The following is a 56,048-nucleotide window of genomic DNA, read 5'->3' as shown; positions in this document are numbered from 1 at the left end:
CATCAGCAAACGCTGCGCCGCCACCGGGTCATCCCCTGCGGTTTGCACGCGCACGCCGGAACTCGCCTGCTGCTGAGCCTGCACCACGCCGGCATAGTTGTTCTGGTACTTGGCGGCACTGGTGTCGAAATACTGCTGTGTAGAAATGCGCATCGTCCCAGACTCCCTTAAAGACTATTGATCAGCGTGCTGAAGGTTTCTTGCGCAGCCTTGATGATCTGCGACGACGCTGTGTAGTACTGCTGGAACTTGATCATGTCGCCCGCTTCCTCATCCAGGTTGACCTGGGACACGGAGTTGCGCGCATTTTTGTTGGCCGTGAGCAACGCGTTGGTGGCGGTCGTGTCCGTGGTGGCCGCTGCGGCCTTGGCGCCGACCGTCGACACCAACTTGCTGTTGGCCCCGACCAGGCTGGTACCGCCGGTGCCATCGGCGGCGACGCCTACGGTGGCCTTGGTTTGCAGGTTCAGCAGCTCCTGCGCATTGCGGTTGTCGGACTTGCCGCTGGCGTTAAACGAAAAGGTGGTGCTGTCGCCAGCGGTGGGCGAGCCGGCCACCGAGGTGTCAAAGCTGAAGCTCTTGGCCGGTACCACCAGGGCGCCGCTGGCATCGCGCATCGGTACGTTGATGCTGATCTTGTTGGACTGCCCCGGAATAATGGTACCGGTGCCGATCGGATCGCCCTTGGCGTCGTTGATCGTATAGGACTGAGTGCCGTCGGCGGCTGGCTTGCCAAATACCATCTTCACCGGCATCGAGTTTTCAATGCCGATGCGCAGTTGCGCGGTATTGGCGCCGCCCTGGAGATCCAGCGGCACGGTCAGGGTCGGCGGCGTGAAGGTGCCGGTGCCCTGGTTGGTTTTGCTGGCCTCGCCTTTGAGCGGTGCAGCGAAGGCAATCTTGCTCGGGTCGGTGAGGACCGTGCCGATGTCCTTCGCGCCGCTGGCGGTCGGGCTGACCTTGAAGCTGTCACCGGCCGACATCGGGCCATTTTTAAGCTCAAGGGTAAAGCCGTCGATCACCGAAGGCGGTGTGGCGGAGATATCAAAGGTGCCCATGGCTTTGCCATCGGAGCGCTGCACCGTCACTTTATTGAGATTGGTCGGGTCGCTGAAGGTAACCTTGTAATCGTAGTTGGTGAGCTTGCTGGTGTCCTTGATCGTCACACCCAGGCTACCGGCGCCCTGGTTGCCTTGACCGGCCACACTGCGCAACGCCACTGCTGCTGCGCTATTGATGTCCTTGAACATCGACGCGCCGAACTCGCCATTCAGGTCGATGCCCTGCCCCAGTTGGCTGTTGATCGTATCGGCGGTGACGATGGCGATACGTCCCAGGTCGTTGATGGCCGGCATCAACACGTCACTGCGATAGCGCATCAGGCCGCCGATGCTGCCACCACTGATCACATTGCCGATATCCACCGCCGTGTTACCCGGCATGTTCATCTGAATGGTGTACTGGGTCGGATCGTCCTTGCCAGGCACGGCAGAAATCGAGTTGGACTGATCGCCCAGCACCAGGGATTGACCGGTGCCGGTGCTAACGCTGAATACACCGTTTTTCTCAGTGGCGGTCACGCCGATCAGCTCATTGAGCGAGCGCACCGCCTCGGCACGCGCATCCAGCAGGTTGGCCGGCGTGGTATTCGACGCGCCCTGAACCTGGTTGATCTGCTTGTTGAGGGACGCAATCGACGAGGTCAATTGGTTGACCTGGTCAGCCATGGAGGTCAGCTGGCTGTTGATGGTTTCTTTCTGCTGGCTCAATTGGTTGGAGATCGAGTTGAACCGGTTGCTCAAGGTCTGCGCGCTGGTGAGCAGAATCTGCCGTGCCGATGTGTCGCTCGGGTTGGCCGAGGCGGTCTGAGCCGCGGCGAAGAAGGCGCTGAGCACAGACGACATGCCGGTGGTCTTGTCCGACAGCGTCTTGTCCACAGCACTGACCTGATCCAGATACGCCTTGGCATCGCTGTTCAGCGAGGTGCTGTTCTGGTACGCCGCGTCGAGGAACTCGTTATACACCCGGCGCACATCGGCCAGGGTGGTGCCACTGCCAATGAACACACCACCGAACTGGTTCGCCGCGTTGGCATTCTGGGTAGTCTGCTGCCGTGAGTAACCCGCGGTGTTGGCGTTGGCAATGTTATTACTCAAGACCGACAACGATCCTTGAGCGGAATTGAGCCCTGACATCCCGATACTGAGCAAACTCATGGTTCAGACCTTATAAATGTGTGGTTGCGCCAGCGGCAGCGTAATTCTGGTAACTGTCCATCGTTTTGGCGATCTGCGAAATCTTGCTGGCATAGGCCGGGTCGGTTGCGTAACCGGCCTTTTGCAACTCGCGAACAAACTGTTCCGGGTTGTCGGCCGACTTCACAACTTCTTTATAGCGATCATTGCTTTGCAGCAACGTCACCAGGTCGTGGAAGCTGTCCTGGTAAGAGTCGTAGGAACGGAACTGCGCCGTTTCCTTGACCATCGCGCCATCGCGGAACTCGCTGGTGATCGCGCGAGCCTGGCCGCCCTGCCAACTCTGGCCGGCCTTGATGCCGAACAGGTTGTGGCTGCTGCTGCCGTCTTCGGCGCGCATCACCGATTTACCCCAACCGGTTTCCAGGGCGGCCTGGGCCACCAGGTACTTCGGATCGACACCAATCCGCGCGGCGGCCGCCTTGGCCATCGGCAACATGGTGGCGACAAATTCATCCTGTGAACTGAAGGCTTTCTTCGCCGGCGCCAACGGTGGCTGGGCCACGGCGCGGCCGTAGACCTGCATGCGCCCGCTCGGCACGGCGAAGGTACGCGCCGCACTGTTGACGACGTTATCGTCAGCGGCGCTGTTGCGCAGTGGCGCGGCCTTGGCTTCGCCGGTCACCTGGGTGCTCGGCACGATGCCAGCCAACAGGCGATCGGTCAGCTTGCTCGGCAAGGCGATGCGCCGCTGGTTCATCAATTCCATGTCATTGCTGTGGGCCGCCGGGGCACCCGCCTGTGGCTCAGCCACGCGGTAAGCCCACAGCGGACGCTGGCCGTTGGAGCGACCCAACGGACCATCGGCCTGGGTGCCGGCCGCAATCTCTGTCGGCACATCCATTTTCTTCACAGGCTCAGCCGCCGCCGGGCCTTGCAAGGTGGCGGCCTGGGCCTCCACCGGCTTGTTCTTCTGCATCTGGCGCATCAGCACGTCAGCCAGGCCGATACCACCGCCTTCGCGGGACATCGAGACCGCCAGTTGCTGGTCATACATTTCCTGGTACTGCTTGGCGGCCGGCGTGTTCATCGGGTTGTCCTTGCCCAACGCCTCGGTGGCCGAACGCATGGACTTGAGCATCTCGCTCAAGAACAACGACTCGAACTCCTGCGCCACTTTGCGCATGTTGCCTTCGCTGTTCTTGTCGGCGCCGACCTTGAGCTGGTTAAGCCGGTTCAAGTCGGAGTAGGACCCCGAGTCCGCCGTGCTGCTGATGCCGCTCTTGCGCATATCCATGGCCATGGCCTCAGATCACAATCAGGTCGGCTTGTAAGGCGCCGGCCTGCTTCAGTGCTTCGAGGATCGCCATCAAGTCGCCGGGCGCTGCGCCCACCTGGTTCACCGCGCGGACAATCTCATCCAGGGTGGTGCCGGGGCCGAACTTGAACATCGGCTTGGCTTCTTGCTGGGCATTCACACGCGAACGCGGCACCACCGCCGTCTGGCCGTTGGACAACGGCCCAGGCTGGCTGACGATCGGGTCTTCGGTGATGGTCACGGTCAGGCTGCCGTGGGTCACGGCCGCTGGCGAAACCTTGACGTTCTGGCCGATCACGATGGTGCCGGTCCGCGAGTTGATGATGACTTTGGCCACGGCCTGGCCTGGGTCCACCTCTAAGTTTTCCAGGATCGACAGGTAGTCCACACGCTGGCTTGGGTCCAGCGGCGCGGTCACACGGATAGAGCCGCCGTCGATGGCCTGGGCCACGCCTGGGCCGAGCATATCGTTGATCTTGTCGACCACGCGCTTGGCGGTGGTGAAGTCAGAGCGGTTGAGGTTCAAGGTCAGGCTGTTGCCTTGGTTGAAGCCGCTTGGCACGGTGCGTTCAACCGTGGCGCCACCTGGGATCCGACCGGCTGACGGCACGTTGACGGTGATCTTCGAACCATCGCGACCTTCGGCGTCAAACCCGCCCACCACCAGGTTGCCCTGGGCGATGGCGTACACGTTGCCGTCGATACCCTTGAGCGGCGTCATCAGCAAGGTGCCGCCGCGCAGGCTCTTCGAGTTACCGATCGACGACACGGTGATGTCCACTACCTGGCCCGGCTTGGAGAACGCCGGCAAGTCAGCACTGATCGACACCGCCGCGACGTTTTTCAGCTGCACGTTGCCCGACCCCGCCGGCACCTTGATACCGAACTGCGAGAGCATGTTGTTAAAGGTCTGCAGGGTGAACGGGGTCTGGGTGGTCTGGTCACCCGTACCGTTGAGCCCCACTACCAGGCCGTAGCCGATCAACTGGTTGGAACGCACGCCGGAGATGCTGGCGATGTCCTTCAGCCGTTCGGCCTGGGCGACAGCGCTCAAGGAAAGCAGGAGTGCGGCCGCCATCAGCTGTTTGAGTTTCAAAGTGGCCACCTAGAAAGGGAACAGCGGGCTAAGGAAGAAACGGTCGAACCAGCCCGGCTGACTCGCATCAGCAAACGAACCTGTACCCGAGTAGGTAATGCGCGCGTCGGCGATTCGCGTCGACGGCACGGTGTTGTCAGTGGAGATGTCATCGGCGCGGACCATGCCGGCAATGCGCACCAGCTCGTCACCGGTATTAAGGGTCATCCACTTTTCACCGCGCACGGCGATGATGCCGTTGGGCAATACATCGGCCACGGTCACCGTGATCGAACCGGTCAGGCTGTTGCCCTGCCCTGCCGCGCTCTTGCCGTTGGTGGCACGATCGCCGCTGTAACCCACATCCAGACTCAGGTCGCCGCTGCCCAATGGGTTGTTGGTGTTGGGCACACCGCCGAACAACGACGTCAGGCCGATGCCGGCCTTGCTGGTCTTGCCGATCTGCGAGTTGGCATTCTTGCTGGCCTGGGTCTTCTCGTTCAGGGTGATGGTGATGATGTCACCGACCCGGAACGCCTTGCGGTCGCTGTACAGGTTCTGTTCGAAACCGGCTTGGTAGATCGAGCCATTGTTGGCGGCCGCCGGCAACGGCGTGCGTGGCAACACCGGCGCGTAGTACGGGTCATTGGGTTTTGGCGTCGGGGCGACACAGCCCGCGAGCACGGCAATCCCACTCAATGCCAGAACAGAAACATAGCGATTCATGACCCTTACCTCACGGTGTTGCAGGCGCCCTCATGAGCGCCCCATAGACTTGATTACAGATTCTGCGTTACGAACGAAAGCATCTGGTCGGCGGTGGAGATCACCTTGGAGTTCATCTCGTAGGCGCGCTGGGTGGTGATCATGTTGACCATCTCCTCAACGGTGCTCACGTTGGAGGTTTCCAGGGTGCTTTGCAGCGTGGTGCCGAAACCGTTCAGGCCAGGGGTGCCGATTTGCGGCGCGCCGCTGGAGGCGGTTTCCAGGAACAGGTTGTTGCCCATTGCTTGCAGGCCGGCCGGGTTGATGAAGTCGGCGGTCTGCAGGTTGCCGATCACTTGCGACGCGGGGTTGCCGGCCACGGTGATGGACACGGTGCCGTCGTTGCCGACGGTGAAGGTCTTGGCGTCGGCGGGAACGACCACGGCCGGCTCCAGGGCAAAACCGTTGGCGGTGACGATCTGGCCGTTGGAGTCCAGGTGGAAAGTACCGTCACGGGTGTAGGAAGTGGTGCCATCCGGTTGCAGGATCTGGAAGAAACCACGGCCGTTGATGGCCATGTCCAGCGGCTGGCCGGTCTGTTGCAGGTTACCGGCGCTGAAGTTCTTCTGGGTGCCAACGATCTGCACACCGGTACCCAATTGCAGGCCGGACGGCAGTTCGCTGTCCTGGGTCGACTGGGCGCCTGGCTGCTTCTTGATCTGATAGAGCAAGTCCTGGAACTCGGCACGGTCACGTTTGAAACCCGTGGTCGACACGTTGGCCAAGTTGTTGGAAATGGTGGTCAGGTTGGTGTCCTGGGCGGACAAACCGGTTTTGGCAACCCATAGAGCCGGAAGCATGCTGTTCTCCTTTGCGCGCCTGTTTGTTGGCGCTACATCACAAATTAATTAGTGGGCTGCAATCAGCTCATCTGCATGACGCGAGTCATGGCCTGGTCGTCTTCCTTGGCGCTGTTCATCATCTTGATGTGCAGCTCGAACTGCTTGGAAAGCGCCAGCACAGCGGTCATTTCTTCCACCGCATTGACGTTGCTCGCCTGCAGGAAGCCCGAGGTCAGCGTGACCGTCGCGTCAGCCTGGGCCGGCTGGCCATCCTTGGTGTGGATGGTGCCGTCGAGGCCTTTATTCATGTTCTTCAGGTCCGGCTGGACCAGCTTGATGCGGTCCACTTCCGCCATCACGCGCGGGCCTTCACCCATGGCGCGAATGCTGATGGTGCCATCAGCCCCCACTTCGATCTTCTGCTGCGGCGGCACGGCAATCGGGCCACCGTTGCCCATGATCGGCATGCCGTTGCCGGCGCGCAGCACACCCAATGCATCGACGTTCATGCTCGCGCTGCGCACGTAGGCTTCGCTGCCGTCCGGGGTCTGCACGGCCATCCAGCCATTGCCGCTGACGGCAACGTCCAGGTCACGGCCCGTCTCGATCATCGCGCCAGGCGTGAAGTCGGTGGCTGGACGCTCGGTCATGGCAAACGCGCGCGCCGGAAAGCTGTCACCGAACACCGGCATCGAACGCGCCTGCTCCAGGTCACGTTGGAAACCATTGGTGGAAATGTTCGCCAGGTTGTTGGCATGGGCCTTCTGCGCCAGAGCATTCTGGCTGGCGCCGGTCATTGCCACATAAAGGTACTTGTCCACGCTCTTTCCTCTTTCTGACGGACGCTTGCCGCCCACCGCTGTACTGATGAGGCTTAAGCAATTTGCGAACCAACTTTTGAAAAGAGGATGAAGTGCAGGTGGGACGGGGGTTTGCGGGCGGGCGTCAAGAAATGACGCCCCCTCGATAGTCGAAAAAACGGCGGACTACTGCCGCCTGCGGCAAGCGCAGGTTACTTGTCGGCCTTGATCACTTCGTAATCGCGCAGCTTATTGGCGATGGTGGTGTGAGACACCCCCAGGCGCTTGCCCAACTGTCGGCTGCTGGGATGCTCGGCGTACAAGGCTTCCAACACCGCCTTCTCGAATCGACCAACGATGTCTTCCAGGCCGCCCTCCAAGGAAAAATCGCCAAGCGGCTGACGCACGCCATAATCCGGCAGCCGAATATGTTCGGCCTTGACCGTCCCTCCGTCACACAACGACACCGCCTGGAACAGCACGTTTTCCAACTGCCGTACGTTGCCCGGCCAGTGGTAGTGGCTCAGGCGGTCCATGGCGGCCGGCGCCAGCTTGGGCAACGGGCAGCCGATCTGGCGACTGGCCTGATCGAGAAAGTGCTCAACCAGCGGCGCAAGCCCGTCGAGACATTCACGTAGCGGTGGAATATGCAGGGACAGCACGTTGAGACGGTGATAGAGGTCCTGACGGAATTCGCCACGGGCGCACAGCTCGGACAAGTCCACCTGGGTCGCGCAGATCACCCGCACGTCCAAGTACACCTCTTCATCGCTGCCTACGCGGCGGAAGCAACCGTCCTGCAAAAAGCGCAGCAATTTCACCTGCAAGCGCGCGCTCATCTCCCCGACGCCATCGAGAAACAATGTACCGCCCGCCGTCAGTTCCAACAGTCCCAACTTGCCTTCGGCCCGTGCACCTTCGAACGCGCCAGGGCCGTAGCCGAAGAGCTCGGTCTCGGCCATCGACTCGGGCAGGCCCGCGCAGTTAAGCGCCATCAACGGCGATTGCCCACGCGGGCTGGCCAGGTGACATGCACGCGCCAACAGCTCTTTACCGGTGCCGGTTTCGCCTTCTATTAATAGATGCGCATCCAGCGGCGCCATGCGCCGGGCTTCGCGCACCACGGCGGCCATGACTTTGGAGCTTTGGAAAATGCTGTCAAAGCCACGCAGTTCCTGCTTGCGCACGTTATAGATGCGCTCACCAACGCGGTCGGCGCGGTGCAGGGTCAGCACAGCGCCGGCCATGGCCTCGCTGTCGTCATGTTCGGAGGATTGCAGCGGCGCGATGTCCGCCAGGAACACGTCACCCTTGACCTTGACCCGCAGGCCGTTGATCCGCGATTTGCTGGCGCGCACCAGTTCCGGCAAGTCGAAGTCCTCGGCATACCGCGACAACGGAATGCCTGGCACCTCATCCACCCGCACTCCGAGCAGCTGTGCCGCCGCGCGGTTGGCGGCGACGATCGAGCCGCCCATGTCGATCGACAGCACCGGAAACTCCAGCGCGCCAAGCAACGCATTGAGCTCCATATGCCGGCGCTCGCTGGGCATCAACCCTACCCTTTTGACGCCAAATACCCCGGCAATCGCCTCGAACTGCGGGCGCAATGCCTGGAACTGCATGTTCACCAGGTTCGGGCAAAACAGGTAGATGGCATTGCCATGCTCACCGCCCACCTCGCCCTTGGCGACGTTGACGCCGTATTCCACCAGCAGGTTGAGAATGTCCCGCAGGATGCCGATGCGGTTCTGGCAATGCACTTTGATACGCATGAAGAGGCCCGAAAAGTGGGGAGGCGCCGCGTCTTTTTGTCGCTGGGCGCAGATAGTCGTCAAGATTATGTGACAGCTTGCGGGCTTTTCCCAGCCCAAGACAACGGCCACCCTCATAAGCGTAACGAATACTTTACGGAAACTGGTAAGTTTTCCTACGTAAAGGCGTTTTAAACAGATGGAATCTGGCCGCGCACGGGTTATCAATAAGCGCATCGCAGGACATAACAAGAACGAATGCCTAGCAGGAGAGCCGTATGAAGCAGACGCAGTACGTGGCCCGCGAGCCCGATGCGCAAGGTTTTATCCACTACTCGCAGGAAGAACATGCGGTGTGGAACACCCTGATCACTCGCCAGTTGAAAGTGATCGAGGGGCGCGCCTGCCAGGAATACCTGGACGGCATCGACAAGCTCGGCCTGCCCCATGACCGCATTCCGCAACTGGGCGAAATCAACAAAGTGCTGGCCGAGACCACCGGCTGGCAGGTCGCCCGCGTGCCGGCGCTGATCCCCTTCCAGACATTTTTCGAGTTACTCGCCAACAAGCAGTTTCCTGTGGCGACGTTTATCCGCACCCGCGAAGAACTCGACTATCTGCAAGAACCGGATATTTTTCACGAGATCTTCGGCCACTGCCCATTGCTGACCAACCCCTGGTTCGCCGAATTCACCCACACCTACGGCAAGCTCGGCCTGGCGGCCACCAAGGAGCAACGCGTGTACCTGGCGCGCCTCTACTGGATGACCATCGAATTCGGCCTGGTGGACACGCCCGAAGGTCGACGCATCTACGGTGGCGGCATTCTGTCGTCGCCCAAGGAGACGGTGTACAGCCTGTCGTCCGAGCCCGAGCATCAAGTGTTCGACCCGCTGGAGGCGATGCGCACGCCGTATCGCATCGACATCCTGCAACCGTTGTACTTCGTGCTGCCAGACCTCAAGCGCCTGTTCGAAGTCGCGCAGGAGGACATCATGGGCATGGTGGAACGTGGCATGCAGCTGGGTCTGCACGCACCGAAGTTTCCACCCAAGCCCAAGGCGGCTTGAACCTTACATCTTGAGGCCAGGTGAGTCTGTTCCCTGGCCGCGCGTTGCTTTAGGGTAACGCTACTGATCTTCATACCTTCGAATTCAGGACACCCTCATGACCACCTTGAACCAAGCCCACTGCGAAGCCTGCCGTGCCGATGCCCCGCAAGTCAGCGACGAAGAACTGCCGGTGCTGCTCAAGCAGATCCCTGACTGGAACATCGAAGTCCGCGACGGCGTGATGCAACTGGAAAAGGTTTTCCTGTTCAAGAACTTCAAATTCGCCCTGGCCTTCACCAACGCCATGGGTGACATCTCCGAAGCCGAAGGCCATCACCCAGGCCTGCTCACCGAGTGGGGCAAGGTCACCGTGACCTGGTGGAGCCATTCCATCAAAGGCCTGCACCGCAACGACTTCATCATGGCCGCGCGCACCGACGAAGTGGCCAAGGAAGCCGAGGGCCGCAAGTAATGCATTTCGATGCCATTGGCCGCGTGCCCGGCGACCCGATCCTCGGGCTGATGGACCTGTACGCCCAGGACAGCAACCCGAACAAATTCGATCTGGGCGTGGGCGTCTACAAGGATGACCAGGGCCTCACCCCAATTCCGCACTCGGTGAAGCTGGCCGAACAGCGCCTGGTGGACACGCAAACCACCAAGACCTACATCGGCGGCCACGGCAATGCGGCGTTCGGCAGGCTGATCAGTGAGCTGGTGCTCGGCGCGGACTCGGCGGTGATCCGCGAGCGCCGCGCCGGCGCCACCCAGACACCGGGCGGCACCGGGGCCCTGCGCCTGAGCGCCGACTTTATCGCGCACAACCTGCCCGGTCGCGGCGTCTGGTTGAGCAACCCGACCTGGCCGATCCACGAAACCATCTTTGCCAAGGCCGGGATCCCGGTCAGCCATTACCCCTACGTGGGTGCGGACAATCGCCTGGACGTGGCGGCCATGCTGGCGACCCTGTCCAGCGTACCCAAGGGCGACGTGGTGCTGTTGCATGCCTGCTGCCATAACCCGACCGGTTTCGACCTGTCCCAGGACGACTGGCGCCAGGTGCTGCAGATCGTGCGCGAGCGCCAGTTGCTGCCGCTGATCGACTTCGCCTACCAAGGCTTCGGCGATGGTTTGGAGCAGGACGCCTGGGCCGTGCGGTTGTTTGCAGCCGAGCTGCCGGAAGTGCTGATCACCAGTTCATGCTCGAAGAACTTCGGCCTGTACAGCGACCGCGTCGGCGCGTTGATCGTGTGTGCGGCGGATGCCGAAAAGCTCACGGATGTGCGCAGCCAGTTGGCCAACACGGCGCGCAACCTGTGGTCGACGCCGCCGGACCATGGTGCTGCGGTAGTGGCGACCATCCTGGGGGATACCGAGCTGAAAAAGCGCTGGAGCGACGAGGTCGAAGGCATGCGCTCACGGATCGCACACCTGCGTTCGGGCTTGGTGGAGGCGTTGGCGCCACACGGCCTGTCGGAGCGGTTTGCGCATATCGGAGCGCAGCGTGGGATGTTTTCCTATACCGGCTTGAGTGCCGAGCAGGTGAAGCAACTGCGCGAAAAGCACAGCGTGTATATGGTGAGTTCGGGTCGGGCCAACGTGGCGGGCATTGATGCGACACGCCTGACGCTGCTGGCTCAAGCCATTGCCGATGTCTCCAACTGAAGAAACCGAATCAAAACTGTGGGAGCGGGCTTGCTCGCGAAAGCGGTGTGTCATCCGACACATCAGGTGACTGACCTACCGCATTCGCGAGCAAGCCCGCTCCCACATTTTCGACCGAGTCAGGCTCTAGCCCGCTACCATCTCTGCCTTGAGCTGCGCCTCTTTCGCCTGCGCATCCGCCAACCGATACAACTCGATGCTCCCATCCCAGTGTTCGATCAACGCCGTGCACGACTCCACCCAATCCCCGCAGTTGAGGTAATCCACCTCGCCCACCTTGCGAATCTCCGCATGGTGGATATGACCGCACACCACGCCATGCAACTCGCGCTTGGTCACCTCGTGGGCGATAGCTTCTTCAAAATCGCTGATGAAGTTCACGGCCGTCTTGACCTTGTGCTTGAGGTACGCCGACAGCGACCAATAGCCATAACCGTAGCGCGCGCGCCAGTGGTTCAGCCAGCGGTTCAGCGTGAGGGTGAACTCGTAGGCCGAGTCACCAAGGAACGCCAGCCAGCGGTGGTAACGGGTGATCACGTCGAACTGATCGCCGTGGATCACCAGCAGATGCCGGCCGTCGGCAGTCACGTGTATGGCTTCGTCGACCAGCTGGATATTGCCCAGGATCAGCTTGGAATAGCGACGCAGGAATTCGTCGTGGTTGCCGGTGACGTAGATCACCTCGGTACCGCGCTTGGCCATGGTCAACAGGCGACGGATCACGTTGGTGTGGGCCTGGGGCCAATACATGCCGCCGCGCAGTTTCCAGCCGTCGATAATGTCACCGACCAGGTAGACCTTGTCGGCCTGGTAGCCCTTGAGGAACTGCGACAAATGTTCGGCCTGGCAATCCCGGGTGCCCAGGTGCACATCGGAAATCCACAGGGTACGAACCCGTTGCTTGCGGCTGGGCTTGGCGAACTCGGCACTGGTCATGGGCATCCCTCGACGGTGTTTTCGCGAGCTTGCGCCCTGGCGATTAATAGCCCATGACAACTGTGCGTCAGTCTGATGACAGCGCTCAGGGCCCGCAAAGCGTTGTAGACTGCCCGCTTGCCGCCCAGGAGACCGCAATGGGACCCACCCTCACCCTACGCCACTACGTCGAAGCGCCCCTCGCCCACAGCCATGACCATGCGCAGTTGGTGTTCGGCCTGTCCGGGCACCTGGACCTGGAAGTGGACGGCCGTGGCAGCCAGGTGCGCGAAAGCAGCGTGATGGTGCTGCCCTTCTCTGCCCACCATGCGTGCGGCAGTCGCGATGGCAGTCGTTGCCTGGTGCTGGATGTGCCGACCGAGCACTGGGTGCTGCAATCGCTGGGCGAGCATGCCGATGCCAGTCGCCGCCTGCTCGACCAGCCCGCGCGGCTGACCCTGGACTCGCGGCAAAGCCAACTGGTGCAATGGCTGGCACACAGCCCGGTACATGACCCATTGATCGTGCAGCAAGGCGCGGTGCTGTTGCTGGCCAGCCTCAATCATCCGCTGGCCCCACCGCAGCCGGGCCGACGCCTGCCGTACGCAGCCTTCAATCAACATATCGAGCGACACCTTGCGCATCCGTTGCAGGTGGCTGACCTGGCGCGTATCGCTGATTTGTCAGTGGCGCGCCTGCACGCACGGTTCATGGCCGAATGCGGGCAAACACCGATGGACTACATCCGTAGCCGTCGCCTGCACATGGCCTTGGACCTGTTGCGTCAAACACCTCTGCCCATCGGTGAAATCGCCGATCGCGTCGGTTACGCCTCGCAAAGTGCCTTCGCCGCCGCCATGCTGCGGGAATTTGGCGCCTCGCCGGGTGCTTTACGGCGTAAGCCGTAGGAAGAGTCTCGCGATAAACATCGCGAGCCGGACGACAGACACCGATGCGGGCCACCCACTAGACTGCGTTTCTGTCACACCAAGACTCAAGGATCGCAATGACTCCCCGCTCAGCCCTCGGCGCCCTGCACGTCGGCGCATTGATGTTTGGCCTCACCGGCGTATTCGGCAAACTGGCGGCCGCCTCCCCGGCCATCATCGTTTTTGGTCGCGCCGTGTTTGCCGTGGTGGCGCTGGCGGTATTCGCACGGTTCGCCAGCAGCACCGCCTGGAAAACCCTGGAACTGCGCGACTGGCGCCGACTGCTGGTCAGCGGCGTATTGCTGGCGGCGCACTGGGTGACCTTCTTTATTGCCGTGAAAGTCGCCGGCGTAGCGGTTGCGACCTTGGGCTTCACCGCATTTCCAGCTTTTACCGTGATCCTCGAGGGGCTGATTTTCCGCGAGCGCATCCGCGCCAACGAAGTGGTCCTGGTCGTGCTGGTCAGCGTCGGCCTGGTGTTGGTTACCCCGGACTTCAATCTCGCCAGCGAAGCCACCGGCGGGCTGCTCTGGGGCATCGCCTCGGGGTTGCTGTTTTCCCTGCTGTCACTGAATAACCGCGCCAGTTCCGGACGCATCCCGGCGGTGCAGGCAGCGCTGTGCCAGAACGTAGTGGTCGCCGTGTGCCTGTTGCCCGTGGCGGCGCCCGGTCTGACAGAGGTGAGCGCAATCGACTGGTTGTGGATCGGTTTGCTCGGCGTGTTCTGCACCGGCCTGGCCCATAGCCTATTTGTTGCCAGCCTCGCGGTGATCAAGGCGCGTACCGCTTCGGTGGTGTTCGCCATGGAGCCGGTCTACGGCATCACCGCAGCCTGGCTGCTGTTTGCCGAAACCCCGACGCTGCGCATGCTCCTGGGCGGTGTGTTGATCATCATCGCGATCGTGCTGTCAGGGTTGATGGGCGGTGCCAGCCAGGCCAAGCAGCCCGCGGCGACGGCCTGATCTATACTTTGAATATCCGCAACAGTCCGCAGTCGTTCAACGGATAACCGACAGCTCGACGACAGCCTGGGTGTGTTCTGAAGTTGCTGCACGCGAGTGGTCACAACCTCAACGCGATGCGGGAGCTTTACCATGGAAATGCTCATCAATTTGTTAGTGCAGATCATCAGCGGGGCCGTCGGCGGCAACATCGCCGGCATGACCAAACAGAGCCTCGGGACCGGGCTCAATACCCTGATCGGCGGTGTCGGCGGGCTGGTGCTCGGCCAAGTCGTCGCGGCACTCACGGGCACCTCGGGCGGCGAAGCCCTGGATGTGGCGGCAGTGGGCAGCAACATTGTCGGCGGAGGTGTCGGCGGGCTGGTACTGACGTGGGTGATTGGCTTTATCAAGCAAAAGATGGCGGCCAAATAACCACCGTGTCACCGCCCCACGGGGCGGTGACTTTCACTGGGTGCGGTCGTTATGCCCCAGGTCGCGCTGCGGGTCGATCTGGTCACGTACGCGCTGCTTGAGTACCTTGGCCTCGGGAAAACCGCCGTCGACCTTGCGCTCCCAGATCTGCACGCCATCACAGGTGATGCGAAATGCGCCACCAGTGGCCGGTTCCAGCGCCACTTTGCCCAGGTCATCCGCAAACGTACTCAACAGTTACTGCGCCAACCACGCGGCGCGCAGTAGCCACTGGCACTGGGTGCAATAGGTGATGACGATCTCGGGTTTGATCGAAGACATGATTTGAGAGGCTCCAGGCGTAACGGGCTCAGCGGATCGAGTGGCTATAATAGCGGCCTTTATCGCCCAGCCTCGAGATTCATGATGCGCCGCCTGCTGTCCTGCCTGTTTCTGTGCCTGCTCCCCCTTATCGCCGACGCCATTGAACCGCCACGCCCGAAGATCGGCCTGGTGCTGTCCGGCGGCGCCGCCCGTGGGTTGGCACATATCGGTGTGCTCAAGGCGCTGGAAGAGCAAGGCATCCAGATCGATGCGATAGCCGGTACCAGCATGGGCGCGGTGATCGGCGGGCTGTACGCGTCGGGCTACAAGATCGACGAGTTGGAAAAACTGGCGCTGAGTATCGACTGGCAACAGGCACTGTCCGACGCACCGCCGCGGGAAGACGTGCCGTTCCGGCGCAAGCAGGATGACCGGGATTTCCTGGTCAAGCAGAAACTCAGCTTTCGCGACGACGGCAGCCTGGGCCTGCCACTGGGCGTGATCCAGGGCCAGAACCTGGCGCTGCTGCTGGAAAGCATGTTCGCCCATAGCAGCAACACGCGTAACTTCGACAAGCTGCCGATCCCCTTCCGCGCGGTGGCGACCGATATCACCACCGGCGAGAAAGTGGTATTCCGCAAGGGTCACCTGCCCCAGGTGATCCGCGCCAGCATGTCGATCCCGGCGGTGTTCGCGCCGGTTGAGCTGGATGGCCGACTGCTGGTGGACGGCGGCATGACCGATAACATCCCGCTGGATGTGGCGCGGGAAATGGGCGTGGATATCGCCATTGTCGTCGACATCGGCACCCCGCTGCGCTCGCGCAAGCAACTGGCGACTGTGGTGGACGTGCTCAACCAATCGATCACCCTGATGACCCGGCGCAACTCCGAAGAACAACTCAAGGACCTGCACCCCAAGGATGTGCTGATCCAGCCACCCCTCGCCGCCTATGGCGTGACCGACTTCGGCCGCGCCAAGGACATGATCGATGCCGGCTATCGCGCCACCCGCGCCCTCGATGCCCGGCTGGCCCACCTGCGCCCCGCCGAGCCGATCGACCCACAACTGGTGGCCGCCCGCACACCCGGCGAACGCACGCCGGTGATCACTGCCATCAACGTGGAGAACGACTCGAAAGTCAGCGACGACGTGATCCGCTACTACATCCGCCAACCCTTGGGCGAGCCGCTCAACCTGGGGCGCCTGCAAACCGACATGGGCACCTTGTACGGCCTGGATTACTTCGAGCAGGTGCAATACCGCGTGGTGAAAAAGGGCCAGGACAACACCCTGGTGATCAGCGCGCGCGGCAAACGCAGCGGCACCGACTACCTGCGCCTGGGCTTGAACCTGTCGGATGACATGCGCGGCGACAGCGCGTTCAACCTCGGCGCCAGCTACCGCATGAACGGCATCAACCGCCTCGGCGCCGAATGGCTGACGCGGGTGCAGATTGGGGATCGACAAGAGCTGTACAGTGAGTTCTACCAGCCAATGGACACGGGTTCGCGTTACTTTGTCGCGCCGTACATCAGCGCCCAGGCCCAGAACGTCGAGCTGATCCTGGACAACGACCCCATCTCCGAATATCGCCTGGAACGCTACGGTTTCGGCTTGAACGTCGGACGGCAGATCGGCAACAGCGGCGAAATCCGCTTCGGCGTCGGCGAAGCCTGGGGCAAGGCGGACGTGCGCATCGGCGACCGGGATCTGCCCAGCGTGAGTTTCAGCGAAGGCTTCTATGAACTGAAGTACTCCTTCGACTCCCTGGACAACGTGTACTTCCCCCATACCGGCGAAGACATCGGCCTGGCCTACCGCGAATTCGAACCGGGACTGGGCTCGGACCAGCGTTACCGCCAGTGGGAGTTCAAGCTCGACAAGGCCATGAGCCACGGCCCGGACACCCTGGTGCTGGGCGGGCGTTACGGGCGCACCCTGGATGATTCGGACGTGGTGATTTCCAGCTTCCTGCTGGGTGGTGCGCGGCAGCTGTCGGGCTTCCGCCAGGATGCAATCTCGGGGCAGAACATCAGCCTGATGCGCGCGGTGTACTACCGCAGGCTCACACCGCGTTCGTACCTGCCGCTGGATTTCCCGCTGTACCTGGGCGCGTCACTGGAACGCGGCCGCGCGTGGAACAACGACAATGAGTTCGACAGTGGGTATATCAACGCGGCGAGTATTTTCCTGGGGTTTGATACACCGTTGGGGCCGCTGAACTTCAGCTATGGGTTCAATGATGATAATCAGAAGGCGGTGTATCTGAACCTGGGGCAGACGTTCTAAAAAGGTCGTTCGCAAAACTAATGTGGGAGCTGGCTTGCCTGCGATGCAGGCACCTCGATTTTTTCAGATGCTCCGAGGTGATGCTATCGCAGGCAAGCCAGCTCCCACATTTTCGACCTGCAGCGTATGCAAGGTCAGGATTTTTCCAAGTTAGCCAGGATGTGTGCATGCACACGCATGCACACGCTCAAGTCGGCTTCGTCCACGCCTACAAACAGCTCATGGCGCAGGGCGGTGGCTATGGTTTCGATCTGTTCGATCAACGGGCGGGCGGTGTCACACAACAAGATGCGCTTGGCACGACGGTCTTCTACCACGGCCTGGCGTTGCACCAGGCCCTGGCCTTCCAGGCTGTCCAGCAGCCGGGCCAATGTCGGCCCTTCTACACCCACACTCTGCGCGAGCTCACGCTGGGTGGGGGCCTCTTCAAAACGGGCCAGGTGCAGCAGCACCAGCCAGCGTGCCTGTGACAGGCCAAGCCCAGCCAGACGGCGATCCAGCTCGGCGCGCCAACCACGGGACATTTGCGCCAATTGCATGCCAAATCGGTGTTGATCGGTTAACGGCATAAAAAACTCATGTTTTAGACTGAAAATAAAGTGTGGCTAATTATTAGTCAGCTAAGCATGAGCTTTGCCCGTAGGCAAGAGTTGCTATGTACTGATTCGTTACATTGTCGTAATTGGCGCACTAAATTTCGAATTCAGACTGCAAAGCCGCCCGCACGCAGTACAAAACACCTTCAGGAACGCGCCCGGTGAACAGCGGGGCAATCTCCGCCACAGGTGGCAATTCGCCCTCTCCGTCCAAGAATGCATCCTGGATTTCGCCGAGCAGATCCTCGGGTAAATCAAGGGCTTGCTCCAGCGATAACTGCTGCTTGCCGATGGATTCAGCGAGCAAGGTGTAGACGTTCTTTTCAGAGCATTGCAACTGGCCGGCGATCTGGATCGGAGTCATGCCGGCGCGTGCCAGGCTGATCAGTTCGTGGCGGATATCGGCGACTTCCTTCGGCGCTTCGGCCTGGCCGCCGAGTACTTCAAGGAAGGCCTGACCGTAACGCTCCAGCTTGCGCTCGCCCACACCACTGACCCGCGCCATCTCGGCCATGCTGGTGGGTTGCTCGCGCAGCATCTCCAGCAGGGTGGAGTCGGGGAAAATAACGTACGGCGGCACGCTGTGTTCCTGCGCCAGTTTGCGGCGCAGGGTGCGCAAGGCTTCCCACTGCTCGCGTTCTTCGCCACGAACAAGCTGGCTGGCCTGGCTGGTGCTGGTCTTGGCGGTGGTCTGCGGCTTGAGGTCACGGCGCAGCTCCAGGCTGACCTCGCCCTTGAGCAACGGCCGGCAGCTGTCATTCAGGCGCAGGCCGCCATAGCCTTCGATGTCGATGTCCACCAGGCCGCGCGCCACCATCTGCCGGAACAGCGAGCGCCACTCGCCTTCGGCGCGGGCCTTGCCGACACCATAGACCGAGAGTTTTTCGTGGCCGAAGCTGCGCACCTTCTCGTTGTCCTTGCCCAGCAACACATCCACCAAGTGACCGACGCCATAACGCTGGCCGGTGCGATAGATGGCGGACAAACCCTGGCGCGCCGGCTCAGTGGCGTCCCAGGTCTGCACGCCGTCGACGCAGTTGTCGCAATGGCCGCACGGCTCGGGCATGTCTTCATCGAAATAGGCCAGCAAGGTCTGGCGACGGCAGCGGGTTTCTTCGCACAGCGAGAGCATGGCGTCGAGTTTGTGCTGCTCCAGGCGCTTGTGGCGCTCGTCACCTTCGGAGTTCTGCAGCATCTGCTTGAGCATCACCACGTCTTGCAGGCCGTAGACCATCCACGCATCCGCCGGCAAACCGTCACGGCCGGCGCGCCCGGTTTCCTGGTAGTAGGCCTCGAGGGATTTGGGCAGGTCCATGTGCGCAACGAAGCGCACGTTGGATTTGTCGATGCCCATGCCGAACGCGATAGTGGCCACCATGATCAGGCCTTCCTCGTTGAGGAAGCGCTTCTGGTGCGCTGAACGTGTTTCGTTGGGCAGCCCGGCGTGATACGGCAGCGCTGGGTAGCCTTGTTCACAGAGAAACGCGGCCACCTCATCAACCTTCTTGCGCGACAGGCAATACACGATGCCCGCATCGCTGCGCCGCTCGGAGAGGAACGCCAGCAGCTGTTTGCGCGGCTGCTCCTTGGGCACGATACGGTAGAAAATATTCGGTCGGTCAAAGCTCGAGAGGAAGCGCTCGGCGTTCTGCAGGTGCAGGCGCTCGACGATTTCTTCGCGGGTACGCTTGTCGGCGGTGGCGGTCAGGGCGATGCGCGGCACATCGGGGAACAGCTCAGCCAATTGGCCCAGCTGCAAATATTCGCGACGAAAGTCATGGCCCCATTGCGACACGCAGTGAGCTTCATCAATCGCGAACAGGGCGATTTCCAGGCTCTGCAAAAAAGCCAGCATGCGCGGCTGCACCAGACGCTCGGGGGCCAGGTACAGCATCTTCACTTCACCGCGCTTGATCCGTGCCGCCAGGTCGCGCTGCTGCTCGGCACTGAGGGTGGAGTTCAACGAAGCGGCGGCGACGCCGAGTTCTTCAAGGGTGGCCACCTGGTCGTCCATCAGGGCGATCAGCGGCGACACCACCACGGCCAGGCCATTGCGCAACAGCGCAGGCACCTGGAAGCACAACGATTTACCACCGCCAGTAGGCATCAGGACCAGTGCGTCACCGCCACTGGCCACGCGCTCAATGATCGCACCCTGGCGGCCACGAAAACTGTCGTAGCCGAAGATGTCCTTGAGGACGCGTTGTGCCTGCTCGAGCATGTAAAACTCCAAAATAGTGCCGAAATCCCTCTGTACAGGCTGGCCGAAAAAAACCGCTTTCACGGGAAATAATCCGTAAGCGAAGTTTTCGCGCACTGGCGCTTGGCCTGCAAGGGCATCACAAAACGCGGCAGTATACCCGAGCGCTACCCGGCAAAGGGCGCCACTGACGAACAGCGAGCGCTATCTAAAACCTGGCAAATATGCAGTGCGGCTGGCCTGGGCGCTCAAGAAAGCCTAGAATTCAGCATCGTTTATTCCCAAGGTAGTCCTTCAATGTCCTTCGCTGAGCAACTAACCCGCCTGCAAGCCTTCCTCGACGCCGATGAGCTGCATGACGAGGCGCTGGACTACGTGGCCGCCCACGGCTACCTGACCGCCCTGTCGATCTGCTCCGACGTCGTCCCCGACCGTGAATGGATCGATGCACTGTTCGCCGAAGAGCCGCACTACACCGACGCGGCCCAACGCGAAGAAATCGAATCCACCCTGCTGGCCCTCAAGGCCCACATCGGTCGCCAACTGGCTTCCGACGAAGAGTTCGAGCTGCCGTGCGAACTGGACTTGGGCGAAGAGCCGGATGACTCCGACCTGCGCGGCTGGTGCATCGGCTTCATGGAAGGCGTTTTCCTGCGCGAAGCCGCGTGGTTCGAAACCGCCGAGGAAGAAGTCAGCGAAATGCTGCTGCCGATCATGGTCGGTTCCGGTCTGTTCGACGACCAGCCTGAATTCGCCGACATCGCCGCCGACGCCAACCTGATGGACGACATGATCGTTCAGATCCCGGAAGCCCTGACCGCGCTGTACCTGCTGTGCAACGCACCTGACGAAAAACCGGCGATCCTCAAGCCACGTCACCACTGAGTCGCTTGCCCGTGACACCCATGGGCAATCGTCCTCTGCTCCTGCGCTACCTGCTGCTGGCCATCGGCTGGCTCAGTGTGGCGTTGGGGGTAATCGGAATTTTCCTGCCGGTATTGCCGACGACCCCCTTCCTGCTGCTCGCTGCCGCCTGCTTCGCCCGAAGCTCCCCGCGTTTCTACCATTGGCTGGTGCAACACCCACGCCTGGGACCGTGGATCCGTGATTACCTGGATGGCAATGGCATTCCTCTCAAAGCCAAGGTCTACGCCATCGGCTTGATGTGGCTGAGCATCGGCGTGTCCTGTTACCTGGTGCCACTGCCGTGGGCGCGGGGTTTCATGCTGACCAGTGCGGTGCTGGTGACTATTTACATTCTGCGCCAGAAAACCCTGCCACCCCGTTAGGCCGCGACATCACGTCGCGCTCAGACCTTGGTCGACACTGACTAACCCCAAGCATTCTGCGAGACTGTCCAACCGGGCCTGGAATGCCCGGGTGTTCTTATGCGCGGAGTTACCATGACGTTGTCCAGCGGGCTGATCGCCGCCGTTGCCCTGGCCTATATGGCCATTATGTTTGCCATCGCCTTCTACGGTGATCGCCGCCGTGCGCCGCTACCTCCGCGTATGCGTGCCTGGGTGTACAGCCTGTCGCTGGCCGTTTATTGCACCAGTTGGACATTCTTTGGTGCTGTAGGCCAGGCTGCCGAACAGTTGTGGGCGTTTTTACCGATCTACCTGGGACCGGTGTTGTTGCTGGTGTTGGCACCTTGGGTGCTGCAGAAGATGATCCTGATCAGCAAGCAGGAAAACATCACCTCCATCGCCGACTTTATTGCGGCACGCTACGGCAAATCCCAATCCCTGGCCGTGGTGGTTGCACTGATCTGCCTGGTCGGCGTGCTGCCTTATATCGCGCTGCAACTCAAAGGCATCGTGCTGGGCGTCAATCTGCTGATCGGCGCTGGCGCCGACACCACGGGCACCCGAGCTCAGGATACGGCGTTGATCGTGTCGCTGGTGCTGGCGCTGTTCACCATTGTGTTTGGTACGCGCAACCTCGATGCCACGGAACACCACCGGGGCATGGTGCTGGCGATTGCCTTCGAATCTCTGGTCAAACTGTTCGCGTTTCTGGCGGTCGGCGCGTTTGTGACCTACGGGCTGTACGACGGTTTCGGTGATCTGTTCAGCCAAGCCATGCTCGCGCCCCGCCTGGATGAATACTGGAAAGAGACCGTCAACTGGCCCTCCATGGTGGTGCAGACCGGCGTGGCCATGATGGCGATCATCTGCCTGCCCCGGCAGTTCCATGTCACGGTGGTAGAGAACATCGATCCCCAGGACCTGCGCCTGGCCAAGTGGGTGTTTCCTGCGTACCTGGTGCTGGCCGCATTGTTCGTGATTCCTATCGCCCTCGGCGGCAAGATGCTGCTGCCCAGCTCGGTGTTGCCGGACTCCTACGTGATCAGCCTGCCCATGGCCGAAGCCCATCCGGCACTGGCCGTGCTGGCCTTTATCGGCGGCGCGTCGGCGGCAACCGGCATGGTGATCGTGGCGAGCATCGCCCTGTCGACCATGGTCTCCAACGACATGCTGCTGCCCTGGCTGCTGCGTCGCTCCAGCGCCGAGCGGCCGTTCGAAGTGTTCCGCCACTGGATGCTCTCGGTACGCCGCGTAAGCATCGTGATCATTCTGTTGCTGGCCTACGTCAGCTATCGCCTATTGGGCTCCACCGCGAGCCTGGCGACCATCGGCCAGATCGCCTTTGCCGCCGTGACGCAACTGGCTCCCGCCATGCTCGGTGCGTTGTATTGGAAACAAGCCAACCGACGCGGGGTATTCGCCGGGCTGGCAGCCGGTACTTTCCTGTGGTTCTACACCTTGGTCCTACCGGTGACGGCGAAAAGCCTGGGCTGGTCCCTCAGCCTTTTCCCAGGCCTGACATGGATGCATTCCCACCCGCTAGGCCTGTCTGTCACCTCATTGACTTTGGGTACCGTGTTTTCCCTGGCCGGCAACTTCACGCTGTTTGTGTGGGTGTCGATGCTGTCGCGCACGCGGGTGTCCGAACACTGGCAAGCCGGGCGTTTTATCGGCCAGGAAATCAGCCAACGTGCCAGCGCCCGTTCGATGCTGTCGGTGCAGATCAGCGACTTGCTCAGCCTGGCAGCGCGCTTTGTCGGTGAAGAACGCGCCCAGCAGAGCTTTATCCGCTTCGCCTATCGCCAGGGCAAAGGCTTCAACCCCAACCAGAATGCCGACAACGATTGGATCGCCCACACCGAGCGATTATTGGCCGGCGTACTGGGCGCCTCTTCGACACGTGCAGTGGTAAAAGCCGCCATCGAAGGTCGGGAAATGCAGTTGGAGGATGTAGTCCGCATCGCTGACGAAGCGTCGGAGGTGCTGCAGTTCAACCGCGCATTGCTGCAAGGGGCCATCGAGAACATCACCCAGGGCATCAGCGTGGTCGACCAGTCCCTCAAGCTGGTGGCCTGGAACCGTCGCTATCTGGAGCTGTTCAACTACCCGGACGGTCTGATCAGTGTTGGCCGCCCGATTGCTGACATCATCCGCTACAACGCCGAACGCGGGCTGTGCGGGCCGGGCGAGGCCGAAGTGCACGTGGCGCGACGCCTGCACTGGATGCGCCAAGGCCGTGCACACACATCCGAACGTTTATTCCCCAATGGGCGGGTGATCGAGCTGATCGGCAACCCGATGCCGGGCGGCGGTTTTGTCATGAGTTTCACTGACATTACCGCATTCCGTGAAGCCGAGCAGGCGCTCACCGAGGCCAACGAAGGCCTGGAACAACGGGTGACCGAGCGCACCCATGAACTGTCCCAACTCAATGTGGCACTCACCGACGCCAAGGGCGTGGCCGAATCCGCCAGCCAGTCGAAGACCCGCTTCCTGGCGGCGGTCAGCCATGACTTGATGCAACCATTGAATGCCGCACGCCTGTTTTCCGCCGCCCTCTCCCACCAGAACGACGGCCTCTCCACCGAAGCCCGGCAACTGGTGCAACACCTGGACAGCTCGTTGCGTTCTGCCGAAGACCTGATCAGCGACCTGCTGGATATCTCGCGCCTGGAAAACGGCAAGATCAATCCGCAGCGCCAGCCCTTTGCACTCAACGAACTGTTCGACACGTTGGGCGCAGAGTTCAAGGCGCTGGCCAACGAGCAAGGTTTGCGTTTCCGCCTGCGCGGCAGTCGCTTGCGCGTCGACAGCGATATCAAGTTGCTGCGGCGCATCCTGCAGAATTTTCTCACCAACGCATTCCGTTATGCCGACGGCCCGGTGCTGCTCGGCGTACGCCGACGCAAGGGCGAGCTGTGCCTGGAAGTGTGGGACCGTGGCCCCGGTATCCCGCTGGATAAACAGAAGGTGATCTTCGAAGAGTTCAAGCGCCTGGACAGCCACCAGACCCGCGCGGAGAAAGGCTTGGGACTGGGCCTGGCAATCGCCGATGGCTTGTGCCGCGTACTCGGCCATCGGTTGAGCGTACGCTCGTGGCCAGGCAAAGGCAGCGTATTCAGCGTGCGCGTGCCGTTGGCACGCAACCAGGCCAGCCCGCAGGTCAAGACGCCACAGGAAACCGGCCTGCCGTTGAGCGGCGCACAGGTGCTGTGTGTGGATAACGAAGAGAGCATCCTGATCGGCATGCGCAGCCTGTTGACCCGCTGGGGCTGCGAGGTGTGGACCGCCACCGACCAGGCGCAATGCGCGGCGTTGCTTGCCGACGGCGTGCGTCCGCAGTTGGCCCTGGTGGATTATCACCTGGACCATGGCGAAACCGGGACTGAGCTGATGGGGTGGCTGCGCGCACAATTGGCCGAGCCGATTCCCGGCGTGGTGATCAGCGCCGACGGCCGCCCGGAGATGGTGGCCGAAGTGCATGCGGCGGGGTTGGATTACCTGGCCAAGCCGGTGAAGCCAGCGGCGTTGCGGGCATTGTTAAGCCGACATCTTCCCTTGTAACTCAGTTACTCGGGTAGGTGCGCGACACCGTCTGAATCCGTCATCGCCCGCTCGAGCAGATCCGCCGGCAGGCTTTTACTCGCCCGCGCCCCCAGTAACCTCAATTGCTCGGTGCGGCTGACCAGATTTCCGCGTCCATCTGTCAGCTTGTTTCGCGCCGCACTGTAAGCCTTATCTAACTGCTGCAAACGGTTACCCACTTCATCCAGGTCCTGGATAAACAGCACGAACTTGTCGTACAGCCAACCGGCGCGCTCGGCGATTTCCCGAGCATTCTGGCTCTGGCGTTCCTGTTTCCACAGGCTGTCGATCACGCGCAGAGTCGCGAGCAAGGTGGTTGGGCTGACAATCACGATATGACGGTCGAACGCTTCCTGGAACAGGTTGGGCTCAGCCTGCAACGCAGCGGAAAATGCCGCTTCGATCGGCACGAACAGCAACACGAAATCCAGGCTGTGCAGGCCTTCCAGGCGTTTGTAATCCTTGCCGGCCAAGCCTTTGACATGGTTGCGCAGCGACAGTACGTGCTGTTTCAGGGCCGCCTGGCCGATCACTTCATCGTCTGCCGCCACATACTGTTGATAAGCGGTAAGGCTGACCTTGGAGTCCACCACCACCTGCTTGTCGCCGGGCAACATGATCAGCACGTCGGGCTGGAAACGCTCGCCATCCGGGCCTTTGAGGCTGACTTGAGTCTGGTACTCACGGCCCTTCTCCAGCCCGGCATGCTCCAGCACCCGCTCAAGGATCAGCTCACCCCAGTTGCCTTGGGTTTTCTGGCCCTTGAGCGCGCGGGTCAGGTTGGTGGCTTCGTCCGACAGACGCAGGTTCAACTGCTGTAGGCGCTCCAGCTCCTTGGCCAGAGAAAAACGCTCACGCGCCTCGTTCTGATAGCTTTCTTCCACGCGTTTTTCGAAGGACTGGATGCGCTCTTTCAGCGGGTCGAGCAATTGACCCAGGCGCTCCTGGCTGGTTTCGGCGAAGCGCTGTTCACGCTCGTCGAAGATCTTGCCGGCCAACTCGGCGAACTGCGCACGCAGTTCATCACGCGAGCCTTGCAGGTCGGTGAGGCGTTGTTGATGACTGTCCTGTTGTTCACGCAGTTCGGCGCGCAGAGCGGCCGACAAGGCATCGAGGCGGCGTAGCTCGACTTCCTTGGCGCTGCGGTCGAGGTTCCAGGCATGGGCGGCGTCGCGGGCATTGTCGCGGTCGATCTGCAGCAACTCGACTTCGCGACGCACAGCGGCCAGGTCAGCTTGCTTGGCGGCGTTGGCCTGGCTCAAGTCGCTGATCTCGTCGCGGCTGGCATCCAACTGAGCGGCCAGACCTTCCTGGGCCAGCTGTGCAGTGGCCAGGCGCTCTTCGAGCAGTTCCCAGCCGGTCATGCGTGCGCTCAGGCGTCGCTGGAGCTGCCAGCACACGGCCAGTAACGGCACGGCAGCGCCGGCCAGGCCCAAGGCAATACTGGTCCAGTCAAAAACCATAGACATGTCTGCCATCACCGAAAAAAACCAAGGTTAGCGGAGCACAGGGCCTGAGGACAGCTCAGTCTTCGACCTGGCCCAATTCGCGCTGGGCGCGGCGGTCACCGGCGCGGGCGGCCAGGCGTAGCAGGTCGTGGCCGATGCGGCGGTCGCGGGCATTCCCGCATTCGCGGCACATCAGTTGGCCCAGGCGGCTTTGCGCGGCAACCACACCTTCACGGGCCGGCTGCTTGAGCAAACGCCCGGCGAAGTGCTTTACATTGGTGTTGTGACCCAGGCGCGGACTGTCGAGCAACCACAAGGCAACTTTCAACGAGAAGCGCTTGGGGACGGTAACAGTTTGAGGGGTGTCGGTAACAGAAGGTGATACTGAGCGAAACTTCATAAAGCACTGTGGGACAGAACGGAAGGCGCGCCACTCTACTCTTTTTTTCGTACAGGTAAAGCTGAAAAAACTCGGCACGCCCGTTCTAGAGCAAGCGCTCGGGACAATCCACAGAAGCTGTGGATAACTCAGTGGACAACCCCCCTTTAACTCGCGCAAAGCCCCATGGAATGGGGGCCGCAGTCAAACTGACGATTTTTTCACCAATAAAAAAAAGCCAGATTTTTCATTGACTTAAATTTCCATTACAGGCAAATGGCAGCCTCGCAGTGCAGTTGACAGCGCGGTTACACACGACGCAACTAATGTGCACAAGTACCCATTCGATGGTTATATCCCCGGCTTTTTTTGAAGCGACGCGCTGAAAAAATGTTACCGCGAGGGCAAAGCGGGGACTTTTCAAATCTTTCCCGGCTCGCCACACTCCCCCACCTACATCGCAACGGTGGGTGGGTTGATGAAAGGGATTCTGTTATTCGCCGTGTTGCTGCTGGCCATCTGCGCCGTTTCCTTGGGGATCAATGCCGCACTGCCGTCACCGGATGGGGCGCTGTTCGCCATCGCGATCCTGCTGTCGGCGGCGTTCACGGCCGTGAGCCTGTGCATCGAACTGGGTGAAGGCCGGATAAACGACATGGGCGACGTGATGAAGGTGGTAGAAACCGGTCAATCCCTACGCCTGACACTTGCCGCCTACGGGCTGGGCTGCTCCCTGGCGGCAGCGACCACCGTACTGGTCTATCGCGGCCTGTTGGGCGGCTGATGAAAGTTTTTCGGCTAAAACACTTCCCTTACCTGTTTCAATCCGTTACTATCCGCGGCGTTAGTACCAAGCTGAAAGTCAATTCTGGTCGAAAAACTCCCCTGTCCAACACGGGATCGACCACCTCGATGGTTTCCAGGTATCACTTGCGACGACACGGCCTTTGAACAAGCAAAGGGTGTCGCTAAGTTTCCATACTCTGACCGAACCAACCTGCAAATTGATCAGGATCTTCACCCCGGGCCCAGAACCTTTGCCCCTGTTGTGTTGCCTGCCCTCCTAAGTACCTACCTGCCAGCCCAAGCGCGCCTGAACTAATAGCGCTTCAAACTGGCTGCGTTGTTCCAGTCGGGTTCTTCGTTTGATCAATAGTGATCAACGTCACTGGAACGTTTTAATACGGCACGGTTCTTATCCGTGTCATTTGTAGGAACACCAATAATTATGAACGCTCAAATCCATACTCAGGATGCCATTCGCACCCTCACCAACGCTTTTGCTCCAATGAACTGCCTGATCATGGCCACTCGCAAAGGCTGCTTCAGCTTCACCCTGGTCAACGAACACGGCATCGCTCGTCACAGCGAACGCCTGTACCCCGATCAATACTCCAGCGCAGAACCGCTGCAGGCCGTGATCGAGCGTACCCGTCAGGCACTGACTGCCTGATCGACCCGAGTCGCTGAAACACAAAAACCCTGCTTAAAAAGCAGGGTTTTTTATTGCCCGGAATTTGCCTATTGAGCTTTTGCACTAAGTTCGAATAGATATAAACATTATAACTAAATGAAGAAGATGTTTTAAAAACAGTCCTTTACATCACAAATATGACACTACACTTCAACTCAAGCGGCATGATCCGCTTCCGGCGAGCCTGAGATCCGATCCACTGCTGCCAAGCCCCCACCTTCTCAGGCTTCGTCGACCACTTTCACGGATTGAGGCGTGTATGGGTATCGCTGCCAGCGAATTGTGTCGTTATGTGATCCGGCCGACCTTGATGTACCTCGGCCGCCATAACCCGACGGCCGAGTCCTTGCTGCTGGGCATTGCCGCCAGCCAGTCGGAACTCGGTTCCGCGCTGCACGACCGCCGTGGGCATGGCCTGTACAGCATCACCGAACCACGCCACCGCGCCTTGTGGGATAACTACCTGGCGCTGGACCCCGAGCGCGCCAGCCTGGTACGCGGGCTCGCGAGCCAGCACGCGTTCCTCAGCGCCCCGCAATTGGAGCTCACCGTCAACCTGCGTTACGCCACCGCCATTGCCTGGTTGCTGGTCGAACAACACACCCCCGCACTGCCTCCGCCCGGTGACGTACTGGCCATGGCGCGTATCTGGAAAGAAATTTTTCATCCACAAGGAAGGCTGCGCGATTTCACTCAAGCCTGGCAAACCTGTGTTTCACCCATGAATCAGGTGGTTTGCTGACCGGGCAATTTGCAAGATTCGCCAAAAACCCTGGAATTTGGTCGGATTGTCCTACAAAACCGCTCTATCTCCTACATTACAGCCTATAGCGCGATCTTAAAATTATTGTTACTTTCCGCAGCGGTGATCACCACGGAGTTCTAATAATGAAAAAAGTAATGCTCAAGACCACACTTAGCCTCGCCGTTGCCATGGCATCCTCCCACCTGTTCGCAAGCGGTTTCGCACTGAACGAACAGAGCGTCAGCGGGATGGGTACGGGTTTCGCAGGTCGCTCTTCTTCTGCCGATGATGCAAGCACTGTTTACGGTAACCCTGCCGGTATGTCTCGCCTGAGTGGCCAGCAAATCACCGGTGGTGTCGCTGCGATTGATGCTTCGACCGATATCAAAGATGCAAGCGGCCGCCCAAGCGGCTCCAACAAAGGTGACATGGTTCCGTTCACCGCGGTGCCATTTGGTTTCTACACCAACAAACTCAATGACCAGTGGGCTATCGGCTTCGGCGTTTATGCTCCGTTCGGCCTGGTGACCGACTACGAAAGCGGCTTCCAGGGCCGTGGGTTCGGCAGCAAGAGCGAAGTGAAGGTCATGACCTTCCAGCCAACTGTCAGCTATGCGTTCAACGACCGGGTATCCATTGGCTTTGGTCCGACGATCAACCGTATTTCCGGTGTGCTCGAGTCGGATAAAACACTGGTGATTGGCGCCCCGTTCGGCGACACCAACGTCAAGATCAAGGGTGACGATACTGCGCTGGGCTTCAATTTTGGCGTATTGGTCCAAGCGACCGACACCACCCGCGTCGGCCTGACCTACCACTCGAAGGTCAAGTACAAGCTGGAAGGACACACTACCGTCAGCGGCCCGGCCCAAACTCAAACGGCCCTGCGTAACAACCGTTACGATGCCTCCTTGAAAATCGACACCCCAGAATCCTATGACCTGTCGGTGACGCAAGACCTGACTGACGCATGGAAACTGTACGGCGGTGCGACCTGGACACGCTGGAGCCGCCTGAAAGAAATCACCGTCAAAAACGAAGGCGTGACTGCCGTAAACGGTGGTGGCTTGGCCCCAAGCCGAATCAGCAACATCACCGAAGAGCAAAACTGGCATGACACCTGGGCTTACGCCGTGGGTACTTCGTACCAGTTGACCAAGCAGGTAGTGCTGCGTACCGGCCTGACCTTCGACCAGTCGCCAACCAACAACAAAGATCGCTCGCCCCGTATTCCTACCGGCGACCGTACGATCTTCAGCGTGGGTCTTGGCTACAAAGTGATGGATAACATGACCGTCGACCTGGCTTACTCCTACCTCAAGGAAGAAGACATCAAGGTCAACAACACCTCCCTTCCGTCGAACTACCAAGCCAAATACCAAAACAGCGCCAACGGTTTCGGCCTGGGCATGACTTACACCTTCTGATCCAGACCGGTGTAAAAAAGCCCCGCTCTCCTGCAAAGGAGGCGGGGCTTTTTAATGGCGGGCGATCAAGGCTTGGACGCTATCGCCTCCTCCACTGCCTTGATGATGTCCGGACTGTCCGGCTTGGTAAGGCTGGAAAAATTGGCAATCACCTTGCCCTGCCGATCCACCACGTACTTGTAGAAATTCCACTTCGGCGGCGCGTCGGTCTGCTGCGCCAACACCTTGAACAGGTGTACCGCATCCGGCCCTTTGACCTTCTGAGGCTCGGTCATGGTGAAGGTCACGCCGTAATTCACGTAGCAGACCTTGGCAGTTTCTTCGCCGGTCTTGGCTTCCTGCTTGAAGTCATCTGACGGCACGCCGATCACTTCCAGCCCTTCGCCCTTGTAGCGCTGGTACAAGGCTTCGAGGCTTTTGAATTGTGGGGCGAACCCGCAAAAGCTGGCCGTGTTGACGATAACCAGAGGCTTGCCTGCAAAGCGCTGGCACAGGTCGATGGATTCCTTGGCGCGCAGCTTCGGCAATTGGCCTTCCAACAGCGGCGGGCAACTGGCGGCCATGGCGGCAGTGCCAATGGCCATCAGGACGGGTACAGCGAGCCAGCGCATCTGCATGTCGTGTGTCCTTGAAATTATTCAGACCACGAACTTAACAGATCGACATGCCCAGTTGCATCAATGCCAGCCCGCCGTTTTGCCAGCCCCACCAGGCCAGCAACATCAAAATCAACACTGCGGCGAGTATCAACCCGCGTACCGCTATGCTCATGCCGCCTCCATCTGTGCCTGCAATCGCGCCACTGGCCGCTCGCGTACCGGCCAATTCAGGGCCGCGGCGAGCAGGCTCAACAGGATCGCCACCTGCCAGATCAAATCGTAGTTGCCGGTTCGATCATAGACCACCCCGCCCAACCAGCCGCCCAGGAACGAACCGAGCTGGTGGAAAAGGAACACGATCCCACCGAGCATGGAGAGGTTTCGTACACCAAACAACGTTGCGACGGTACCGTTGGTCAGCGGCACGGTGGACAGCCACAGGAAGCCCATCGCCATACCGAACAGGTAGGCCGTGACTTCGGTGACCGGCGCCCACAGAAACAGCACGATCACCACCGCGCGCAGCAGGTACAACCCGGTCAGCAAGCGCGGTTTGGACATGCGCCCACCGAGCCAGCCGGCGGTGTAGGTGCCGAAGATATTGAACAGGCCAATCAGCGCCAGCACCGTGGTGCCAACGGTGGCCGGCAAGTGCTGGTCCACCAGGTAGGCCGGCAAATGCACGCCGATAAACACCACCTGGAAACCGCAGACAAAAAAGCCGAAGGCCAACAGCCAGAAACCGGAATGGGAACAGGCTTCCTTCAAGGCTTCGCGCAAGGTTTGCTGACCGGCCAGCACCGGCAATGGACGATCCTTGAGCATGGCGACCAGCGGCAGAATCAGTGCCACCATCAGCCCCAGCGCCAACAATGCTGCGGACCAGCCCAACCAACTGATCAAACCCAGGGTGCCCGGCACCATGGCGAACTGACCGAACGAACCTGCAGCACTCGCGATGCCCATGGCCATGCTGCGTTTTTCCGGCGCCACGGCCCGGCCCACCACGCCGAGAATCACCGAGAACGACGTGCCGGACAGGCCGATACCAATCAGCAGGCCCGCACTGAGGGACAGCGACCACGCCGAATCGGACATACCCATCAACACCAGGCCCGCCGCGTACAGGACGCCGCCGACAAACACCGCTTTAGTCGCACCAAAACGGTCGGCCAGGGCGCCGGTGAACGGCTGCGCCAGACCCCAGATCAGGTTTTGCAAGGCGATGGCAAAGGCAAAGGTCTCACGGCCCCAGCCGAATTCGCTGCTCATCGGCGCCAGGAACAGGCCAAAACCGTGCCGCACGCCCAACGACAACGCCAGGATCAGCGCACTCCCTACAAGAATCCAGCCACTGGTGCGCCACATCGAGGTCATTTCTTATTCTCCGCTCGCGGGTATATACCCGCTTGTATTCGAACCAACCCGCGCTCAGGCGAGTTCGTCCAGCAAGGCCAACAAGGTTTCGCGTTTTTCCGCGCCGAGTTGATCGATCAATTTCTGCTGCGCCGCTTCCCAGGCGGGTAATGCCGCGGCCAGTCGTGCTTCACCGTCCTCGGTCAACATTACAAGGCGGTTGCGCAGGTCATCGCCTTCCACCAACCGCACCAGGCCCTCGCCTTCCAGCACCCGCAAGTTACGCCCCAACGTGCTGCGATCCAGGCCCATGGCTTCCGCCAGGCTGGAAATGCTCGGCTGATCGAGGCGCTGCAGGTTACACAGCAAAGAATACTGGGCGACGTTGATCCCGAAGCCATCAAGAGCGCCGTCGTAATGCCTGCTGACGCCACGGGCGGCACGTCGCAGGTTGGTACACAAACATTGGGAGGCAAGCATGGAAGGTGTATATACCCGCGATTGAGGGAATGCAAGAAAGTGTTACAGCGCCAGGCCAACCAGAACCGCGACTTCCAGCAGCTCCAGCAAGGCGCCAGCGGTATCACCCGTGGTGCCGCCCAGGCGGTTGACCATCAAATGGCGCAGCCCGATAAAGCAGATCGCAGCGAGCAATACAGCCTTCCCACCGCTGAAGCCACCGATGAGAATGCAGGCCAAACCGCTGAGGATCAGTACCTGTTGGCCGACGATTCTCGGTAAATGATCCGACAATGCCTGACCCAATCCACCAGCACGCACATAGCGCGTGGTGAGAAACAGCGCCAGCATCGAGGCGCGGCCGATCAGCGGCGCCAGGATCATTGCGGCGCCGTTGCGCTGCTCGATCAAGGCCACCAACGCGGTGAACTTGAGCAGCAGCACCAACCCGAGCGTGACCACGGCAATCGGACCGCTGCGGGGGTCCTTCATGATCGTCAGCGTGCGCTCGCGGTCGCCAAAACCGCCGAGCCAGGCATCGGCGCTGTCCGCCAAGCCGTCCAAGTGCAGACCACCACTGAGCAACACCCAGGCCGTCAGCAACAATGCGGCATGCAGCAGCAACGGGGCGCCCATCAATACCGAATTCAAGCCCCACAACAGCACGCCGAACAACAACCCCACCAACGGATAAAACAGCAGTGAGCGTCCCAACTCCTGAGGCTGCGGCATACCCGGCAGACGAATCGGCAGGCTGCTGAGAAACTGCAGGGCGATCCAGAAGGGCAGCATGTCTACACCCCTTCCGTCAGTGTGCCGTCAGCATCAACGTGCAGGCTGAACAACCCGCCATGGCCCACTTCGACATTCAACAGTTGCTCCCTTGGCAGTCCACGCGCTCGCGCCAATAACAGACGCATCACACCGCCATGACTGATCAACAGCACACGCTCACCGGCATAGGCCTGATGCAAGCGTGCGACAGCGCCCAGGACCCGGTCGGAAAAGGCGCTGACAGGCTCCCCTTCCGGTGGCGTAAAGCTGTAGGGGTCAGCCCAGAACAACCCCAGTCCTTCGGCGTCGGTCTCCATCAAGGCCGCTGCACTGTGCCCTTCCCAGGCACCGAAGTGCAGCTCTTGCAGATCTTTTTCCAGGCTCACCGGCAGCTTGAGTTGAGCCCCCAACTCCTCGGCAAACCGCGCGCAGCGTTGCAGCGGCGAGCTGACCAGACGGTCCCACGGCCCCTGCGCCACCACGGCCGCACGCATCTGCTCCCAGCCCTTGACGGTGAGCGCATCGTCCAGGCTGCCGCGCAGGCCGCCGCCCAGCTCGGTTTCACCGTGACGCAGCAGGTCCAGGCGCAAGGTCATGCCGGGCGGTCTGCCACGGCAGCTTCGGCGAAAGTTGCCATCTGCCCGTGCAACGCACAAGCCAGGCGCAACAGCGGAACCGCCAACGCCGCGCCGCTACCTTCGCCCAAGCGCAGGCCCAGTTCCAGCAGCGGCTGTGCGTCGAGGCTTTGCAACACATGGCGATGACCCGGCTCGGCGCCACGATGGCCGAACACCAGCCATTCACGGCAGGCCGGGTTCAAGCGTGTCGCGACCAGCGCCGCGACGCTGCAAATAAAGCCATCCACCAATACCACGATGCCTTCCTGGGCGCAGGCCAGGTACGCGCCCACCAGCGCGGCAATTTCAAAGCCGCCCAGATTGAACATCGTCTGCAACGCATCACCACGCTGGCCGGCGTGCAGCGTCAGGGCGCGCTCGATCACGGCCACTTTGTGGCTGACGCCCTGGGCATTCAACCCAGTCCCCGGCCCAGTGAGGTCACTGACCGCGCAATCGAGCAAGGCACACGCCAGCGCACTGGCGGCGGTGGTATTGCCGATGCCCATCTCGCCGCCGATAAACAGCTGCGCCCCACCTGCCAACGCACGCCGCGCACTGTCGCGACCGGCTTGCAAGGCGAGCTGCCCCTGGGTCTCGGTCATCGCCGGGCCGTTGACGAAATTGGCGGTGCCCGCGCCGATATTCAGGTGACGCACACCGGGCAGGTCCAGGGACGGCGTGACCGTGCCGAGGTCGACCACTTCCAACTGCGCGCCCAACTGCCGCGCCAACACACTGATGGCCGCGCCACCGCTGACAAAGTTGTGCAGCATCTGCCCGGTCACTGCCTGGGGAAACGCCGAAACACCTTCCGCGACCACGCCATGGTCACCGGCAAAGATGGCGATCCAAACGTGATCCACCAACGGTTTGACCTGCCCCTGCAAGCCCGCCAATTGCACCGCCAGCGCCTCCAACTGCCCGAGGGAGCCGGCCGGCTTGGTCAATTGCTGCTGGCGAGCCAGGGCGTGTTCGTACGCTTGAGCGTCAATCGCCTTACAAGGGTTGAGCCACCAGGTGTCAGTCATAACGCAGTACCTTTCAAAGTCAGGGGCAGGCCGGCAACCGTCAGGACAACACGCTGACAGCGCTCGGCCAAGGCTTGATGCAGCCAACCGGCTTCATCCACATAGCGGCGAGTCAATTCGCCCAGCGGCACGACACCCAGACCGGTCTCGTTGCTGACAAAAATGATTTCACCCGGCAGCGTGGCCAGGGTTTCCAGCAGTTGATCGCGTTCAGCGGCCAGACGATTCGGGTCTTCGAGCATCAGCAGATTAGTCAGCCACAGGGTCAGGCAATCCACCAGCAAACACTGCGCAGGCGCCGCGTTTTCACGCAGCACGCGAGACAGTTCGACAGGTTCTTCGATCAGGCCCCAATGCTCGGGTCGACGCTGGCGATGCAGCGCGACGCGCTCATTCATCTCACCATCCAACGGCTGGCTGGTGGCGATGTAAGTGACGAGCAAACCACTGTCGCTGGCAAGCTTTTCGGCGAGACGACTTTTGCCGGAACGGGCGCCACCGAGGATCAGTTGGAGCATGGGATCGCACCTTGATCTGGCTGAAATGTATCGGCGCTCAGGCCGCCTTCGCGGGCAAGCCCGCTCCCACACTGAGACCGCATACTCACAGTCAAACCCCACACAGCTTGCGTAACAAATCGGTATCCAAATGGTTTTCCACCAGGTCCGCCAGACGCTCGATATCACGCTCACGCAACCCGTGATAATCCACTGCTTGCACGTCCTGCAAACCTGCCCAGCGCAGCAAGGCACTACACGCCGCCGGGTTTTCGAACAACCCGTGCAGATAAGTACCAAGGATCTGTCCATCAGCGCTTTGAGCACCGTCCGTGCGACCGTCATCCAGCAACACCGCAGCGTTAAGCAATGCTTCGCCGGACGTCACACCCGCATGAATCTCATAACCACTGACCTCGGCATCCTCCAGCACCAAACGCCCACGCACATTACGCAACTGCTTCTCTTCTTCGAGCGTGGTGCTGAACGCCAGCAACCCCAGGCCATCGCTGGATCCGCCAGCCCCTTCCAGGCCCAACGGGTCATGCACCTGCTCACCGAGCATCTGCAGGCCACCGCAAATACCCAGCACCTTGCCGCCATAGCGCAAGTGCCGCGCCACGGCGGTATCCCAGCCGTTGGCACGCAAGTACGCCAAGTCACTGCGCACGCTTTTCGAGCCAGGGAGGATGATCAGGTCGGCGCCAGGGATCGACTGGCCCGGCCCGATGAACTGCAGATCCACTTGGGGATGCAGGCGCAGTGGGTCGAAATCCGTGTGGTTGCTGATGCGCGGCAATACCGGCACCACCACCTTGAGTACCTGGGCCGCCTTGTCGATCTGGCGCCTGTCGATGCCGTCTTCGGCCTCCAGGTGCAGGTCCATCACATAGGGCAACACGCCGACCACCGGTTTGCCGGTGCGCGCTTCCAGCCAGTCCAGGCCGGGTTGCAGCAACGCGATGTCACCGCGAAAACGGTTGATGATGAAGCCTTTGACCCGCGCCTGTTCCGTGGGCGACAGCAGTTCCAGGGTGCCGACCAGATGGGCAAACACGCCGCCACGATTGATATCGGCGATCAGCAACACCGGGCAATCCACCGCCTCGGCGAAGCCCATGTTGGCGATGTCATTGACGCGCAGGTTGATCTCCGCCGGGGAGCCCGCGCCTTCCACCATCACCACCGAGTAGGCCTGGCTCAACCGGGCGTGGGAGGCCAGCACCGCCTGCATCGCGATGGCTTTGTAGTCGTGATAGGCCACCGCGTTCATGCTGGTGACGGCGCGGCCGTGGATGATGACTTGGGAGCCGGTGTCACTGTTGGGCTTGAGCAGCACCGGGTTCATGTCGGTGTGCGGCGCCAGGTAGGCGGCCTGGGCCTGCACGGCCTGGGCGCGGCCGATCTCGCCGCCTTCGGCGGTCACGGCGCTGTTGAGCGCCATGTTCTGCGGCTTGAACGGCGCCACCGCCACGCCCTGACGGACCAACCAGCGGCACAGCGCGGTCACCAAGGTACTTTTGCCGGCGTCGGAGGTGGTGCCTTGCACCATCAGCGTACTCATGTGGCGTCCTTATAGACGACCAGGGCTTGGTCCAGGCGCAGCCAGTCAGCTTCGGTATCGGGTAGGCCAAAGCGCAGGCTGCTGTCGTGGACAAACAGCCGCAGCAGGATGCCGCGCTGGGCCATGAATTCGTGCATGCGTTCGGCGTGGGGCGTGATCAGCCATTGAAACAACGCGCAGCCGCCCTGGGGCTGGAAGCCGTGGCGCTCCAGCAAGGCGAACAACCGCTGGCCGGCCTCGATGCACCGCGTGCGTTGCCGCGCATGCCCGGCCGTGTCGCGCAGGCATACCTGGCCCAACACCCGCGTCGGCCCGCTGACCGCCCAAGGGCCGACCTGTTCGGCCAGCAACTTGAGCAGTTTGCGCTCGGCCAACACAAAACCCAGCCGCACCCCGGCCAGGCCGAAGAACTTGCCGAACGAACGCAACACGATCAGGCCAACCTGATGGGCCTGGCCCGCCAGGCTCAGTTGCGGGGTGACGTCCATGAAGGCTTCGTCTACCACCAGCCAGCCGCCGCGCTGGGCCAGCCGCGAGTGCCAGTCCAGCAAGCGCTGCGGGGTCAGGCTCAGGCCGGTGGGATTGTTGGGGTTGACCACCACCAACACATCGAGACCATCGAGAAAGAAGTCGACTTCCTGCTCCTGCACTTCGCGCACCACGTAGCCGGCGCGACGCCAGGCTTCGGCGTGTTCGGCATAACACGGCGACAGCACACCGACTTTGCCCGCGCGGCGCAGGCGTGGCAGCAACTGGATGGCCGCCTGGGAACCGGGCACCGGTAACAGGTGCGCAGCGCCGTAGTATTCGCTGGCGGCCTGCTCCAGGCCATCGTCGGTTTCTGGCAGGCGCGCCCAGGCCCGCAGCGGGATCTCGGGGATCGGCCACGGCCAGGGCGCGAGGCCGCTGGACAAGTCGAGCCAATCGGCCTCGGCAATCCCGTACTGAATCGCCGCCTTACGCAGCCGGCCACCGTGCTCAAGCATAAAATTGCGCCCCCGCGCATAGGATCAGCAGCCACAACCATACGCCGCGCTGCACCAGTTGCCAGCCTCGGTCGATGGAATCGGCATCCGCCGGAGGGCCTTCGCCCAGTTGCGGACGCTGGTGCACTTCGCCGTGATAGATCGCGGCGCCGCCCAACTCCACGCCCAGCGCACCGGCACCGGCCGCCATGACCGGGCCCGCGTTGGGGCTGTCCCAGGTCGGGCCTTGGGTGCGCCAGCATTTGAGCGCCAGGCGCGTCTTGCCCAGTACGGCGTAAGTCAACGCCACCAGGCGTGCAGGAATGTAGTTCAGCACATCATCGATCTTTGCCGCTGCCCAGCCGAAGCGCTCGAAACGTTCGTTGCGATAGCCCCACATGGCGTCGAGGGTGTTGCTCAGGCGATAAAGCACCACGCCTGGCACACCCGCGACGACAAACCAGAAAATCGCAGCAAACACCGCATCGCTGCCGTTTTCCAGCACCGACTCGGTAGCGGCGCGGGCGACTTCGGTGCGGTCCAGCTCACTGGTCTGACGGCTCACCAGGTAGCTCACGCGCTTGCGTGCTTCCTCAAGGTCATCACTGCGCAAGGCTTGGGCCACCGGGATCACATGCTCACCGAGACTGCGCATGCCAAGGGCGCAATACAGCGCCAGGATCTCCAATACCCAGCCGATGTAAGGTGCCCAGGATAACGCCGTGGCCAGCAGGGTCAGCGGCACCACGGCGATAAACCACGCGGTCACGCCATGGCTGCGCCAGCCGCGGCCACCGGTATTGAAACGTTGCTCGATGCGCCCGGCGAAATTGCCGAACGCCACCAGCGGATGCCAGCGCCTGGGTTCGCCCAGCAGCGCATCCAGCGCGACTGCAGCGACACACAGCAAGGCCACACTCATTGACTCACTCCCCACCCATTCTCATACAACATGTCACTCAGCGGCCGAGGCTCGGTCCAGCCCTCGAGTTGCAACATCGGTGCCGGGTAAAACTCGGCCACCGGCCCCAGGCACAGCACCGCCAAGGGTTTCGCGCCGAGCGGTAAACCCAACAGATCGGCCAGGGCCTGGGGCTCGAACAGCGAGACCCAGCCCATGCCCAGGCCTTCGACGCGGGCGGCCAGCCACAGGTTCTGGATCGCGCAGGACAGCGAGGCCATGTCCATCTCCGGCAAGGTACGGCGGCCAAAGATGTGCCGCTCGCGATCATCCATCAACGCCGCCACCAGCACTTCGGCGCAGTCGTGAATGCCTTCGACCTTGAGCTTCATGAACTCGTCGGAACGCTCGCCCAGGGCTTCGGCGGTGCGTACACGCTCTTCTTCCACCAACTGTTGAATCTGACCACGCAACTGACGGTCGCTGATGCGGATAAAACGCCAGGGCTGCATCAGGCCGACACTGGGTGCCTGGTGCGCGGCCTGGAGCAGGCGATGAAGCAATTCGGGGGCGACGGTGCCGCCGCTGAAATGGCGCATGTCACGGCGTTCGGCGATGGCACGGTAGACGGCGTCGCGGTCGGCCTGGGGGAAGGCGTTGTCGCTCATAGTGCTGGATCGGGCGCGAACAATGCGGCCACCGCCTGGGGATTCGAGGGGAAATAGAAGTGTACGTAGGACGCCGTCATCCGCCCCTGCCGATAAACCGCCTCGGCACCGCGTCCACCATTGGGGCTCAGGCCACGGGCAATCGGCTGCCATTCGGTGGTGGTCAGCGAGTGGTGATAGGTATGGCCGCGCAGTGTGCCTTCGGGCAGTTCGACATTTTGCAGCGCCAGGGCCGCGAGTTTCTTCTGCATCACCGCATCGCCTTGCAGCAGGCCGACCAGTTCGGCGCGAGTGCCGTCGACATCGGTCAGCGAGTCCAGCAGGTAGAGCATGCCGCCGCATTCGGCGAGCAGCGGTTTGCCGGCGGCATGATGAGCACGGATGGCGTCGAGCATCGGGGTATTTTGCGACAGCGCCTGGTGGTGCAGTTCCGGGTAACCACCGGGCAGGTAGAGACTGTCGGCGTCCGGCAATTGGCGATCGTGGATCGGCGAGAAGAACTTCAGCTCAGCGCCCATTGCCCGCAACAGGTCAAGGCTGGCGCCGTAGGTGAACGCGAAGGCTTCGTCGCGGGCCACGGCGATGCGCACGCCGTTAAGCAGTGGCTCGGCGTCGATCACTTCAGGCGCGGCAAAGGTGACCGGCGGCGGCAAGGCGACTTCGCAACTGCTACCCAGCGCTTGGGCGGCTGCATCGAGACGTACATCGAGGTCATTCAGTTCGCTCGCCTGCACCAAACCCAGGTGACGGCTAGGCAGCTCGATACCGGTCTCGCGAGATAATGCGCCGTACCAACGCAGGCCTTCGGTGAGGCTGCCTTCAAGCAATTGCGCATGGCGCAGGGTGCCGACGCGGTTAGCCAGCACGCCAGCGAACGGCAAGTCCGGCTGATAACGCGCCAGGCCCAGGGCCAACGCGCCAAAGGTCTGGGCCATGGCGGTGCCGTCGATCACGCCAAGCACCGGCACACCAAAGTGTCGCGCCAGGTCGGCGCTGGACGGCGTGCCGTCGAACAGACCCATCACGCCTTCGATCAAGATCAGGTCCGCCTCCCCCGCCGCCTCCCACAGCAAGCGGCGACTTTCCTGCTCGCCCACCATCCACATGTCCAATTGATACACCGGCGCACCGCTGGCGCGTTCGTGGATCATCGGGTCGAGGAAGTCCGGGCCGCATTTGAACACGCGCACCTTGCGCCCCAGGTTGCGGTGCAAGCGGGCCAATGCGGCGGTGACGGTGGTTTTGCCCTGGCCGGACGCCGGTGCGGCGATCAAGACGGCCGGGCAATGACGGGGCTGATTCAAAGTTCGACGCCCTTCTGTGCCTTGATACCGGCCTGGAACGCGTGCTTGAGCATGCCCATTTCGGTGACGGTGTCGCCCATTTCGATCAGTTCAGGCTTGGCGCCACGGCCGGTAACCACCACGTGTTGCATCGGCGGGCGGGCTTGCAGGTCGCTGAGCACCTGGTCCAGGTCGAGGTAGCCATGCTTGAGGGCGATGTTCAGCTCATCCAGTACGACCAGGCCGATGGACGGGTCCTGCAGCAACTCGCGGGAAACCGCCCAGGCGGCTTCGGCAGCGGCGATGTCGCGCTGGCGGTCCTGGGTTTCCCAGGTGAAGCCTTCGCCCATGACGTGGAAACGCACTTGCTCGGGGAAACGGCGGAAGAACAACTCTTCACCCGTACTGTTGCGCCCCTTGATGAACTGCACCACACCGCACTGCATGCCGTGGCCCATGGCCCGGGCCAGCATGCCGAACGCGGAGCTGCTCTTGCCTTTGCCGTTGCCGGTCAGCACCAGCAGCAGGCCGCACTCGTTGGGGGAATTGGCGATGCGTTCATCGATCACGGCTTTTTTGCGCAGCATGCGCGCCAGATGGCGTTCGTCGCGGTCGGGGGAATCGGTCATGGCAGCTCTCCGTTGGGGCTGGACAAAAACGGCGGGCAGGAAAAAGAAAAAACAGACAGCCAAGCATCGCCCACCGTGATGCTGTTGGATGTTGCAGGCCGGTCTCCGGGCTCATGAGTGGCGCGCGCCTTATAGAGGCGCAGACCGACGCTGCGCCTTCCCATATCGCGAGCGATACAGTGGCAAAAGGCAGCGTCTTGACTCATTTACCGTTGCGGGGGCAGCGCCGGAATCGCGGCGGCACTGTGTACAAGTGCGCTCACTCACCGGCTTCCCTGTTTCACTCGGTCGACCCATGGGTCACAGAGCACCTGGAACAAGCGGCGAAGGTTAGTGGGTTGGGGGTGGAGCGTCAATTAAACCCACCACAAAACCAATGTGGGAGCGGGCTTGCTCGCGAATGCGGTGTGTCAGTCAGCACATTAGCAAACTGACAGACCGCATTCGCGAGCAAGCCCGCTCCCACAAGTGGCTCTTTGCCAATTCAGGGATTACGCGCCAGATTTCCCGGCAACACGCGCTTGGCACTCAGGTAGGCATTCTGCCAATACGCCTTGGACAAGGTGTCGAGCTTCACCGTACCGCCGGTTTGCGGTGCATGCACAAAGCGGCCTTCACCGACGTAGATCCCGGCGTGGCTGACCTGTGAACCGCCGCCTGTAGCGAAGAACAACAAGTCGCCGGTCTGCAGATTCTGCTCGCTGACATCCTGGGCGCGCATCACGATCAGTTCGCGGGTGGTGCGCGGCAGGGAGATGCCGGCAGCATCGCGGAAGACAAACCCGATCAGGCCGCTGCAATCAAACCCGGAGTCCGGTGTGTTGCCGCCCCAACGATAAGGCGTGCCGACCAGGCCCAGCGCGCGGAAGAGCACATCTTCGGCCGCAGGCGAGAAATTCTGGGTGGAGTAGTTGAACACCGGCTTGGGCTTGACGGCCACAGGCGCGGGCGGCGGGCGGCTTGCGCAGGCGCTGAGCAGCGCGGCGCAAAGAATAAGGATCAGGCGGGCCGAGGTCGACATGGGCAGAACAATCCTGGTCTGGATGCGGCTTTCGCTGCCGAACGCTGAAAACCAGAACGCGCAAGCAAAGCTCGCGCGAACGGATTACAACAATGTCCAGGGATTCTAGCGCTTACACGTCAAACTTCAAGTATCACTTTAAGTTTACTTGCTAGCGGTTACCGTCGTCGGGGCCATGGCGAGTGCGCGCTTGGCTTCGATGAAGGTTTTGCTCCAGTAGCTGTCACCCAGGTTATCGACCCGGACACCGCCACTGCGACGGCTGCTGGAGTGGATAAACTGGTTATCGCCCAGGTAGATACCGGCATGACTTACACGGCCACGACCCGCTGTACTGAAGAAAAGCAGATCACCGGGCTTGAGGTTGTTGCGCGCGACCAACGGTGCATCCACGTTGATCATTTCGCGGGTGGAGCGTGGCAGGTTCATGCCAGCTTCTTCGCGAAACAGGTAGCCGATGAAACCGCTGCAGTCGAAACCGGCTTCAGAGGTGCCACCGAAACGGTAACGGGTACCGATCAGGGACATGCCGCGTTCGAGGATGCTGTCGGCCAGAACGGGCAGCTGGTAAGGCTTGCTGCCATTGAAATTGGCCAGTTCTTTTTCCGTTGCCAGCTCTTCTTCATAAACAGAAGCAGACTGTGCAGCAACGAATTTTGCCTGATTTTGAATCTGTGGTTTTTGCTGTTCTGCCACCTGTTGAGGGTGGGAGGCGCAACCAAACAACAGGGTAACGAGTGCGAGGGGCACGAGGGGTGCGAAGCGATTTAGCATGGGCACGACCGTGGCTGATATGTAAAGAAGACGAGACTATGCCCTCTATCACATCGATTTGCAAATTCAATCGTGATCTATGTGACTTCTTGTTTGGACTATGACATCTAAGCCCTTAACACCCTATATCTGCCTTTTGCGTAGCCAAACCGGCTCAAACGCAGGTTTTCTGGCGCCTGGAATTTGCCGAAAGCCGCGAAAACAGCGGGCCGGCTACCAGCCGAGGGTTTCTTTCAAGAAGGGAATGGTCAGCTTGCGCTGGGCCTGCAAGGAGGCTTGGTCGAGCTGTTCAAGCAGATCGAACAACGCGCTCATGCTGCGCGTGCCGCGGGTGAGGATGAAATGCCCCACTTCGTCGGTGAGGTGCAGGCCGCGACGGGATGCACGCAATTGCAAGGCACGCAATTTGTCTTCATCGGAGAGTGGGCGCATCTGGAAGATCAGCGCCAGGGTCATGCGCGACTTGAGGTCGGCCAGCTTGATCGGTAACTCACGTGGCGAGGTGGACGCGGCAATCAGCAGGCGCCGACCGCTGTCACGCAAGCGGTTGAACAGATGGAACAGCGCCTCTTCCCACTCCGCCTTGCCGGCGATGGCTTGCAGATCGTCCAGGCACACCAGCTCGTACTGCTCAAGATGGTCGAAGATACCGATACCGCGATCCATCAACTCCGCCAGGGGCAGGTAAACCGCCGGCTCGCCCATCTGCTCGAACCGCAGGCACGCGGCCTGCAACAGGTGGGTACGCCCTACGCCGTGCTTGCCCCACAGATAGATCAGGCTTTCGGTCCACCCGGCGTCGGCTTCGCAGAGCCGCTCGACATAGCCGAGTGCAGCGGCATTGGCGCCTGGGTAGTAGTTGATAAAGGTGGCGTCGTCACGCAGACGCACACCCAAGGGCAGCTGAATCGGTTTCATGCTGACTGAACGGCTCCAAACGAACCGTTAGTGGCCTCTGTGTAAAGTTTGCAAAGTTTATACCCGTGACGCCGGGCGCACAATGCAACAGACCCCAAGCAAAATCAAAGGTTTGCGTTAACTTGTTGGATTTACGCAGATTGTTTGACGCACCGGCTCCAGAAACAACAAACCCGACCTGGGCCGGGTTTGTGGCAGAGTGATTACAGATCGGGGTCTTCAACCCCCGTGTACACCTCCGAATCCTTATACAAATCGTGTACATGGCGCACCAGCACCATGATCACCGCCGCCACCGGCAGCGCGAGCAGAATGCCAGTGAAGCCGAACAACTCACCGCCCGCCAGGATCGCAAAGATCACCGCCACAGGGTGCAAGCCGATCCGATCACCCACCAGCAACGGCGTCAGCACCATGCCTTCCAACGCCTGGCCGACCATAAACACCGCCACGATCCCCAGCATCGGGTACAGGTCACCGCCAAACTGGAACAACCCCGCCACCAACGCCGCGCCGATACCAATCACAAAGCCCATATAAGGCACGATGGCGGCAAGACCGGCGATCAGGCCGATCAACAGGCCCAGTTCCAGGCCGATGGCCATCAGGCCAGCGGCGTAGATAATCCCCAGTGCCAACATCACCAGCAATTGGCCGCGCACAAAGGCGCCAAGCACTTCATGACACTCCTCGGCCAGAGAGACAATGCGCTCTTCGCGATTGCGCGGCAGCAGGCTGCGAATCTTGGCCATCATGATGTCCCAGTCGCGCAGCAGGTAGAACGCCACCACCGGGATCAGCACCAGGTTGGTCAACCAGCCAATCAACGCCAGGCTGGAGGCCGTCGCCTGGCTGAGGACCACACCGACGATATCGGTGGTCTGGCCCATATGCTCGCTGATAGCCGCCTTGACCTTGTCGAACTTCCAGAAACCATCCGCCAACCCCAACTTGGCCTGGGCCCACGGCATCGCCGTGTGTTGCAGCCAGTCGAGCATCTGCGGCGCCAGCTCATACAGGCGGAACAGTTGCTTGGCCAGCATCGGCACCAGCACCAGCACCAGCGCCGTGATGATCAGGGTAAACAGGGCGAATACCGCCACCACGCCCCAGGTGCGCGACAACCCGGCCTTCTCCAGGCGATCCACCACCGGATCGAACAGATAGGCCAGCAGCAACGCGACCAGGAACGGCGTCAGGATCGAATGCAGCAGGAACACAAAAACGCACAGCAGGACAATCCCGCCAAGCCACACCCAACGACGCGTATCCGCCATAAACCACTCCACCTATATAAAGAAGAAAACTGCTACCAACGAAAACGCAGTTGCGCCTGAGGCTCGGGCGCGACCGCTGGCTGCGTGCCATCCACTACGGGTTGCTGAACCGGCGCTTCACCCGCAGGAACCTCCTGCAACTTGGCCAGGCTCAACTGGGTACGTAATTGATCGGCACTGCCATTGACGCGGTACACGATGCGATTGCCGTCCACGAGTTGTGGCTGAGCGCCAAAAGGTTCAAGCAGATGACCGAGTGCGGCGTAACGCTCCAGGGTCATGCCCTGTACTTCCAGCAGTTGTTCGGTGCTCACGCCGGGTTTGACCGCAAAGCGTGGCGCGAGCTTTTGGCTGACCGCCAGCATCACCGCGTCGGCCACAGCGCCGGTGTCGGCCCCTTGCGCGGTGCCCTGCTCGCTCTTGTCGCCCAGCCACAAACGCCATTTGGCTTGCCATTGGCTGCCTTCCTGGCGCGCATGCACGGCCAGCAAGGCGTCGGCGCCATAACGCTCGGAGGCGGCGCGCAGCGGTGTGGCGTCAGCACTTTCCAGGTTCGGTGCGGTGGCGACCACCTGCTCATCCAGGTCACCCAGGGGCAAGCGCAGCGGCAAGCCCCGGTGTTGCGCGGCACGGCGCAACGCCTGGGCGACGGTCTGGCCATCGCCCACCAGGCTGCTGCCTTCGGTGGAGTCGTTCAGCCACCAACCAAGGATCGACGGCCGATTGCTGCCCCAGATCGACAAGCCAGCTTCACGCAAGACGCGATCAGTGCTCACCGGGTCGAAATCCACTTGCAGGCTTTCCGGCGGGCCGGCGTCGTAGCCATATTGGCTGATGATTTGTTGCGGATCTTTACGAACGGCCGCCAGGCCCGGGCCATCGGCAGCCTTGGCGTCGCCGGTCAGGCGAATCACCAGGGTCTGCACGGCGCGCTGGGTCGCCTGGTCACGCTCTTGGGGCGACTGGCTGCTGACGGGTTCGAGTACTTGATAAAGGCCATTGAGGGTTTCGGCATGACTCGCCAGGCTGACCAACGACAAGAAGCCTACAAAGAAGAATTTACACAGACGCATGGAAGATTCCCGAACGACAAATTTAGCGGCTGGAACAGACCGCGTGAACTCGGTTTGCCAAGGCTGTGACCACGGCGACCGGTAAAACATTCACAGGGTCTTGGTAAGTTTTCGTACTGTCACAACGCTAGCGCCGTAAAGGCTATACCTTAATACGCGCCAAAGCAGACCCGATTAGCATTTTTTTAACACCATATGCCCCTGCCCGTCGGCCCGAGGATGGCCGCTGCCCCTCAAGCCTGATAAAATCGCGCGCCTTCGCAGACCGTCAACGGCGTGGCCTTTATAAAAGCCCCCGCCCGCTCGGTCGTTACCCCTGAATCCCCCCTAAAGGCCTGGATCATGAGCAAGCAACCCTCCCTGAGCTACAAGGACGCCGGTGTAGACATCGACGCCGGTGAAGCATTGGTCGAACGCATCAAGAGCGTCGCCAAGCGCACTGCGCGCCCCGAAGTCATGGGCGGCCTGGGCGGTTTTGGCGCCCTCTGCGAAATCCCGGCCGGCTACAAGCAGCCTGTACTGGTTTCCGGCACCGACGGTGTGGGCACCAAGCTGCGCCTGGCACTGAACCTGAACAAGCACGACACCATCGGCATCGACCTGGTTGCCATGTGCGTCAACGACCTGGTGGTGTGCGGCGCCGAGCCGCTGTTCTTCCTGGACTACTACGCCACCGGCAAGCTGAACGTGGACACCGCTGCACAAGTGGTCACCGGTATCGGCGCTGGCTGCGAACTGTCGGGTTGCTCCCTGGTCGGCGGCGAAACCGCTGAAATGCCAGGCATGTACGAAGGCGAAGACTACGACCTGGCCGGCTTCTGCGTCGGCGTCGTAGAAAAAGCCGAAATCATCGACGGCTCCAAGGTTGCCGCCGGTGACGCCCTCTTGGCCCTGCCATCCTCCGGCCCGCACTCCAACGGTTACTCGCTGATCCGCAAGATCATCGAAGTGTCCGGCGCCGAGATCGAGAACACCCAACTCGATGGCAAGCCGCTGACCGATCTGCTGATGGCCCCGACCCGCATCTACGTCAAGCCTCTGCTCAAGCTGATCAAGGACACTGGCGCCGTCAAGGCCATGGCCCACATCACCGGTGGCGGCCTGCTGGACAACATCCCGCGCGTCCTGCCAAAAGGCGCCCAGGCCATCGTCGACGTGGCCAGCTGGCAGCGCCCTGCGGTATTCGACTGGCTGCAAGAGAAAGGCAACGTCGACGAAACCGAGATGCACCGCGTGCTGAACTGCGGCGTGGGCATGGTCATCTGCGTGGCGCAAGAGCACGTTGAAACCGCGCTGAACGTACTGCGTGAAGCCGGCGAGCAGCCTTGGGTCATCGGCCAGATCGCCACTGCTCCAGAAGGCGCAGCCCAGGTCGAACTGAAGAACCTCAAGGCTCACTGATGCCTCAGACCTGTGATGTCGTGGTGCTGCTCTCCGGCACCGGCAGTAACTTGCAGGCCCTGATCGACAGCACGCGCACCGGCGACAGCCCGGTGCGTATCGCTGCGGTGATCTCCAACCGCAGCGACGCCTACGGCCTGCAACGCGCCAGGGATGCGGGTATCGATACCCGCTCGCTGGATCACAAGGCTTTCGAAGGTCGCGAGGCCTTCGACAGCGCCTTGATCGAACTGATCGACGCCTTCAACCCCAAACTCGTTGTACTCGCCGGCTTCATGCGCATCCTCAGCGCTGATTTCGTGCGACATTACGAAGGGCGCCTGCTCAATATCCACCCTTCCCTGCTGCCCAAATACAAGGGCATGCACACGCACCAGCGTGCCCTCGATGCCGGCGACAGCGAGCATGGCTGCAGCGTGCACTTTGTCACCGAGGAACTCGATGGCGGGCCTCTGGTCGTACAGGCAGTGGTTCCGGTAGAGTCTGACGACTCGGCGCAGACGCTTGCGCAACGGGTTCACACCCAGGAACACAGGATTTACCCGCTGGCGGTTCGCTGGTTTGCCGAGGGGCGGTTGATTCTTGGTGACCAGGGTGCATTATTGGACGGTCAGTTACTCGCGGCCAGCGGCCACTTGATTCGAACCTAGGAGATTTTATGCGTCGCGCCTTGCTCTTCGCTTTTGCGCTGTTCGCCTTGCCAGCCGTGCAAGCAGCAGACCTTCACCCTTTCTCCGTAAGCTACACCGCCGACTGGAAACAGCTGCCCATGAGTGGTTCGGCTGAACGCAGCCTGGCCAAGAATGGCGACGGCACCTGGACCTTAAATTTCAAGGCTTCCATGATGATCGCCAGCCTCACCGAAACCAGCGTGATCCAATTCGACAAGGACACCCTGCAACCGAAGAGCTACACCTTCGAGCGCGGTGGCCTGGGCAAGGCGAAGAAGATCAACCTGGACTTCGACCAGACCGCCAAGAAAGTCACCGGCTTTGAAAACAAGGACGCGGTCAACGTGCCCCTGCAAAGCGGCATGCTCGACAAGTCGACCTACCAGTTGGCCCTGCAGCGCGATGTGGCGGCCGGCAAGAAGAGCATGAGCTACAACGTGGTGGAAGGCACTGACGTCGACACCTACGACTTCCGCGTGATCGGCCCGGAAAAGGTCCAGACCAAGGTAGGCTCCATCGACGCGATCAAGGTCGAGCGCGTGCGTGACCCGACTCAGAGCAAGCGCATCACCCAGATGTGGTTTGCCAAGGACCAGGGCGGCATCCTGGTTGCCTTGCGTCAGGTGGAAACCGACGGCAAGGAATACAACATCATGCTGCAGGACGGTACTGTTGACGGTAAGGCTGTCAAAGGTAGCTGATCGGTAGCGGGAACAAAGAGCCTCGCGAATGCGGGGCTTTTTTTCGTCTGGAGGTTTTGTGTTGAAGCGTCTACCGCTATCGCAGGCAAGCCAGCTCCCACATTTGGAATGCATTTCAAAATGTGGGAGCTGGCTTGCCTGCGATAGCGGCGGTCCAGTCAATACGCGGCTGAAGCCTTACGCCAACATGAAACTTTTGTCATAAAACTCAGCGCTCTGCGGCGCAATGTCTCGGTTTACGCGGCCTGCAGCACTGTTGCATTTGCTGCAATGAATTGTTGCGCGAAAAGTCGGTTTACTTAGCAAGCTAACAAATCATATAACAAAGGCCTGCGACGACTTGCCGCAGATCCACCAGAGATTGGAGCAAGCAGATGACTGTAAAAGTAACTGAACGCGACGACGAACATATGTCCCACGAAGCACTGGGCCATGGGATTCACATCTGGGATGTACACCAACAAGACCTGTTGGTCGGCATGTTTCACAACGAGAGCGACGCTCATAATTATAAAAACGAGCTTGAGTCGCTTGAGATGAAACGTCAGGCAGAAAGCTCCTGAGTATTCGCAAGGCTCAGGTACAAGGCCCACGCAGCCTGGATACCTGAAAACACAAAACCCGCCTCTTGAGCGGGTTTTGCATTTATGGGGCCGCTTCGCAGCCCAACGCGAGCAAGCTCGCTCGCCACAATGTTGTTTCTACAGCCTTACCACATCAGATCATCCGGGATCTGGTACGCCGCGTACGGGTCATCCTCGTCCGGCACCTGGCTTTCCGTCAGGATATTGAGCTGCACGATACGCTCCGGTGCTCGCTCCTGGATCTTCAGCGCCGCTTCGCGCGGGATTACCTCGTAGCTGCCGCCGTGATGCACGATAGCCAGGGAGCCGTTGCTCAGCTTGTTGCGCATCAGCGTGTTGACCGACAGGCGCTTGACCTTCTTGTCATCCACGAAGTTGTAGTAGTCCTCGGTGGTCAGCTTGGGCAGGCGCGACGTCTCGATCAGTTGCTTGACCTGGGCGGTACGGGCCTTGGCCTCGGCTTTTTCCTGCTGCTGGCGGTTCAGCTCCTGGTCGCGCTTGACCTTCTCGGCGTGCGCCTCGGCCGCCAGGCGGGCCTGGGTGTCATCCGCCTCGATCTGGCCTTTGTGGACCAGGCGCTGCTGCTTCTGTTTCTCTTTGCCGACCTGCTTGGCCTGCTTTTGGTTGACCAGACCTGCTTTGAGCAACTGGTCGCGAAGGGAAAGGCTCATGGTGCTTACTCACTTAGGCAACTGCTCAACCGCAGCTGGACACATTCTTTTCCTGACGTTTGGCTTCGCCCCACAGGGCGTCCATCGTTTCGAGGGTGCAATCTTCTATGGATTGGTGCGTATCGCGCAATGCCTGTTCGATAAATCGGAAGCGTCGTTCGAACTTGGCATTGGCGCCACGCAGCGCGGTTTCCGGGTCGACCTTGAGGTGACGGGCCAGGTTGACCGCCGCGAACAACAGGTCACCGACCTCATCGGCAATCGCCGCAGAATCGTTGTCGGCCATGGCTTCGAGCACTTCATCCAGCTCTTCGCGCACGTTATCCACCACCGGCAGGGCCGACGGCCAGTCGAAGCCGACCTGGCTGGCGCGCTTCTGCAATTTGGCGGCGCGGGACAGGGACGGCAGCGCCGTGGGCACGTCATCCAGTAGGGAGAGTTGCTCCGGCGCGTCGGATTTTTCCGCACGCTCCTCGGCCTTGATCTGTTCCCAGCGTTCCTTGACCTGCTCTTCACTGAGCTGCGGGATATCCAGCGGTGCATACAGATCGCCCGTGGGGAACACGTGGGGATGACGACGGATCAGCTTGCGCGTGATGCTGTCGATCACCCCGGCGAATTCGAAGCGCCCTTCTTCCCGCGCCAGTTGGCTGTAATACACCACCTGGAACAACAGGTCGCCCAACTCGCCTTGCAGGTGATCGAAGTCGCCGCGCTCGATGGCGTCGGCCACTTCGTAGGCTTCTTCCAGGGTGTGCGGGACGATGGTCGCGTAGGTTTGCTTGATGTCCCACGGGCACCCGTATTGCGGGTCCCGCAGGCGGTTCATCAGGTGCAGCAGGTCTTCAAGCGAATACATCATGGTGTACGGTTACGCCGCGTCTCGATGATATTCGGCAACTGGGAAATCCGCCCCAGCAACCGCCCCAGTGCGTCCAGCCCCGGAATCTCGATGGTCAGGGACATCAACGCAGTGTTGTCCTCTTTGTTCGAGCGGGTGTTGACCGCCAGCACGTTGATCCGCTCATTGAGCAATACTTGCGACACATCCCGCAGCAAGCCGGAACGGTCGTATGCACGAATAATGATGTCCACCGGGTAGGTGAGCACCGGCACCGGGCCCCAGCTGACCTGGATGATCCGCTCCGGCTCACGCCCGCCCAGTTGCAGCACCGAGGCGCAGTCCTGGCGGTGAATGCTCACGCCACGGCCCTGGGTGATATAGCCGACGATGGCGTCACCCGGCAACGGCTGGCAGCAGCCGGCGATTTGGGTCATCAGGTTGCCCACGCCCTGGATCTGGATATCGCCGCGTTTGCCGGGCTTGTAGCCGGTGGCCTTGCGTGGGATCAGTTCTAGCTGTTCGCTGCCGCGTTCCGGCTCGACCAGTTGTTGCGCCAGGTTGACTAGTTGGGCCAGGCGCAAATCGCCAGCACCGAGGGCGGCGAACATGTCTTCGGCAATCTTCATGTTGGCTTTTTCGGCCAACTTGTCGAAGTCCACCTGAGGCAGACCGAGGCGCCCCAGTTCGCGCTCAAGCAAGGTTTTACCGGCGGCGACGTTCTGGTCGCGCGCCTGCAATTTGAACCAGTGGACGATCTTCGCCCGTGCCCGCGACGTGGTGATGTAGCCCAGGTTCGGGTTCAGCCAGTCGCGGCTCGGTGTGCCGTGCTTGCTGGTGATGATCTCGACCTGTTCACCGGTCTGCAGGCTGTAGTTGAGCGGCACGATGCGCCCATTGATCTTGGCGCCCCGGCAGTTGTGGCCGATCTCGGTGTGCACGCGGTAGGCGAAGTCCAGCGGCGTGGCGCCCTTGGGCAAATCGATGGCGTGGCCGTCCGGGGTGAAGATGTAGACCCGGTCCGGCTCGATATCCACGCGCAGCTGTTCGGCCAGGCCGCCGATGTCGCCGAGCTCTTCGTGCCATTCCAGCACTTGGCGCAGCCAGGAGATTTTCTCTTCGTACTGGTTGGAACCGGCCTTGACGTCGGTGCCCTTGTAGCGCCAGTGCGCACACACGCCCAGCTCGGCCTCTTCGTGCATGGCGTGGGTTCGGATCTGCACTTCCAGCACCTTGCCCTCGGGGCCGATCACCGCGGTGTGCAGCGAGCGATAGCCGTTCTCCTTGGGGTTGGCGATGTAGTCGTCAAACTCCTTGGGAATGTGCCGCCACAGCGTGTGGACGATGCCGAGCGCGGTGTAGCAGTCGCGCATTTCCGGCACCAGCACGCGCACCGCACGCACGTCATAGATCTGACTGAACGCCAGGCCCTTGCGCTGCATTTTGCGCCAGATGGAATAGATGTGCTTGGCGCGGCCGCTGATGTCGGCTTCGACGCCGGTAGCCTGCAACTCGGAACGCAACTGGTTCATCACGTCGGCGATGAAGCGCTCACGGTCCAGCCGCCGCTCGTGCAGCAGCGTGGCAATCTGTTTGTATTGATCGGGTTCGAGGTAGCGGAAGGACAAGTCCTCCAGCTCCCACTTGATATGGCCGATACCCAGGCGGTGGGCCAGCGGCGCATAGATATCGAAGACTTCGCGGGCGACGCGGTTACGTTTTTCGTCGTCGGCGGTCTTCACCGCACGGATCGCGCAGGTGCGCTCGGCCAGCTTGATCAGGGCGACACGCACGTCGTCGACCATCGCCACCAGCATCTTGCGCAGGTTCTCGACCTGGCCCTGGGTGCCCAGCACCATGGACTGACGTGGGCTGAGGCTGGCGCTGATCGCGGCCATACGCAGCACGCCGTCGATCAACTTGGCCACCACGGCGCCGAAACGCTGGCTGACGGTGGGCAACTGAATATGCCCTTCACGCACGCCGCGATACAGAACGGCGGCAATCAATGAATCCTGGTCCAGCTTGAGATCGGCGAGGATCTCGGCGATTTCCAACCCGGTGCGAAAGCTCGAAGTGCCTTCGGCCCACAGGTTCTTGGCCGCATTGTCTTGCTGCTCAGACTCGCGAGCGAACTCGCAGGCTGCTTTCAAGGCTTCACGGTCCAGTGCCGGGTCGACACTGATGGCATGATCCAGCCATGCCTCGAGATTGATACTGCCGTCGGTGTTGATCGGCTGGTGTGCTCTCACCTGTACCATCTTGCTTACCTTCCCTACGACGCACCTTCGATGCGCCAGAATTCATCGCCGACCTTCTACTGCTCCCTGGCAGATCACAGGCCCTGGAGACGACAGGCCGGTCGGATTAAACGGGCATCCTAGCCCGCTTCAAATAACGCCATGGCCTCGACATGCGCGGTTTGCGGAAACATGTCGAGGATCCCGGCACGTTTTAGCCGGTAGCCTTGCTTGACCAACTCAACCGTGTCCCGCGCCAGCGTGGCCGGGTTGCAGGACACATAAACCAGACGCTTGGCTCCCAGGGTCGCGAGCTTGCGCACAACCTCCAGGGCACCATCACGGGGTGGGTCCAAGAGTACCGCAGAAAAGCCCTGTTTGGCCCATTCCGCGTCAGTCAAAGGCTGGGACAAATCGGCCTGAAAAAACTGGGCATTATGCAAATCGTTGCTGTCGGCGTTGACGGCCGCGCGGTCCACCATGGTCTGCACGCCTTCCACCGCCACCACTTCACGCACTTGGCGCGCCAGTGGCAGGGCGAAGTTGCCCAGGCCGCAAAACAGGTCCAGCACCCGTTCGTCGGGTTGTGGCGCCAGCCATTCCAGGGCCTGCGCGACCATCGCTTCGTTGACCCCGGCGTTGACCTGCACAAAGTCGCCAGGTCGGTAGGCCAGCTCCAGATCCCACTGTTCCAATCGAAAACCCAAGACCGAATCGACTTCGACCGGCTCAGGTTGACCCTCGCCATGCAGCCACAATTGAGCTTCATGGAAGGCACAAAATTCTTTCAACACCTGCAGGTCCGCTTCCGACAGCGGCGCCATGTGCCGCAGCAACACGGCGATGGACGTACCGCTGAACAACTCCACGTGCCCCAGGGCCTGCGGTTTGCTCAGGCGACGCAGCATGTTCGGCAGGCGCTGCATGATCGGTTGCAAGGCCTGTACCAGCACCGGGCAATCGTCGATGGCAACAATGTCCTGGCTGGCCACGGCGCGAAAACCCACTTCCAGCTGTTTGGCCTTGGCATCCCAGCGCACGGCCACGCGGGCGCGGCGACGGTAACCGAATTCCGGACCGCTCAAAGGCGCAGCCCACTCTTGCGGTTCGACACCCGCCACGCGGGACAGTTGCTCGGCGAGCATGCGCTGTTTCAGGGCAAGCTGTTCGGTATGGGGCAAGTGCTGCACGCTGCAACCGCCGCAGCGACCGACATGGGCGCACGGCGCCGGGCGGCGCAATTCGCTGGCCTTGAACACGCGCTCGGTGCGCGCCTCGACAATCTTGCCGTGGGCGCCCAACACTCGCGCTTCGACTTCTTCGCCGGCCAGCGCGCCGTTCACAAACCAGGTACGGCCTTCAAAGAACACGATGCCACGGCCGTCGTTGGCCAGGCGCTCGATGGTCAGGCGCTGTTTCTTGCCTACAGGAATCTGCGGGGCCCGGCTGCCGCCCGTCGGTTGGAAGCGCAGGCCTCTCTCGTGCTTGGCCATCAGTTGGGTTCGTCGAAGATGCCGGTCGACAGGTAGCGGTCGCCTCGGTCACAGATGATCGCAACGATCACCGCGTTTTCCACTTCTTTAGACAAACGCAACATGCCGGCCACCGCGCCACCGGACGACACGCCGCAGAAGATACCTTCTTCACGGGCCAGGCGGCGGGTGGTGTCTTCGGCTTCGCGCTGGGCCATGTCGATGATGCGGTCTACGCGGGTCGCATTGTAGATCTTCGGCAGATACTCTTCGGGCCAGCGGCGGATACCGGGAATGGCCGAGCCTTCCATCGGTTGCAGGCCGACGATCTGGATCGCCGGGTTCTGCTCCTTCAGGTAGCGCGAGTTGCCCATGATGGTGCCGGTGGTGCCCATGGAGCTGACGAAATGGGTGATGGTGCCCCCCGTCTGGCGCCAGATTTCCGGGCCGGTGGTGGTGTAGTGCGCCTCGGGGTTGTCGCCGTTGGCGAACTGGTCCAGCACCAGGCCACGGCCTTCGGCGGCCATGCGCTCGGCCAGGTCCCGTGCACCTTCCATGCCTTCTTCCTGGGTGACCAGGATCAGCTGGGCGCCGTAGGCGGTCATTGCCGCCTTGCGTTCGGCGCTGCCGTTGTCGGGCATGATCAGGATCATCTTGTAACCCTTGATCGCGGCGG

54 protein-coding genes, 1 pseudogene and 1 riboswitch (2 of these 56 cut by a window edge) are annotated in these 56,048 nt (G+C 61.2%); of the genes and pseudogenes, 18 read left to right on the top strand and 37 right to left on the bottom strand.

Annotated features, from left to right (window positions below):
• The 8 genes from ACP7BX_RS11300 to ACP7BX_RS11265 all read right to left on the bottom strand — a co-directional run.
• Window positions 1-153: the 5' portion of a flagellar hook-associated protein 3 gene (locus ACP7BX_RS11300; protein ID WP_314529005.1), read on the bottom strand. It extends 1,470 nt beyond the left edge of the window; only the first 153 of its 1,623 coding nucleotides appear in the window; its start codon is at window positions 151-153; its stop codon lies beyond the left edge, outside the window.
• A 14-nt stretch (window positions 154-167) separates the two neighbouring features.
• Window positions 168-2,216 carry a flagellar hook-associated protein FlgK gene (flgK, locus tag ACP7BX_RS11295; protein WP_426126496.1) on the bottom strand — a complete coding sequence of 683 codons (2,049 nt, stop codon included), beginning with the start codon at window positions 2,214-2,216 and terminating at the stop codon, window positions 168-170.
• Window positions 2,217-2,226: 10 nt separating this feature from the next.
• Window positions 2,227-3,498: a flagellar assembly peptidoglycan hydrolase FlgJ gene (flgJ, locus tag ACP7BX_RS11290; RefSeq protein ID WP_426126494.1), complete on the bottom strand. Its 1,272-nt coding sequence runs from the start codon at window positions 3,496-3,498 to the stop codon at window positions 2,227-2,229.
• A 4-nt stretch (window positions 3,499-3,502) separates the two neighbouring features.
• A complete protein-coding gene (locus ACP7BX_RS11285; protein WP_033901075.1) occupies window positions 3,503-4,591 on the bottom strand; it encodes a flagellar basal body P-ring protein FlgI in 1,089 nt (362 codons plus the stop codon).
• A gap of 27 nt (window positions 4,592-4,618) precedes the next feature.
• Entirely contained in the window at window positions 4,619-5,314 is a 696-nt protein-coding gene (gene flgH, locus ACP7BX_RS11280) for a flagellar basal body L-ring protein FlgH (RefSeq protein WP_269131572.1), read from the bottom strand.
• Between the two features lie 53 nt (window positions 5,315-5,367).
• Complete coding sequence (gene flgG / locus ACP7BX_RS11275) at window positions 5,368-6,153, bottom strand: flagellar basal-body rod protein FlgG (protein ID WP_005790105.1); 786 nt, start codon at window positions 6,151-6,153, stop codon at window positions 5,368-5,370.
• Window positions 6,154-6,215: 62 nt separating this feature from the next.
• Entirely contained in the window at window positions 6,216-6,956 is a 741-nt protein-coding gene (locus tag ACP7BX_RS11270) for a flagellar basal body rod protein FlgF (RefSeq protein ID WP_038847726.1), read from the bottom strand.
• Between the two features lie 191 nt (window positions 6,957-7,147).
• Window positions 7,148-8,710 carry a sigma-54-dependent transcriptional regulator gene (locus ACP7BX_RS11265; protein ID WP_426126492.1) on the bottom strand — a complete coding sequence of 521 codons (1,563 nt, stop codon included), beginning with the start codon at window positions 8,708-8,710 and terminating at the stop codon, window positions 7,148-7,150.
• Window positions 8,711-8,967: 257 nt separating this feature from the next.
• On the opposite strand from ACP7BX_RS11265, the gene phhA reads away from it, so the two are divergent.
• The 3 genes from phhA (at window position 8,968) to ACP7BX_RS11250 (ending at window position 11,406) form a co-directional block, all read left to right on the top strand.
• Window positions 8,968-9,759, top strand: a complete 792-nt coding sequence (phhA, locus tag ACP7BX_RS11260) for a phenylalanine 4-monooxygenase (protein ID WP_033900734.1) — start codon at window positions 8,968-8,970, stop codon at window positions 9,757-9,759.
• Between the two features lie 97 nt (window positions 9,760-9,856).
• Window positions 9,857-10,213: a 4a-hydroxytetrahydrobiopterin dehydratase gene (locus ACP7BX_RS11255; protein WP_426126489.1), complete on the top strand. Its 357-nt coding sequence runs from the start codon at window positions 9,857-9,859 to the stop codon at window positions 10,211-10,213.
• Complete coding sequence (locus ACP7BX_RS11250) at window positions 10,213-11,406, top strand: amino acid aminotransferase (RefSeq protein WP_426126487.1); 1,194 nt, start codon at window positions 10,213-10,215, stop codon at window positions 11,404-11,406. The genes ACP7BX_RS11255 and ACP7BX_RS11250 overlap by 1 nt, the downstream gene beginning before the upstream one ends.
• Window positions 11,407-11,532: 126 nt before the next feature.
• Here the strand turns inward: ACP7BX_RS11250 and ACP7BX_RS11245 are convergent, their stop codons facing one another.
• A complete protein-coding gene (locus ACP7BX_RS11245) occupies window positions 11,533-12,342 on the bottom strand; it encodes a UDP-2,3-diacylglucosamine diphosphatase (protein WP_426126485.1) in 810 nt (269 codons plus the stop codon).
• 137 nt (window positions 12,343-12,479) lie between these two features.
• Here ACP7BX_RS11245 and ACP7BX_RS11240 point away from each other — a divergent pair, with 137 nt between their 5' ends.
• From ACP7BX_RS11240 to ACP7BX_RS11230, 3 genes are all read left to right on the top strand, one after another.
• The gene (locus ACP7BX_RS11240; RefSeq protein ID WP_426126483.1) at window positions 12,480-13,229 is read left to right on the top strand and encodes an AraC family transcriptional regulator; all 750 of its coding nucleotides are present in this window, start codon (window positions 12,480-12,482) and stop codon (window positions 13,227-13,229) included.
• Window positions 13,230-13,327: 98 nt separating this feature from the next.
• Window positions 13,328-14,212 carry a DMT family transporter gene (locus ACP7BX_RS11235; RefSeq protein WP_426126481.1) on the top strand — a complete coding sequence of 295 codons (885 nt, stop codon included), beginning with the start codon at window positions 13,328-13,330 and terminating at the stop codon, window positions 14,210-14,212.
• Between the two features lie 132 nt (window positions 14,213-14,344).
• Window positions 14,345-14,626, top strand: a complete 282-nt coding sequence (locus tag ACP7BX_RS11230; protein WP_016976544.1) for a hypothetical protein — start codon at window positions 14,345-14,347, stop codon at window positions 14,624-14,626.
• Window positions 14,627-14,659: 33 nt separating this feature from the next.
• On the opposite strand, the pseudogene ACP7BX_RS11225 reads toward ACP7BX_RS11230, so the two are convergent.
• A pseudogene (locus ACP7BX_RS11225) lies at window positions 14,660-14,947 on the bottom strand (SelT/SelW/SelH family protein).
• An 84-nt stretch (window positions 14,948-15,031) separates the two neighbouring features.
• Here ACP7BX_RS11225 and ACP7BX_RS11220 point away from each other — a divergent pair.
• Window positions 15,032-17,221, top strand: a complete 2,190-nt coding sequence (locus tag ACP7BX_RS11220) for a patatin-like phospholipase family protein (RefSeq protein WP_426126836.1) — start codon at window positions 15,032-15,034, stop codon at window positions 17,219-17,221.
• 134 nt (window positions 17,222-17,355) lie between these two features.
• Here ACP7BX_RS11220 and ACP7BX_RS11215 read toward each other — a convergent pair whose 3' ends face one another.
• Together ACP7BX_RS11215 and recQ are read right to left on the bottom strand one after the other, a co-directional pair.
• Entirely contained in the window at window positions 17,356-17,790 is a 435-nt protein-coding gene (locus ACP7BX_RS11215) for a MarR family transcriptional regulator (RefSeq protein ID WP_426126479.1), read from the bottom strand.
• A 121-nt stretch (window positions 17,791-17,911) separates the two neighbouring features.
• Window positions 17,912-20,038, bottom strand: coding sequence for a DNA helicase RecQ (recQ, locus tag ACP7BX_RS11210; RefSeq protein ID WP_426126477.1), 2,127 nt, complete (start codon window positions 20,036-20,038; stop codon window positions 17,912-17,914).
• A 276-nt stretch (window positions 20,039-20,314) separates the two neighbouring features.
• On the opposite strand from recQ, the gene ACP7BX_RS11205 reads away from it, so the two are divergent.
• The 3 genes from ACP7BX_RS11205 (at window position 20,315) to ACP7BX_RS11195 (ending at window position 24,891) form a co-directional block, all read left to right on the top strand.
• Window positions 20,315-20,902, top strand: coding sequence for a YecA family protein (locus ACP7BX_RS11205; RefSeq protein WP_016976541.1), 588 nt, complete (start codon window positions 20,315-20,317; stop codon window positions 20,900-20,902).
• Between the two features lie 20 nt (window positions 20,903-20,922).
• Window positions 20,923-21,306 carry a YbaN family protein gene (locus ACP7BX_RS11200; RefSeq protein ID WP_038849156.1) on the top strand — a complete coding sequence of 128 codons (384 nt, stop codon included), beginning with the start codon at window positions 20,923-20,925 and terminating at the stop codon, window positions 21,304-21,306.
• Window positions 21,307-21,420: 114 nt separating this feature from the next.
• Entirely contained in the window at window positions 21,421-24,891 is a 3,471-nt protein-coding gene (locus ACP7BX_RS11195; protein ID WP_426126475.1) for a hybrid sensor histidine kinase/response regulator, read from the top strand.
• Window positions 24,892-24,896: 5 nt separating this feature from the next.
• Here the strand turns inward: ACP7BX_RS11195 and rmuC are convergent, their stop codons facing one another.
• Both rmuC and ACP7BX_RS11185 read right to left on the bottom strand, forming a co-directional pair.
• Window positions 24,897-26,261, bottom strand: coding sequence for a DNA recombination protein RmuC (gene rmuC, locus ACP7BX_RS11190; protein ID WP_177112173.1), 1,365 nt, complete (start codon window positions 26,259-26,261; stop codon window positions 24,897-24,899).
• Between the two features lie 175 nt (window positions 26,262-26,436).
• Window positions 26,437-26,760, bottom strand: a complete 324-nt coding sequence (locus ACP7BX_RS11185; RefSeq protein WP_101272361.1) for a sel1 repeat family protein — start codon at window positions 26,758-26,760, stop codon at window positions 26,437-26,439.
• Between the two features lie 457 nt (window positions 26,761-27,217).
• Here ACP7BX_RS11185 and ACP7BX_RS11180 point away from each other — a divergent pair, with 457 nt between their 5' ends.
• The 4 genes from ACP7BX_RS11180 (at window position 27,218) to ACP7BX_RS11165 (ending at window position 30,385) form a co-directional block, all read left to right on the top strand.
• Complete coding sequence (locus tag ACP7BX_RS11180; protein WP_028617356.1) at window positions 27,218-27,523, top strand: hypothetical protein; 306 nt, start codon at window positions 27,218-27,220, stop codon at window positions 27,521-27,523.
• A 444-nt stretch (window positions 27,524-27,967) separates the two neighbouring features.
• Window positions 27,968-28,192, top strand: a complete 225-nt coding sequence (locus ACP7BX_RS11175; RefSeq protein WP_426126473.1) for a hypothetical protein — start codon at window positions 27,968-27,970, stop codon at window positions 28,190-28,192.
• 280 nt (window positions 28,193-28,472) lie between these two features.
• A complete protein-coding gene (locus tag ACP7BX_RS11170; RefSeq protein WP_033900718.1) occupies window positions 28,473-28,955 on the top strand; it encodes a hypothetical protein in 483 nt (160 codons plus the stop codon).
• A gap of 146 nt (window positions 28,956-29,101) precedes the next feature.
• The gene (locus ACP7BX_RS11165) at window positions 29,102-30,385 is read left to right on the top strand and encodes an OmpP1/FadL family transporter (RefSeq protein WP_314529051.1); all 1,284 of its coding nucleotides are present in this window, start codon (window positions 29,102-29,104) and stop codon (window positions 30,383-30,385) included.
• 65 nt (window positions 30,386-30,450) lie between these two features.
• Here the strand turns inward: ACP7BX_RS11165 and ACP7BX_RS11160 are convergent, their stop codons facing one another.
• From ACP7BX_RS11160 to ACP7BX_RS11075, 18 genes are all read right to left on the bottom strand, one after another.
• Window positions 30,451-31,002 carry a glutathione peroxidase gene (locus ACP7BX_RS11160; RefSeq protein ID WP_426126470.1) on the bottom strand — a complete coding sequence of 184 codons (552 nt, stop codon included), beginning with the start codon at window positions 31,000-31,002 and terminating at the stop codon, window positions 30,451-30,453.
• A gap of 150 nt (window positions 31,003-31,152) precedes the next feature.
• Entirely contained in the window at window positions 31,153-32,352 is a 1,200-nt protein-coding gene (locus tag ACP7BX_RS11155) for an MFS transporter (protein WP_161630248.1), read from the bottom strand.
• A 63-nt stretch (window positions 32,353-32,415) separates the two neighbouring features.
• Window positions 32,416-32,820: a MarR family winged helix-turn-helix transcriptional regulator gene (locus ACP7BX_RS11150; protein ID WP_038847945.1), complete on the bottom strand. Its 405-nt coding sequence runs from the start codon at window positions 32,818-32,820 to the stop codon at window positions 32,416-32,418.
• Between the two features lie 42 nt (window positions 32,821-32,862).
• Entirely contained in the window at window positions 32,863-33,591 is a 729-nt protein-coding gene (locus tag ACP7BX_RS11145) for an adenosylcobinamide-GDP ribazoletransferase (RefSeq protein ID WP_426126468.1), read from the bottom strand.
• Window positions 33,592-33,593: 2 nt separating this feature from the next.
• On the bottom strand, window positions 33,594-34,169 hold the full coding sequence (gene cobC / locus ACP7BX_RS11140) for an alpha-ribazole phosphatase family protein (RefSeq protein ID WP_426126466.1): 576 nt from the start codon (window positions 34,167-34,169) through the stop codon (window positions 33,594-33,596).
• The gene (cobT, locus tag ACP7BX_RS11135; protein ID WP_426126464.1) at window positions 34,166-35,221 is read right to left on the bottom strand and encodes a nicotinate-nucleotide--dimethylbenzimidazole phosphoribosyltransferase; all 1,056 of its coding nucleotides are present in this window, start codon (window positions 35,219-35,221) and stop codon (window positions 34,166-34,168) included. Before cobT ends, cobC begins: the two co-directional genes overlap by 4 nt.
• Window positions 35,218-35,739 carry a bifunctional adenosylcobinamide kinase/adenosylcobinamide-phosphate guanylyltransferase gene (gene cobU, locus ACP7BX_RS11130; protein ID WP_426126462.1) on the bottom strand — a complete coding sequence of 174 codons (522 nt, stop codon included), beginning with the start codon at window positions 35,737-35,739 and terminating at the stop codon, window positions 35,218-35,220. The genes cobT and cobU overlap by 4 nt, the downstream gene beginning before the upstream one ends.
• 91 nt (window positions 35,740-35,830) lie before the next feature.
• Window positions 35,831-37,282, bottom strand: a complete 1,452-nt coding sequence (locus ACP7BX_RS11125; protein WP_426126460.1) for a cobyric acid synthase — start codon at window positions 37,280-37,282, stop codon at window positions 35,831-35,833.
• Complete coding sequence (cobD, locus tag ACP7BX_RS11120) at window positions 37,279-38,268, bottom strand: threonine-phosphate decarboxylase CobD (RefSeq protein WP_426126458.1); 990 nt, start codon at window positions 38,266-38,268, stop codon at window positions 37,279-37,281. The genes ACP7BX_RS11125 and cobD overlap by 4 nt, the downstream gene beginning before the upstream one ends.
• Window positions 38,261-39,169 carry an adenosylcobinamide-phosphate synthase CbiB gene (gene cbiB / locus ACP7BX_RS11115; RefSeq protein WP_033900697.1) on the bottom strand — a complete coding sequence of 303 codons (909 nt, stop codon included), beginning with the start codon at window positions 39,167-39,169 and terminating at the stop codon, window positions 38,261-38,263. Before cbiB ends, cobD begins: the two co-directional genes overlap by 8 nt.
• Window positions 39,166-39,816: a 5,6-dimethylbenzimidazole synthase gene (gene bluB, locus ACP7BX_RS11110; protein ID WP_426126455.1), complete on the bottom strand. Its 651-nt coding sequence runs from the start codon at window positions 39,814-39,816 to the stop codon at window positions 39,166-39,168. The genes cbiB and bluB overlap by 4 nt, the downstream gene beginning before the upstream one ends.
• Window positions 39,813-41,120, bottom strand: a complete 1,308-nt coding sequence (locus ACP7BX_RS11105) for a cobyrinate a,c-diamide synthase (protein ID WP_426126453.1) — start codon at window positions 41,118-41,120, stop codon at window positions 39,813-39,815. The genes bluB and ACP7BX_RS11105 overlap by 4 nt, the downstream gene beginning before the upstream one ends.
• On the bottom strand, window positions 41,117-41,728 hold the full coding sequence (cobO, locus tag ACP7BX_RS11100) for a cob(I)yrinic acid a,c-diamide adenosyltransferase (protein WP_010208674.1): 612 nt from the start codon (window positions 41,726-41,728) through the stop codon (window positions 41,117-41,119). Before cobO ends, ACP7BX_RS11105 begins: the two co-directional genes overlap by 4 nt.
• A 79-nt stretch (window positions 41,729-41,807) precedes the next feature.
• Window positions 41,808-42,058, bottom strand: a riboswitch (cobalamin riboswitch).
• Between the two features lie 154 nt (window positions 42,059-42,212).
• Window positions 42,213-42,749, bottom strand: coding sequence for a C40 family peptidase (locus ACP7BX_RS11095; RefSeq protein WP_028617370.1), 537 nt, complete (start codon window positions 42,747-42,749; stop codon window positions 42,213-42,215).
• 144 nt (window positions 42,750-42,893) lie between these two features.
• On the bottom strand, window positions 42,894-43,523 hold the full coding sequence (locus tag ACP7BX_RS11090) for a C40 family peptidase (protein ID WP_426126451.1): 630 nt from the start codon (window positions 43,521-43,523) through the stop codon (window positions 42,894-42,896).
• Between the two features lie 213 nt (window positions 43,524-43,736).
• Window positions 43,737-44,441: a DnaA regulatory inactivator Hda gene (gene hda, locus ACP7BX_RS11085; protein ID WP_010208669.1), complete on the bottom strand. Its 705-nt coding sequence runs from the start codon at window positions 44,439-44,441 to the stop codon at window positions 43,737-43,739.
• A 203-nt stretch (window positions 44,442-44,644) separates the two neighbouring features.
• A complete protein-coding gene (locus tag ACP7BX_RS11080; RefSeq protein ID WP_033900692.1) occupies window positions 44,645-45,718 on the bottom strand; it encodes an AI-2E family transporter in 1,074 nt (357 codons plus the stop codon).
• Between the two features lie 32 nt (window positions 45,719-45,750).
• On the bottom strand, window positions 45,751-46,791 hold the full coding sequence (locus tag ACP7BX_RS11075) for a DUF2066 domain-containing protein (protein WP_426126449.1): 1,041 nt from the start codon (window positions 46,789-46,791) through the stop codon (window positions 45,751-45,753).
• A gap of 342 nt (window positions 46,792-47,133) precedes the next feature.
• On the opposite strand from ACP7BX_RS11075, the gene purM reads away from it, so the two are divergent.
• From purM to ACP7BX_RS11055, 4 genes are all read left to right on the top strand, one after another.
• Window positions 47,134-48,192 carry a phosphoribosylformylglycinamidine cyclo-ligase gene (purM, locus tag ACP7BX_RS11070; protein ID WP_010208661.1) on the top strand — a complete coding sequence of 353 codons (1,059 nt, stop codon included), beginning with the start codon at window positions 47,134-47,136 and terminating at the stop codon, window positions 48,190-48,192.
• Window positions 48,192-48,842 (top strand): phosphoribosylglycinamide formyltransferase, encoded by a 651-nt coding sequence (gene purN / locus ACP7BX_RS11065; protein ID WP_010208659.1) that lies wholly within the window; start codon window positions 48,192-48,194, stop codon window positions 48,840-48,842. Before purM ends, purN begins: the two co-directional genes overlap by 1 nt.
• An 8-nt stretch (window positions 48,843-48,850) precedes the next feature.
• Window positions 48,851-49,564: a DUF3108 domain-containing protein gene (locus ACP7BX_RS11060; RefSeq protein WP_033900686.1), complete on the top strand. Its 714-nt coding sequence runs from the start codon at window positions 48,851-48,853 to the stop codon at window positions 49,562-49,564.
• Between the two features lie 374 nt (window positions 49,565-49,938).
• On the top strand, window positions 49,939-50,127 hold the full coding sequence (locus tag ACP7BX_RS11055; protein ID WP_033900685.1) for a hypothetical protein: 189 nt from the start codon (window positions 49,939-49,941) through the stop codon (window positions 50,125-50,127).
• Between the two features lie 146 nt (window positions 50,128-50,273).
• Here the strand turns inward: ACP7BX_RS11055 and ACP7BX_RS11050 are convergent, their stop codons facing one another.
• The 5 genes from ACP7BX_RS11050 to cysM all read right to left on the bottom strand — a co-directional run.
• Window positions 50,274-50,819, bottom strand: coding sequence for a DUF2058 domain-containing protein (locus ACP7BX_RS11050; protein WP_016976511.1), 546 nt, complete (start codon window positions 50,817-50,819; stop codon window positions 50,274-50,276).
• Between the two features lie 25 nt (window positions 50,820-50,844).
• Window positions 50,845-51,678 (bottom strand): nucleoside triphosphate pyrophosphohydrolase, encoded by an 834-nt coding sequence (gene mazG / locus ACP7BX_RS11045; protein WP_177059454.1) that lies wholly within the window; start codon window positions 51,676-51,678, stop codon window positions 50,845-50,847.
• Window positions 51,678-53,921: a GTP diphosphokinase gene (gene relA, locus ACP7BX_RS11040; RefSeq protein WP_033900680.1), complete on the bottom strand. Its 2,244-nt coding sequence runs from the start codon at window positions 53,919-53,921 to the stop codon at window positions 51,678-51,680. Before relA ends, mazG begins: the two co-directional genes overlap by 1 nt.
• Before the next feature lie 119 nt (window positions 53,922-54,040).
• Window positions 54,041-55,393 carry a 23S rRNA (uracil(1939)-C(5))-methyltransferase RlmD gene (gene rlmD, locus ACP7BX_RS11035; protein ID WP_426126446.1) on the bottom strand — a complete coding sequence of 451 codons (1,353 nt, stop codon included), beginning with the start codon at window positions 55,391-55,393 and terminating at the stop codon, window positions 54,041-54,043.
• A protein-coding gene (gene cysM / locus ACP7BX_RS11030) for a cysteine synthase CysM (RefSeq protein ID WP_038847688.1) crosses the window boundary here: on the bottom strand, window positions 55,393-56,048 show its 3' portion. The gene runs 247 nt beyond the window's last position; only the last 656 of its 903 coding nucleotides appear in the window; its start codon lies beyond the right edge, outside the window; the stop codon is at window positions 55,393-55,395. Before cysM ends, rlmD begins: the two co-directional genes overlap by 1 nt.

Source organism: Pseudomonas sp. DWP3-1-3b3 (genome assembly GCF_049896305.1).
Lineage (GTDB): Bacteria > Pseudomonadota > Gammaproteobacteria > Pseudomonadales > Pseudomonadaceae > Aquipseudomonas > Aquipseudomonas azotoformans_A.
The sequence above is the reverse complement of the archived record's forward strand: the minus strand, read 5'-3'. Positions and strand labels throughout refer to the sequence as shown.

Bases quoted from the DNA above. Each gene is read 5' to 3' on its own strand.
- flgK (WP_426126496.1), bottom strand. From the start codon at position 2,216: ATGAGTTTGCTCAGTATCGGGATGTCAGGGCTCAATTCCGCTCAAGGA.
- flgJ (WP_426126494.1), bottom strand. From the start codon at position 3,498: ATGGCCATGGATATGCGCAAGAGCGGCATCAGCAGCACGGCGGACTCG.
- ACP7BX_RS11285 (WP_033901075.1), bottom strand. From the start codon at position 4,591: ATGGCGGCCGCACTCCTGCTTTCCTTGAGCGCTGTCGCCCAGGCCGAA.
- flgH (WP_269131572.1), bottom strand. From the start codon at position 5,314: ATGAATCGCTATGTTTCTGTTCTGGCATTGAGTGGGATTGCCGTGCTC.
- flgG (WP_005790105.1), bottom strand. From the start codon at position 6,153: ATGCTTCCGGCTCTATGGGTTGCCAAAACCGGTTTGTCCGCCCAGGAC.
- ACP7BX_RS11265 (WP_426126492.1), bottom strand. From the start codon at position 8,710: ATGCGTATCAAAGTGCATTGCCAGAACCGCATCGGCATCCTGCGGGAC.
- phhA (WP_033900734.1), top strand. From the start codon at position 8,968: ATGAAGCAGACGCAGTACGTGGCCCGCGAGCCCGATGCGCAAGGTTTT.
- ACP7BX_RS11255 (WP_426126489.1), top strand. From the start codon at position 9,857: ATGACCACCTTGAACCAAGCCCACTGCGAAGCCTGCCGTGCCGATGCC.
- ACP7BX_RS11250 (WP_426126487.1), top strand. From the start codon at position 10,213: ATGCATTTCGATGCCATTGGCCGCGTGCCCGGCGACCCGATCCTCGGG.
- ACP7BX_RS11245 (WP_426126485.1), bottom strand. From the start codon at position 12,342: ATGACCAGTGCCGAGTTCGCCAAGCCCAGCCGCAAGCAACGGGTTCGT.
- ACP7BX_RS11240 (WP_426126483.1), top strand. From the start codon at position 12,480: ATGGGACCCACCCTCACCCTACGCCACTACGTCGAAGCGCCCCTCGCC.
- ACP7BX_RS11235 (WP_426126481.1), top strand. From the start codon at position 13,328: ATGACTCCCCGCTCAGCCCTCGGCGCCCTGCACGTCGGCGCATTGATG.
- ACP7BX_RS11230 (WP_016976544.1), top strand. From the start codon at position 14,345: ATGGAAATGCTCATCAATTTGTTAGTGCAGATCATCAGCGGGGCCGTC.
- ACP7BX_RS11220 (WP_426126836.1), top strand. From the start codon at position 15,032: ATGCGCCGCCTGCTGTCCTGCCTGTTTCTGTGCCTGCTCCCCCTTATC.
- ACP7BX_RS11215 (WP_426126479.1), bottom strand. From the start codon at position 17,790: ATGCCGTTAACCGATCAACACCGATTTGGCATGCAATTGGCGCAAATG.
- recQ (WP_426126477.1), bottom strand. From the start codon at position 20,038: ATGCTCGAGCAGGCACAACGCGTCCTCAAGGACATCTTCGGCTACGAC.
- ACP7BX_RS11205 (WP_016976541.1), top strand. From the start codon at position 20,315: ATGTCCTTCGCTGAGCAACTAACCCGCCTGCAAGCCTTCCTCGACGCC.
- ACP7BX_RS11200 (WP_038849156.1), top strand. From the start codon at position 20,923: ATGGGCAATCGTCCTCTGCTCCTGCGCTACCTGCTGCTGGCCATCGGC.
- ACP7BX_RS11195 (WP_426126475.1), top strand. From the start codon at position 21,421: ATGACGTTGTCCAGCGGGCTGATCGCCGCCGTTGCCCTGGCCTATATG.
- ACP7BX_RS11185 (WP_101272361.1), bottom strand. From the start codon at position 26,760: ATGAAGTTTCGCTCAGTATCACCTTCTGTTACCGACACCCCTCAAACT.
- ACP7BX_RS11180 (WP_028617356.1), top strand. From the start codon at position 27,218: ATGAAAGGGATTCTGTTATTCGCCGTGTTGCTGCTGGCCATCTGCGCC.
- ACP7BX_RS11175 (WP_426126473.1), top strand. From the start codon at position 27,968: ATGAACGCTCAAATCCATACTCAGGATGCCATTCGCACCCTCACCAAC.
- ACP7BX_RS11170 (WP_033900718.1), top strand. From the start codon at position 28,473: ATGGGTATCGCTGCCAGCGAATTGTGTCGTTATGTGATCCGGCCGACC.
- ACP7BX_RS11165 (WP_314529051.1), top strand. From the start codon at position 29,102: ATGAAAAAAGTAATGCTCAAGACCACACTTAGCCTCGCCGTTGCCATG.
- ACP7BX_RS11160 (WP_426126470.1), bottom strand. From the start codon at position 31,002: ATGCAGATGCGCTGGCTCGCTGTACCCGTCCTGATGGCCATTGGCACT.
- ACP7BX_RS11155 (WP_161630248.1), bottom strand. From the start codon at position 32,352: ATGTGGCGCACCAGTGGCTGGATTCTTGTAGGGAGTGCGCTGATCCTG.
- ACP7BX_RS11150 (WP_038847945.1), bottom strand. From the start codon at position 32,820: ATGCTTGCCTCCCAATGTTTGTGTACCAACCTGCGACGTGCCGCCCGT.
- ACP7BX_RS11145 (WP_426126468.1), bottom strand. From the start codon at position 33,591: ATGCTGCCCTTCTGGATCGCCCTGCAGTTTCTCAGCAGCCTGCCGATT.
- cobC (WP_426126466.1), bottom strand. From the start codon at position 34,169: ATGACCTTGCGCCTGGACCTGCTGCGTCACGGTGAAACCGAGCTGGGC.
- cobT (WP_426126464.1), bottom strand. From the start codon at position 35,221: ATGACTGACACCTGGTGGCTCAACCCTTGTAAGGCGATTGACGCTCAA.
- cobU (WP_426126462.1), bottom strand. From the start codon at position 35,739: ATGCTCCAACTGATCCTCGGTGGCGCCCGTTCCGGCAAAAGTCGTCTC.
- ACP7BX_RS11125 (WP_426126460.1), bottom strand. From the start codon at position 37,282: ATGAGTACGCTGATGGTGCAAGGCACCACCTCCGACGCCGGCAAAAGT.
- cobD (WP_426126458.1), bottom strand. From the start codon at position 38,268: ATGCTTGAGCACGGTGGCCGGCTGCGTAAGGCGGCGATTCAGTACGGG.
- cbiB (WP_033900697.1), bottom strand. From the start codon at position 39,169: ATGAGTGTGGCCTTGCTGTGTGTCGCTGCAGTCGCGCTGGATGCGCTG.
- bluB (WP_426126455.1), bottom strand. From the start codon at position 39,816: ATGAGCGACAACGCCTTCCCCCAGGCCGACCGCGACGCCGTCTACCGT.
- cobO (WP_010208674.1), bottom strand. From the start codon at position 41,728: ATGACCGATTCCCCCGACCGCGACGAACGCCATCTGGCGCGCATGCTG.
- ACP7BX_RS11095 (WP_028617370.1), bottom strand. From the start codon at position 42,749: ATGTCGACCTCGGCCCGCCTGATCCTTATTCTTTGCGCCGCGCTGCTC.
- ACP7BX_RS11090 (WP_426126451.1), bottom strand. From the start codon at position 43,523: ATGCTAAATCGCTTCGCACCCCTCGTGCCCCTCGCACTCGTTACCCTG.
- hda (WP_010208669.1), bottom strand. From the start codon at position 44,441: ATGAAACCGATTCAGCTGCCCTTGGGTGTGCGTCTGCGTGACGACGCC.
- ACP7BX_RS11080 (WP_033900692.1), bottom strand. From the start codon at position 45,718: ATGGCGGATACGCGTCGTTGGGTGTGGCTTGGCGGGATTGTCCTGCTG.
- ACP7BX_RS11075 (WP_426126449.1), bottom strand. From the start codon at position 46,791: ATGCGTCTGTGTAAATTCTTCTTTGTAGGCTTCTTGTCGTTGGTCAGC.
- purM (WP_010208661.1), top strand. From the start codon at position 47,134: ATGAGCAAGCAACCCTCCCTGAGCTACAAGGACGCCGGTGTAGACATC.
- purN (WP_010208659.1), top strand. From the start codon at position 48,192: ATGCCTCAGACCTGTGATGTCGTGGTGCTGCTCTCCGGCACCGGCAGT.
- ACP7BX_RS11060 (WP_033900686.1), top strand. From the start codon at position 48,851: ATGCGTCGCGCCTTGCTCTTCGCTTTTGCGCTGTTCGCCTTGCCAGCC.
- ACP7BX_RS11055 (WP_033900685.1), top strand. From the start codon at position 49,939: ATGACTGTAAAAGTAACTGAACGCGACGACGAACATATGTCCCACGAA.
- ACP7BX_RS11050 (WP_016976511.1), bottom strand. From the start codon at position 50,819: ATGAGCCTTTCCCTTCGCGACCAGTTGCTCAAAGCAGGTCTGGTCAAC.
- mazG (WP_177059454.1), bottom strand. From the start codon at position 51,678: ATGTATTCGCTTGAAGACCTGCTGCACCTGATGAACCGCCTGCGGGAC.
- relA (WP_033900680.1), bottom strand. From the start codon at position 53,921: ATGGTACAGGTGAGAGCACACCAGCCGATCAACACCGACGGCAGTATC.
- rlmD (WP_426126446.1), bottom strand. From the start codon at position 55,393: ATGGCCAAGCACGAGAGAGGCCTGCGCTTCCAACCGACGGGCGGCAGC.